The following is a 57,671-nucleotide window of genomic DNA, read 5'->3' as shown; positions in this document are numbered from 1 at the left end:
CCTGATACAGCGTCACGGTGCCGTCGTAGGCGTCGACGGTGGCCTTGACGGAGTTGCGTGCGTAGGAGATTTCCTCGCGGGGCAGCTGGCGGCCGGTGGCGGCGTCGGTGACCGGCTCGTCGAAGGAGCTGCGCTGCGCGTACGGGTAGTTGCCCAGGGTGGTGTACGCGTCGATGATCCAGACGATCTTCCCGGCCACGACCGCGGGATAGGGGTTGGCGTCGGTGGTCAGCCAGGGGGCGACGTGCTGGACGCGTTCTACCGGGTCGCGGTGGAAGAGGATCTTCGAATCGGCGCCGATTGCCCGCGAGAACAACAGGTTGCGTTCGGCGTACTTGGCGGCGAATGCCAATCGGTTGAGCCAGTTTCCGATGGGGACGCCGCCGGCTCCGGTGTAGGTGTAGGTGGAGGTGTCGGTGTCGTATTCGCGGGGCGGCGAGTCCGGGGTGGCGCCGACGACGGCGTAGTCCGGGTCCGATTGGGCGATCACCTCGCCGTAGTAGATGCGGGGTTGCTCGACCGGGATCACCTGGTCTGCCGATCCCTGGGTGGCGATGTCGCTGACGGCGTAGATGGGGTAGCCGCTGTTGCTGTTGGAGGCCTCGACGGTCGCGTCCCGCACGGCGGCGTTCACGCGGTTCGCGGGGGCGGCGACGAATCCGTTGCCGTGTGTGTAGACGGTGTGCTGGTTGATCCAGTCCGTCTGGTTGCCGGTGAGGCTGTTCGGGGACAGTTCACGGGCGGCGACGATGTAGTCCCGGGGTTCGCCGTCGATGTCGTATCGGTCGATGTCCAGTGTCGCCGGGAACCCGTAGAAGTTCTTGAGTTGCTGCTGCTGAGTGAAGGTGCGCGAGAGCACATCCGGGTCCAAGAGGCGGGCGTTGGCGATGGTCGTCACGTCCGCGGGAACCTCGCGGGGAGCGCGGGTTCCCACACCCGGATAGTCTCGGTATTCGACGGTGTCGCCGCCGATCCGGTACGCGTGACGGGTGGCGTCGATGTTGCGCTCGATGTAGGGGCGCTCGACATCGGCGGCGTTCGGGCGCACCGAGAACTGCTCCATCAGCAGCGGCCACACCCCGCCGACCAGGATCGAGGACAGCACCAGCAGCGCCGCGGCCATGGCCGGGATCCGCAGGTCGCGCAGCACGATCGCGGCGAAGAACGAGGCGGCGCAGATCACCGCGATCGCCGCCAGGATGAGTTTGGCGGGCAGTTCGGCGTGGATGTCGGTGTAGCCGGCTCCGGTGAAGGTGGGTTCCTTACGGCTGCTCGAGAGCAGCGCGTAGCGGTCGAGCCAGTACGCCACCGCCTTGAGGACGATGAACGTTCCGGCGAGCACCGCGAGCTGGATGCGGGCAGGCCCGGACAGTGCGCCGCCCTTGCCGGACACCCGCAACCCGCCGAACAGGTAGTGCGTCAGCAGGTTCGCCAGAAGAGCGAACAGTACGGCCACGAACAACCAGTTGAGCACGCTGCGGTAGAAGGGCAGATCGAAGGCGTAGAACCCGATGTCGTGCCCGAACTCGGGATCGGTCCGCCCGAAGGAGCCGCCGCGCAGGAACAGTTGCACCGTCGCCCAGTTGCCCTGCGCGATCAACCCACAGAGCAGTCCCACAGCGATCGGAATCCCCAGCCCGAACAACCGTTTCCGGCCGAGCACCATCGTGCGGTAGCGGGCGATCGGGTCCTCCGGCCCGGAGGCGGGGATGAACACCGGCCGCGAGCGGTAGGCCAGCAGCACACCCAGGAACACGATGCCGGCGACCAGCGCCGCGACGATCGCGAACAGCGACAGCCGGGTGAGCACCACCGTCATCCAGACGCCGCGGAACCCGACCTCCCCGAACCACAACCAGTTCGTGTACATCTCGATCAGCGGTGGCCCGACGAACAGCAGGACGAACGATGCGAACGCCACCATCAGCCACACCCGGGCGCGGCGGGACAACAACGGTTGACCGTCGGGGGTCCGTATTCCCATGTCCCACGCTCCCGGTCTAGGTACGAGTCCAAACTTTCGCCACTGTTGCCCGCGGCCTGGTCCTCACACGCCGCCAGGAGCTCGCCGTGGCGGCCGCTGCTGCGCACGGAACACGGAGTGCTGTGCACGCAGCACAGAGCAGGACAGCAGCAGGAGTCCGTGCACGGCCACGTTGAGCAGCGCCGCTCCCAGGTACACGGTGTACACAAGGGATTCGGCCGCGGGGTCGAAGCGGTACGGGTCGACGATCACCGGCAGGGACCAGGGCAGACCCAGCGGCAGCAACGGCAGCAGCAGGATGCCGGCACCGATGTTCGCGCCGCCGGTGGGATTGGTGAGCTCGGCGACGAGCACGAACAACAGAAGCAATCCGAGCACCAACGCCGCGTGCACGCCGAAGAGCCAGGTCCAGATCCGGCCCTGCCGCCGATTCTTCACGAGGTGAGTATCGTCCGGCGGCACCGCCGCCGCCAAGGCCGCTGCCGGCCGAGGCCGGACCGGCGGGTGTTGCGCCGGTTCGCGGCCGCCGTCTCGGCGCCGAAGCCGACCACCGACCAGTCGAGTCGGCCCGGAATGGTACGGACCGAGGGCGTTGCGGTTCATGACCGCTCCGAGTCCACGTGCGTGCGCCGCGTGTCCGCGGTCGGCCGGGGGTGGGTGACGCGGACCCGGGAGATGCGGCGGCCGTCGACGGCGCTGACGGTGAGCCGGTGACCGTCGAAGGTGATGCCGTCACCGAGTTGCGGCACCCGTTGCAGCTCGTGCAGCAAGAAACCCGCGACCGTCTCGTACGGGCCGTCGGGCAGGGTGATGCCGGTGACGGTCTCGAAGTCCTCGATGATCAGGAGCCCATCCACCTGCTGGTGGGCCGGTGGACGCGATACTCCGTGGGCGGTCACCGACGGCGTGGGATCGTCGTACTCGTCGCCGATCTCGCCGACGATTTCCTCCACGATGTCCTCGAGGGTGACGATGCCGGCGGTGCCGCCGTATTCGTCGACGACGATCGCGATCTGCAGATTGTCGCGGCGCATGTCCGACAACGCGGCCAGGGCGGGTTTGGAGGCGGGCAGTTGCAGGACCGGCCGGCACACATCGGCCACCGTGGTGACCTCGGACTCGTCGGCGAGCAGCAGGTCACGCAGGTGGACGAAGCCGACGATGTCGTCGAACGAGGCGCCGGTGACCGGATACCGGCTGTGCCCCCCATCCAGCGCCAATTGTCGGGCCCGGCCGAGGGGGGTGTCGGCGGGCAGGAAGTCGACGTCGGTACGCGGGCGCATCACCTCGACCAGCGAGCGCCGGCCGGCATCGAAGACCTCCGAGAGGATGCGGCGTTCGCTCTCGGCGATCGCGGTGTGCCCGATCAGCAGATCCCGCAGCTCCTCATGGGTGATCGCCTCACCTTTCGCCTTCGGGTCTCCACCCACCAGCCGCACCAGCAGGTCGGCGGAGGCCGACAGCAACCAGATGACCGGGCGCATCGCGGTGGCGAACCGGTCCAATGTGGGCGCCGTCAGCAGCGAGACCTCGGTGGAGCGTTGCAGGGCAATACGTTTGGGGACCAACTCACCCAGGATCAACGACAGATACGCGATCAGCACGGTGGTGCCGATCAGTGCAGTGGCCGAGGCGGCCGCCGGCGGCAGACCCCACGACTGCAGAGAGGGCACCAGAGCGGGGGCGATGGTGGAGGCGCCGTAGGCGGCGGAGAGAAAGCCGGCCACGGTGACACCGATCTGCACCGCGGACAGGAACCGGTTGGGATTACGCGCCAACGCCGCGGTGCGGGCGCTGCGGCCCCCGCGCCGCTCGAGGCGACGGATCTGCCCCTCCCGCAAGGACACCAACGCGATCTCGGTGGCGGCGAACACGCCACCGACCAGCACAAAAAGCAGGACCAGTCCGGCATTGACCACGATGTCGTTCATCGCAGCCGCCCAGATCGGAGCGGCCGGGGTCTGTGACGGTGGCCCATGTCCCTTCTCCTCGCGAGGAGTCCTCGAACGGCTGGTGGGCTTCAGTGTAGGCGAAACCGGACAAATCGGACATTATGGATGGGAGGTGTGGGCCGACGTCCGCCGGAGCGGGTCCGAGGGAGGAAGAAAGTGTTCGGTCTTTGTTGCACCGACACGGGTTCTCCGACACATTCGTGTCTGTGCCTCTCACCGTTCTGGTCCAAATCGCCTGTGTGGTCGCGTTGGTGTCGGTGGGCACGATGCTGGTGGTGGTCGGAGCGCTCGGATCGGGGTTGGTGTGCCTGCTGGGCAGCGGGGTGTGGTTCTGGCGGCTGTACCGCGACAGCGAGCCCTGACCGGGAGATCGCTCGGTCAGGACCCGCCGCGTAGGGACCCGCTGGGTCAGGCGGCGGCGCCGGCGGCCGGCAGCAGCCGCTGCAGCACGTCGGTGAGGGTGAGCAGCCCGGTCACCGCACCGTGATCGTCGAGGACGAGCGCCAGGTGGCTGCGGGTCTCGCGCATCAGGCGCAGCGCCTCGTACACCGGGGCCGTGGCGGGCAGGGTGAGCACCGACCGCATCAACGCCCGCGCGGTGTACACCGGCGGCGCGTGCAGGCTGTCGCGCACGTGCACCACGCCCTCGACGCCAGCGTCGCCGCGGACCAGCAGCCGCAGGTGCCCGCTGCGTTGCCCGGCCGCGCGGATCTCCGCCGGGGTCGCCTCCGGGGGGACACTGGACGGTGCCGGGTTCGGCCGCACCATCTCCCCGACGGTCACAGCCTCGAGTTCCAAGGCGCTGGTCAACTGACCGTGGTAGCGCTCGTCGAGGGTGCCCACCGTCGCCGAGTGCTCCACCAGGTGCCGCAGTGTGTCGGAGTCCTGACCGGAGCCGACCTGGTCGACCGGGGTCACCCCGACCTTGACCAGGCACCAGTTCGCCATCCGGTTCAGCGCGTTCAGTGCGGGGCGGGTGGCCCACATGAACCCGCGCATCGGGATCGCCAACATCGTCGCCGATTTCTCCGGGTGCGCGATCGCCCACGACTTCGGCGCCATCTCCCCGACGACCAGGTGCAGGAAGGTGACGACGATCAGGGCGAGGACGAACCCGGCGATGTCCGCCGCCCACAGCGGGGCGCCCCATCCCTCGAAGGCCGGGGTGAGCCAGTGGTGCACCGCGGGTTTGGTGATTGCACCGAGCGCGAGGGTGCAGACCGTGATGCCGAGCTGGGAGCCGGCCAGCAGCACCGACAGCTCCGACGCGCTGCGCAACGCGGCTCGGGCCGCCCGGCTGCTGAGTGCGGCGTCCTCGAGCCGGTGCCGGCGGGCCGCGATGAGCGCGAACTCGACCGCGACGAAGAACGCGCTGGCCGCGATCAGCCCGACCGTGACGACCAAGACGATCCACGGACTACTCATCGGCCGACCATCCTTGCTGTTCGACGTGAACGGTGACGGACACCGAGGACGGCACCCGATTGGCGACCCCGCGAACCTGCGCGGTGAGGTACCGGCGTGGGGGATCGTCGTCGGCGATCAGGTCGGCCGGGTCGGGCGCGAGCGGGATGTCCACGGTGTCTCCCATGCGGGGCAGACCGCCGAAATGGGCGATCACCAGCCCGGCGAGCGTCTCGTAATCCCCGTCCGGCACGGGGTGCCCGACGATGCGTTCGACCTCGTCCAGATGCAGCCCTCCGGGAACCGTCCAGCCGTCGGCGGCGGACCCGATCACCGTGCTGGTGTTGGCGGGGTCGTGCTCGTCGGCGATCTCCCCGACCAGTTCCTCCGCGAGATCCTCGATCGTGACGATTCCGGCGAATCCGCCGTACTCGTCGATGACCAGGGCCATCTCCTCCTTCCTCTCGGTCAGCTGGGCGAGGACCTGCGGCAGCGGCAGCGAGGCGGGCACGATCACCGGCGGCCGGCACCGCGACCCCGCGGTCCCAGTCGGCTCGGCACCCAGGAGGTCGTGCAGGTGGATCACCCCATGCAGGTCGTCCGAGCTCTCACCGACGACGGGGTAGCGGGTGTGCCCGGAGCCCATCCGGTCGAGCACCGCGGACAGCGGCTCGGCGGCGCGGACGGTGTCCACGTGTGCGCGCGGGATCATGGCGTGCTCGGCCGTCTCGGTGGGGAAATCGAGAATGCGGTCGAGCAGGGTGGACAACTCCTTCGGCAACTCACCGGTAGCGCGGGACTGCGCGACGATGTGCGCGAGATCGCGCGCGGTCGCCGAATGCTCGACGTCGTGCACCGGCTCGATCCGCAGCGCCCGCAGCAGCAGGTTCGACGACTGGTCGAACAGCCGGATCAACCAGCCGAACAGCCTCAGATACAGGGTGGTCGACAGGGCCAGCCAGCGGGCCACCGGTTCCGGACGGGCAATGGCCAGGTTCTTCGGGAACAGCTCACCGAAGACCATCTGGACGAAGGTGGAGAACCCGATCGCGAGGATCGCGCCGACCCCGATCCCGACCGCGGTCGGGACCCCGACGCCGCCGAGGAGTTCCCCGAGGCCGCGGCCGATCAGAGGTTCGGCGACGTAACCGACCAGCAGGCCGGTGACGGTGATGCCGAGCTGGGCACCGGAGAGCATGAACGAGGTGCGCCGGGTGACTGTCAGCGCCCGGGCCGCGGCGGTGTCACCGGCCTCGGCGCGGGCCTTCAGCCGCGAGCGGTCCACCGCCATGTAGGCGAATTCCTGGGCCACGAAATACCCGGTCACCGCGGTGATGGCGACCACGACCAGGATCCCGAACATGATGCTCACAACGATGGTCACCATCTGCTCACCCGCAACCGGGTGATGGGGCTGCGATCAGCAGCACGGGGCGGGCGGGGTCTTCGAGGTTTGCGTTTGCGCGAAGCGCTGCTCATAACTCTCTCTGCAATTCGGGGACACGAACGTCGCTACCAGGACGACGACCCAATGGTAAAGGGTTCTTTACAATCCGGTCTGCGGGCGGGGTCCCCGAACGCCCGCTCTCCACACAAGTGCCACCTGCTCCCGGAGGCGCTTCGTTCGCTGCGTGCCGCGATGTGGCACTCCTTCGGCTCGAGTTGCACACCGGTGCCCCACCGGTGACGGTGGCTGGGGACGAACTCGCACCATTGACAACAACGGCAGAAGACGGGCCGACCTGGCCGCCGACTGCCCGGAAAGGGAGGCGGTCGCGCGATGACCTACACCGTGCAGGTGACCCGGGACGGCCAGTCGTGGTTACTCGAGGTACCCGAGTTCGGCATCGCCGGCCACACCTGGCGCCTGGCCGACGCCGAAGCCGACGCACCCGACCTCATCGCCGCACACCTCGCCGTGCCCCCCAGCGCGATCCGAATCAAGGTCTGTGTGAACCGTTCCTAGGCTCCGGTCGTATCCACCAGCATGATCAGCCACGGCACCGAGCAGCAGCAGGACACCCGGCGGCGACGCCGATCATCGGCGGCCAGAACGCCACCCACACCGCTCCCGCAAGGGCGCACGGGCATCCACCAAGTGTTCGTCGTCGGTCAGTCGGTCACCTGCCGGATGTAGAGCAGGATGTCACCGGCCTCGATTGCAGCCACGTCGGGTGTTCCGCTGCGCAGCAACCGTCCGTCGCGCACCACACCGAGGACGATGTCCGGCAGCTGCTCCGGTAACTCGCCGACCTCGCCGAACTCGACGGCGCGTTCGGCGATCGCGAAGCCGGTCTCCGGGGTGAGCAGGTCCTCGATGATGTCCACCACGTTCGGGGTGGTGGTGGACGCGCCGAGCAACCGGCCCGCCGTCTCGGAGGAGACGACCACGGTGTCGGCGCCCGACCGGCGCAGCAGGTGCGCATTGTCGGCTTCGCGAACCGAGGCGACGATCTTCACGTCCGGTGCGAGTTCGCGCGCGGTGAGCGTCACCAGCACCGCGGTGTCGTCGCGACTGGTGGCCACGACAATCGACGCCGCGTGCCGGGCACCGGCCAGCCGCAGCACGTCCGACTGCGTCGCCGACCCGTGCACGGTCACCAACCCCTGCCCGGTTGCGGTGTCGAGCACCGCCGGATCGGTATCGACGATCACGATGTTCGCGGGGTCGACGCCATCACCGAGCATCGCGGCGACGGCGGCGCGGCCCTTGGTGCCGTACCCGACGACGACGGTGTGGTCGTGGGTGCGGCGCCGCCAGCGTTGAATCTTGTAGCTCTGGCGGGAGGTCTCGGTCAGCGCGGCGAGGGTGGTGCCGACCAGGACGATGAGGAAGAAGATCCGCAGCGGCGTGACGACGAGGATGTTGACCAGCCGCGCCTGTGCGGTGATCGGGGTGATGTCCCCGTAGCCGGTGGTCGACAGCGACACCGTTGCGTAGTAGAGGCAATCGAGCAGCGAGAGCGGGTTCTCCTGCACGTCGCGGTAGCCGTCGCGGCCGAGATACACGATCAGCACCACCGCGGCCAGGGCGGCGAGCGCGTACCCGATCCGCCGGGTGATGGCCCGCACGGGACTGCGGTGCAGCTGCGGCACCCGCAGGATTCCGACCAGCGCGAAATCGGGGCGTTCGGTGAGCACGTCGGACCGGCTCAGCCGCGCGCGCAAGCTACCGCGCATCGCTCGATCACCTCGTTCTCGTCGCCGGCCTCGCGGCGGAGCCTACGCGCCGACAGCTGCCGTCAACTCACCACCGGACCATCGGGGCCTTCGCAACGTTCTCGTCCCCGTTTCGATCAGGCCGGGGAGTGGGCGGGTAACGACGCGAGGTCAGGTCAGTTCGCTGAATCGTTCGGTGTCGCGGACCTGGCCGGAGACGATGATGGTGTCACCGGGTTCGATGACGGTGTCCGCGGTGGCGTAGGTGAAATCTTCGCCGGGGCGTTTGATCGCGACGACGGTGACCCCGTACGTGGAGCGGACGGTGGTCTCGCCGAGGCGTTTGCCGACCACGGTCGCGGGCGGGACGGTTTTGACCATGGCGAAGCCGTCGTCGAATTCGATGTAATCCATCATCCGGCCCCGCACAAGGTGCGCCACCCGCTTGCCCATGTCGTGCTCGGGCCGCACGACGTGCTCGACACCGATCTGCCGGAGAATCTTGGCGTGCGCGTTGCTGATCGCCTTGGCCCACACGTTCGGCACCGACAGGTTGATCAGCGCCGACGCGGTGAGCAGGCTGGCCTCGAGGTCGGAGCCGATCCCGACGACGGCCCGGTCGTAGTCGTGCACCGACAGTTGCCGCAGCGATTCCTCGTCGGTGGTGTCGGCGACCGCGGCGTGGGTGAGACGGTGCGAGATCTTTTGCACCACCGCCTCACTCGCGTCGATGCCGAGTACCTCGGTGCCCTGCTCCATCAGCTCGAGGGCGAGGGCCGTGCCGAACCGGCCCAGCCCCAGCACCACCACGACGTCGGAGGACGGTTTCCTAGCCAATGAAGGGCCTTTCTTCGGGGAGTTCGTAGCGTCGGTCCCGCTGCCGGGCGGCGAGCGCGCTGACCAGGGTGATCGAGCCGATGCGGCCCAGATACATCAGCAGCACCAGGATCAACTGACCCCAGTCCGGGAGTTGCGCGGTGATGCCGGTGGACAGGCCCACCGTCGCGAACGCGGAGGTCACCTCGAACAGCAGCACGTTCAGGTCGAAGTGGGTGCCGGCGAGCAGCACGATCGTCGGGACCATCACCAGGGCGACACCGATGAGCGCCACCGACAGTGCCTGCCGCTGCACCCGCGGTGCGATCCGGCGGTCGAAGATGGTCACCGACCGATCGCCGCGGACCTCGGCGACGATCGCGAACAGCAACAGCGCGAAGGTGGTGACCTTGATGCCGCCGGCGGTGCCGCCGCTGCCGCCGCCGATGAACATCAGCACGTCCGTCACCAGCAGGGTCGCAGGATCCATCTGGGCGTAGTCGACGCTGTTGAAGCCGGCGGTGCGGGGCATGATGCCCTGGAATGCGGCCACCAGTAGCTTCGCTCCGAGATCGTGGTGGCGCAGGGTGTAGCCCCACTCGAGGGCCAGCACCAGCGCCGGCCCGGCCACCAGCAGCACCGCGGTGACCGTGACGGTCAGCCGGGTGTGCAGGCTCCACCGTCCGGAGGTGGTGCCGCGGACCCGCCGGCCCACCTCGAACAGCACCGGAAAGCCGATGCCGCCGAGGATCACCGCGGCCAGCAACGGCACGCAGATCCACGGGTCGTCGGCGAATCCGATGATGTTGTCGCTGTACAGGGCGAATCCGGCGTTGTTGAACGCCGAGATCGAGTGGAACACCCCCAACCACAGGGCCCGGCCGGGCGGCTCGTCGTAGCCGACCGCGAACCTCATTGCCAGGCACAGCGCGGTGACAGCCTCGATGAGGATGCTGACCCGGACGACGCCGACGACGACGCTGCGCACGTCCCCGAGCCCGGAGGCCCGGACCTCGGCGGCGGCGTTGAGCCGGGCCCGCAGCCCGATCCGGTTCGCGAGCATCAGCCCGACCAGCGACGCCATCGTCATGATCCCGAAGCCGCCGGCCTGGATCAGACCCAGGATGACGCCCTGGCCGAACCCCGACCAGTGGGTGGGGGTGTCGACCACGACGAGCCCGGTCAGGCACATCGCCGACGTCGAGGTGAACACGGCGTCGATCACGCCGGTGTCCATTCCCGGTTGACTCGCCGCCGGAATCAGGAGCAGGCCGGTGCCGACCGCGATCGCCGTCGCGAAACCCAGGGCCACCACCCGGACCGGGGTCAGGGTCACCCGTGCCGCCGTCCAGCGCAGCGGGGAGCCGGGCGCGCCGGTGCGTGAAGTCACGAAGAGGAGAGTAGACCCGGACGCCGACTCCGTAGTGTTCGAATGGCGCCGCGCAGCTAGTTGTTGCGGGTCATGACGTTGTAGACGCCCGGCGGAGCATAGGCTGAGCGAAGGGGACGGGCCTTCCGACGGCAGGATGAGAAGTACCACCAACGCATCCGCCGACAGGAAGAACCCGTCCGTGCTCCACCGTAACGCGCCGCTGTCCGTCGAAGGCCGCCGCCGACTCGTCGAACGTTGCCAGACCCGTCCCATCGCCCACGTCGCCGCCGAGATGGGCATCTCCCGCGCCTGCGCCAGCAAATGGGTAACCCGCTTCCGCGAGTTCGGGGAACTGGGACTGCTGGATCGCCCGAGCGTGCCCCACCACCAACCGACCGCCACCCCCACCTCGGTGGTGGCACGGATCGAGAAGCTGCGCCGCGACAAGAAATGGTCGGCCCGCCGCATCGCCCACGAACTGAGCAGTGATGGCACCGCGATATCCGTGCGCACCGTCAGCCGACACCTGGCCCTCCTCGGACTGAACCGGCGCAAGTTCCTCGACCCCACCGGTGAGAGCAACCGTGAACCAAGGCGAATCGTCGCCCGCTGGCCGGGGCACATGGTGCACGTGGACGTGAAGAAGGTCGGGCGGATACCGGAAGGCGGTGGCTGGCGTGCCCACGGCAAGGGCTCTGACCAGGCGAAGGCCGTCGAACGCGCCAAGGCTGCCGGAGCCCGCGCCGGATACGTATACCTGCACTCCGCCGTCGACGGGTTCTCCCGCCTTGCCTACACCGAGGCTTTGACCGATGAGAAAGCCTCCACAGCAATCGGATTCATGCATCGAGCCCGGGTGTTCTTCGCTGCACACGGCATCGGCCACATCAATCGGATCGTCACCGACAACGGCTCATGCTACCGCGCGAAAGACTTCGCCAAGGTCCTGCACGGCGCGCGCCACCAGCGGATCAACCCATACACCCCACGGCACAATGGCAAGGTCGAGCGCTACAACCGGATCCTGTCCGAGGAGTTCCTCTACGCCCGAACCTGGACCAGCGAGCAGCAGCGCTCACAAGCTCTCGAAGTGTGGAACGTGCACTACAACTACCATCGACCTCACACTGCCGCCGGAAACCGGCCACCCGCGAGCAAGCTCCACGCCGGTGTCACCAACGTTATGGCCTCATACAGCTAGTGCACGTCGAAGACAGCCTTATTGCCTTTCGGGTCGGGCAGCGGTCTGCGTGGCTCGCGCATCCCGCCGCCTCCGTCGTCATTTCTGTCGATCCACACGGCCAGCGCGGAACCAGGGTCGACCAGTGAGCCTGGTGTGGGTGCTTGTGCCGTGATCACCCCGGTGGGCAGGTCGGACTTGCCTAGTGGCCCGGCGTCCGCTTCGGGACCGCGTAGCCAGAGACCGGCGTGGTCGGCCGCACGCCTGGCCTTCGAGGGGGACATACCGATGACGTTGGGGACCACCACGAGGTCACGATGGCGTCGAAACATCGGGTGTCACCACCTCGCCGCGAAACCGGAGGGAACAGTGTGCACAGTCGACGATACGTGTATCGACAACGACGACGACCGCAATCGCCGACGTACTCGCCGTCGGCGTCGCTCTCCGAGCGGACACCGCACTGTGTGTTGCACCGGTTCGACAGGCTCGGGTGGAGATCGTCGATCGGCGGTGGTCGACGGAATCCGCGTGGACAAGCGCCGGTCCGACCTGACCCCTGCCTGGGATACGCCACACCCCGGCTGTCCGTGGACACTGGGGGTGATGAGCGGCGGACTGCGACCCCAACCCGCGTGGGAAGCCCGATGCTTGGTGCTGCTGCCGCTGCGGCGCGACGATCCTGACCGACTCCACCGACGCCGACGGGTGGACCGTCCACCCCGGCGACCCATTCTCCGCGCACCCGGTGATCTTCCCGGTCTGCCCGCACTGCGCACCGGAACTGCGGACCCGGTATTGGGGTGCGGTGGACCCGGGCGGCGGCCTCGACCAGTGAGCCGGATCCGGATTTTCGAGCCTTCCGACCCTGTTCACCGCCTGCCCGTTGCCACGTCTGTTCGATGGGAAATACGCCCTGATCGGCTATGACGCCAAGGTTGAGGGCATTGCCGTTCACCGGAGAGCGAGAACATGTCCCTGTTCGTGGTGGAGTGCACGTATTCGGCCGATACCGTCGCCGGGGGTGGCGAGCATCCGGGTGAGCGACACTTCGGCGAGCGCTGTGTCGGAGAGCATTCCGGTCTTGGGGATGTCGGTACCGCGCAGGATCCCCTCGGCGACCACCGCACCCACCGACAACCCGACGTACAGGTAGCCACCGACCAGTGATCCGCCGGGGCAGACGCGGTCGTCGTGGACCGGGTCGAACCGGCCCTGCCGCGGTACCCGCATGGTGCGGGTGTTGATCGTCAAGCCGTCCGCGAGCGGGGCGATGGCGGCGGAGTTGAAGCTGTTCGGCGGGAAGGAGCTGTCGGTGCGGTGGATCCGCCACAACTCGGTGCCGGCCGCAATGGTGTCGGTGTGCGCGGGTGCGCCGTTGCACGTTCGCACCCGCTCACATGCCTCGGCGTGCAACGTCGAGGACGTTGTCGATCGCGATTTCGGTCAGCTCGCCGGCCTCGAGGTCCTCGAGGGGGCTGCGGCCGTCGAGGATGTCGGTGGCGGTCAGCCACCACGACGCCGCACCGTACGGGTCGTCCGCCACCGCGAGTCGCCGGTTCGCGTACTTCACCAGGTCATAAATCTGGTGGCGTGCCCGGTCGAACTGGAACAGCGGGTACCGGTAGTCCGGGCGGGCGCCGATCGGCAACCCGATCAACTCCCCCGCCTTCCGGCGTTTCTGTGCGACGCTGCGGATCGGCTCACTGGTCGGCGCCAGAATCGTGGCGACCTCCTTCGAGTCGATCACCTCGAGGGCGTCGAGGACCGACCTGCGGGCCGTGGCCAGCGGCGAGACGGCGTCGGCGTCGGTGACGGTCGCGATCAGTGACTGCGCGAGCTGCAACCGCTCCGTCTGTGACAGGGCGGCCGCGGAAAACCGGGTGAGCGCGGTGACCACGTCCCCGCCCGCCTCCTCTGCCCCCAGCGCTGTCGGTTCGGTACCGCGCCGACCCGCGCGGGGCCCGGGCTCCGGGGCGTTTCCGCCTGCCTGCACCAGGGCGAGGCGGAACTCGGCGAAATAGGTACCCAGCGCCCGCTCGAGCCCCTCGACGCGGATCGACTCGGACATCCGCGCCACCACCACCGGGTCGATGGCAGGAGCAGGTCCAGAGGAGAACGCTTCGGCACTCATCCCACCCTCCCAGGTACGATTCTTGCAACTACGTACCTATCGTACCTTCGAGTGGTCGATCCGTCGATGCCCCAGCCCAGCGGCCCAGACTGAGGCCAGTGAGTGTGCCGCCTATTCCCCTCACAGTTCTCACCGGCGGGTCTCGCACCGAGCGGACGGGCACGGAGGGGCGGGGCGGGGATCGACGGTCACCTCGTCCGTGCCCGCGAAGACCCGGCGCCGTGCGCGATCACCCCGCCCCGTACGCCGGCACCGCTGACGCGGACCACCGCCCAGCGCATGGCGCCGAAGGCCATGATTCCCACCGGATCATGGCCTTCGCGACAGGATGTCCACGATGCGCACCGGGACGATATTGCAACTCACGCGACCGGTTTCTCCGCCTGAGCGTCACGGAAAGCTCGCTGGATCTCGGACGGAATTCGGCCACGCGAGGACACCTCATGACCCGCCCCGATCGCCCACTCACGAATCTCCCTCGACGACTTGCTCGCCGGAGCTTTGCTCACCACTTCCCTCGCCGCCGGCACTTTCGCCGCGACCGGCTTCTTCCCGGCCGACGTATCCCCAACTCTTTTCTTCTCCCCCGCCTTGGTCGCGGCTGTCTTCTTCGCGGCCGTCTTCGTCGTGGGAGCCGTGATCGCCGTCGCCGGCTTCACCAGAACCCTCGCGGCGGTCTTCTTCGCGGCGGCCTTCTTTACCGGCGCCGCCTTTGCCCGAACGTGCTTCGCCTGAGCTTCATGGAAAGCTTGCTGAATCTCGGCCGGAATTCGGCCACGCGAAGACACCTCATGACCCGCCCCGAGCGCCCACTCACGAATCTCCCTCGACGACTTCTTCGCCGGAGCCTTACTCACCACTTCCCCCGCCGTCGGCGCCTTCGCCGAGACCGTCTTCTTCACGGCCGTCTTCTTCACGGCCGTGTTCGTCGCCGGAGCCGTTACAGCCTGAGCCTTCTTCGCCCGAGCCGTCGCCGCGGCCGGGTTCCTGACAGCTGCCTTCGTCGCGGCTGCATTCTTCGCGGCTACCTTCTTTACTGGCGCCGCCTTTGCCTGAATCTGCTTCGCCTGAGCCTCATGGAAGGCCTGCTGAATCTCGACCGGAATTCGGCCACGCGAAGACACCTCATGACCCGCCCCGAGCGCCCACTCACGAATCTCCCTCGAAGACTTCTTCGCCGGAGCCTTACTCACCACTTCCCCCGCCGTCGGCGCCTTCGCCGCGACCGGCTTCTTCACAGCCGTCTTCTCCGCAACCGACTTCGTCGAAGCTTTTTTCATCGCGGCCGCTTTGTTGGCGGCTGTCTTCGTCGCCGGAGGCGTGCTCGTCGTCGCCGACGTCACCGGAGCCTTCGCCCGCTTTCCCGCAGTCGTCGCCGCGACCAGCTTCTTCACAGCCGTCTTTGTCGCGGCCGTCTTCTTTACCGGCGCCGCTTTCGCCTGAACCTTCTTCGGCTGAGCGTCATAGAAGGCCTGCTCGATCTCGGCCGAAATCCGGCCGCGCAAGGACACCTCGCGACCCTCCCCGATCGCCCACTCACGAATCTCTTTGGTTGTCTTCTTCGCCGAACTGTCAGAACCCCTCGGTGATATCGCCATGTGTCTCCTTCTTCGCTGGGCAACCGTCGAACGCACACAGTAACGGCAGGCGGGCACTCCCGGTAATCAGGAAACTCTCCCGAACTGACAGGTCATCGTTCCCAACCCATCGCCGATCTGGCATGCCGACACGATCTTCCTGGAGTCCCACTCGCGACGCACCAGTCTTGAGGCAGTAAGAGTGCGAATACGATTGGTAGTCAATAACTTTGGTTGCCGCAGCACGATAGAGCAAAGTTGGGATTGCGCTATAGGGCAGGCGGTATCCGTCAGGCCTAGTTTCTCCGATTCCGGATCAGCGATTCTCGATCCGTGTGTCTATCACGTAGGAATATGCATCTGTGTGTTTCCTCGAGTGAACCCTGATCCAGACAGCGCCACTCAATTGCGAGCCAGGATAATCAAGATCAGTGACCGGTCAGCGATCGCCGCTCGCCTCCCGGGCAAGTAAGTCGAGCGGGTCCGCGTCCGTTAGGTGCCGACCTCGTCCCGGTGCGGGCTATTGACAGGCACAGTTGACCGAGACCGCCCTCTACGACGCGGGAACAAGCCGGCGCTACGCCTGAAGATCTCCAGAGCCATCCCGCAATGAAATACTGCTATAGACGAGCTGAACTCACCGATCCTGAGAATCATGCCCCCGCTCATACCGGTCGGGCTGGTCGTGCGCGAACAGTGCGGCTGTGGTACCCGAGGACGCCACGAACCGGTGGACCGTGCTTATCGAGCAGGCTTCCGGCGTCTGGTCGTCGCCTTCGATGCTCACTCTCAGCCCGCCCCCTTTAGCTCCACCACTCGATCGGGGATCTCCCCCATCGCATCTTCAACGGCTGAGCGTCCAATACTCCGCTCCGCCGGATCCACATGGGGGTTTGCCGAACAAGTTATGGATGGTGCTCACGGCCACCGCAGCCGCAGCCGCAGATGTAAGCGTCCTGATCAGGAGCATGCTCGACGAAGTCGAACACCCATTAGCCGACGACGAATTCATCGTTGCGCTGGCGTGCCGCTCCCTTCCGATTGTTGTTTTGAGCTGTCGGCCGTCGGATGCCGATTATCGTGGGCTGTGATCCCAACGACACCGCCAGCTACTGCTCGGAGAAGGATCGAGATGGACAACTTCATTCATCTGACGGGAGACAGCTGGAACTTCTGGTCCCCATTTTCCGCCCACAGTAACTTCCTGGCTGATCGATGTAATGGGCCAGCTTTCGCGGGCGGGAATCATCCCCGGCGGCAGCTGAGTATCGAGGTATGCCGCAGTGGCGGCGGTCCCCGCACGGCGCCGACGACACCGAATGGGTCGCCGTCGTCGAACTCACCGAGCAGTCTCCGGACGGCACGCGTGATCTCGATGTGCGTACTCGTGGCACGGTGCACTGGATTCAACCGGATACGTAGCCGATCCAGCAAACGCGGACAACATGGCGAGAATCTCGATGCCCCGTCCGCGGCTGTCGGACGAGACGGCGGGCCTGCGACCCTGTTTCCCACGCTTTTTCTGGGATCGCTGACCGGTCACCGGACCGACGTGGAGTTCGCTAACAGGCTCCGGTGATTGGGCAGGCCCAACTGCGGGCGATCTTCCAGATACCGTCCTCGGCGACGAACGTCACCGGGACCACGTCACCACGCGGGTTGCCGTCGACGGCGACCTGCCCACGGGCAGATACTTCCCCTCACCGATGCTGGTTACCGAGGTGAACTCGACCGTCAGTTCCTCCTGGACGAAACGTTGGGCGAGCGCCGGACCGCTCCCACTCCCCCTGCAACAGCTTCACACGATCGGCAACCGAACGAAAGCCGAACGTCTATCGGAGCGGCGGGTACGCCGTCCCGTTGCCGACCCGGACAGGCAGCCGCACCGTCGGAGAAGAGCCGAATTGCACACCAAGCCGCTCGGGGAACATCTGAATCCTGCGGAAGAGGTGGATCCGGCGCCTAACGGTCGTCGGCGACGCTGGCGAACGAGACGGTGGATGTGACGCCAGTTACTTTCGAGCGATACCCTTCGGTATCATTCGCCGTGTCGCTACCATCAAGTGCACACCGTTCGCCACCTCATTAGAGGTGACCGAGTGTGGATCATCCGGGTTCGTCCCGGTCCCCACCGATGTCGAGCCCAGGCATCACCGCACCGACACGCACTGTGGCCGTGGCGTCGACCCGATCACAGTCCCGGTCCTGGCCAGCCGCTGCCCGACTGCCGCCTTCAGCGGCATCGGAAGTAACTGCAATGCGTCGAGGATGCATGTCTCACAACCCTTTCGGACGGCCATGCGCTACACACCCAGTCGACCCGGTTACCCAAAAGGTCCTGCCCACCCACAGCGCCCCGACATTGATTGCCTGGCACACATCCACGGCCACAAGCCCAGGCCCGCCACACCCGCACGCCCGCCCTTCCCGACGGATCGGCTCACCGGAACTTGTCAAGGTGTTTGAGTCCAACAGGTGTTACGCGGCGAGCTGATCCGCGTCGGGTTCGGCCTCCTCGGACTCGGCGACGGGCTGGTTGATCCAGGCGTCGGTCGGCAGGTCGAGGATCTTCGGGGTACCGGTCGTGCCGAACCGCTCGGGATGCGCGAGCCGGGCCGCAGCGAGCACCGCAGAGCGTTCGTCGGCCTTGTGCGCGGCCAGTCCGAAGTGCAGGTCGGCGGGGGTGTGCAGGCCTATGCCGGTATGGCGATGTTCGTGGTTGTACCAATGGACGAACGAGTCCATGAACTCTCGTGCGTCGTGGATGGACCCGAACCGCTCCGGGAATGCCGGGCCGTACTTGAGGGTCTTGAACAGTGACTCTGAATAGGGGTTGTCGTTGGATACTCGCGGCCGAGAATGCGAGCGGGTGACCTCGAGATCGGCGAGCAGGGTGGCGACGGTCTTGCTGGTCATCGAGGTTCCCCGGTCGGCGTGCACGACGTTCGGTATTCCGTGCACAGCAAAGGTTTCGGTCATCATCTCGGCAGCGAGGAGCCCCGACTCGTGGGTCTGGACGTGGGCGCCGACGATGTAGCGGGAGAAGATGTCGATCATCACGTACGCGTCGAAATACGTGCCCTTGACTGGGCCTGGAAGTTTAGTGATGTCCCACGAGTACACCTCCCGCGGTGCGGTCGCCACCAGTTCCGGACAGGCCCGGGCGGGGTGGCGGGCCTGCCGTCGACGGTCGGTGACCTGCGCGTTTTCGCGCAGTATCCGATACATCGTCGAGACCGAGCACAGGTAGATGCCCTCGTCGAGGAGTTGGGCATAGACCTCGGCCGGGGCTCGGTCGACGAACCGGTCACTGTCGAGAACGTCGAGGACAGTCCGGCGTTCGGCGTCGGTGAGCTTGTTCTCCGGGGTGCGCGTGACTGCGGCGGCGGTCGGATCCGGTGCCGCGGGCCGGGTCTTGTCTCGTGCTGCGGTGGATCGAATGATTCCCGTCAGTTGGGTTGCATCCCTTGTTGTTACACCGGAATCGGTGAGTTCGTGGTGGGTGCGCATCAACGTTTCTTGCGCTGCTCGTCCGCATCCGCGCTCTCGGAGAGTTGCTCCAAGAGCGAATGTGCTTTTCCCATGATTTCCAGTGCAGTCTCGGTGGTGGCCAGTCGCTTGTTTGCTCTCTCCAACTCGCGTTTGAGGCGTGCGATCTCGGCCTGCTCGGTGGTGAGTTTGCCGATCTTGTCGCCGGGCTTCTTGCCGTCGAGGACGCCGGCATCGCGTTGTTTGCGCCACTCGCTGATCAGGGACGAGTACAGGCCTTCGCGGCGCAGGTACGCGCCTCCGCCGTTGCTCTCGCAGGCCTGTTCATAGGCGGTCAGGTGGGCGAGCTTGTCGGCGGCGCTGAAGGCGCGTCGTCGCTGCGGGCCGTCGGCGCGTGGGTGCGAGGGGTCCATCCGGACATTGTCCTCGACCAGAACCGTGGGAGAAATCGTCATCGCGGGTTGATCCGTATCTCGCCCTGCAGGCGGGTTTGCTGTGAACCACTGGACTCAACTCACCCTGACACCCAGGGCACCGCTCCACTCCGAAAGCGACTCCTCCCGCTGTGCCTGATCATTTCCACCACTCTCTCGACCGGGACTGGCAGCACCGCGCCTTATGCCGCGGCACCGATACCGACCTGTTCTTCTCCCCCGATGGTGAACGCGGCAACGTCCGTGCCCGGCGTGAGCGCGCCGCCAAACAGATCTGCCAAGACTGTCCCGTGCTCGCCGACTGCCGCGCTTATGCCCTCACCGCCACCGAGTCTTATGGCATCTGGGGTGGCATGTCCGAGACCGAGCGCGCCCGCCACACCCGGCGCACCCGCCGCCCGGCCCGACCCCGCGAGTGTGTCGTGTCGACGGACCCTCTAACCTGGCGGATCCGAACACCCAGAGCGTGAAGGTAGAACAGCCATGGCCACCGACTACGACGCACCACGAGTCACCGAATCCGACGACCCGGACACCTCCCTCGAACAGCTGACCGCCAGCCGGAAAGACACCCAGTCCCCCGTCGTGGACGTCGAGGACGCCGACACCGCCGAGTCGTTCGAACTGCCCGGCGCCGACCTGTCCGGTGAAGAATTCACCGTCCGCGTCATCCCCAAGCAGTCGGACGAATTCACCTGCACGAGTTGCTTTCTGGTCCACCACCGCAGCCGCCTCGCCGACACGGCGCAACAACTCTGCCGCGACTGCGCCTGAGAACGTCGATCAATCGGAGTGCCTCGCACCTCCGGGATCCCGGCTTCCCGGCTTCGGTCGTCATCACCCTCGCTGAGTAACCTCTCACCTCGCCAGTGGGCTCGCGGCCGAGGCGTTGCGGATTCACATCCCAGCGGGGGCACGTGGCACGGGCGGGAAGGTCAGGGCTCGGGTCGGTCGGCCGGAACCTGCGGGTAGACCACGACACCGTTCTCCTTCACCCACGTCTCGTCCCCGCCATCGGCGTGCTCGACGAGCAGCTCGACCGTCGGGATCTCGGCGGACAGTGGATGATCGAACGCGGCCCGGGCGTTCCGTGCGCACACCGTCTCCTCAGAGCTGTCGGTGTAGAGGGCGTCGATGACGAACCCCGGGGTGAACCGGCCACCGAACCCGTCACCGCCACGTAGCGCTTCCTGCCGGCCCCGCCACCACCGGGTCAGCGCCCGGGCCCGCACGATGGGCGCTGGTGCTTCGACATCGAGGATCGTGAACTTCTCATACTCCGCGTACGCGAGGTCCGTCAGCAGCCGCGGACCCAGCCCGGGCCAGCTGAACGCGCCCTCGAGGACCAGGTTCTCCCCACGGGACAAACAGATCTCGGTGATCATGTCGAGCAGATTCGTCGACTCGGTGTGCACGAGGGTGGCGAGTTCGCGGGGCATCAGGCGGTGTCCGTCCGCAAGGTCGATGCTCAGCAGGTCGGTGTAGACGCCCTGCTCGATGGCGTCCCGCAGCAGATGGTCCTTGATCGTGTCCGCATCGAGTACCCGCCATCCCTGCCCGGCGAGGTGCCGGCGGTCGATACTCGTTGACTTGCCCACCCCCGGTGGGCCGGCGGTCGCCAAAGCCAGGAACTGCCGGCCGATCCCGACGTCGGTCTGCTCCGCCGGGTAGGCATCGACGATGCCGTCCCGGGTTCGGCGACGAGCGACCGGGTCGAACAGGTGGATCGAGGCGGAGGGGCCGTCCTTGTCGGAGGATCCCGCCGGGCCGGCACCAGGCCTCGAGGTCGGCGGCGACAGCGGCGGGGTCAGAGTGCATTCGCCTGCGCACGCCGGTCGGCGGTGGCCGCGAGGAGGACCCGGTAGTCGTCGTCGCCGAGCAGGTCGCGGGAGCGTTCGATCTGATCCCAGGTGCCCCGCACATAGCTCTCCCCGAGCGGATCATCGCCCGGAACATGCCCGAAGGTGTAGTCCCAGGCCATCAGCTCGGCCATCATCCGGTCGTGGTCGATCCGCTTCGCAGCGTGCTCGAGCAGCACCTCCCGGGGGGAGCGGTCGCGGGCGGCCGGGTTCAACCGCAGCTTCTTCACGATCCGGCTGACCTCCGGCTGTGTGACGGCCAGGTTCTTCGCGATCACCCGCTGCGGCACCTGATTGTCCGTCGCGTGCGCCACCGCGCGCAGCAACTTGATCTGCAGCAGTTCCTTCTCCGCCGGGATCGCCCGCAGATCACGCTCCACATCCGCCAACGCCATCACACACCACCTTCAACTGCAGTTATACAAAATTGTATCACCGCTACGACCAACACCGGATCGAAGGTCGCGACGGTGTGAGGTGGAGCTGTCTAACTGAACGTGTTTCTATTCCGTCGCGAGCGCGCTGACCTGCCGAGGTCCGGGACCACGGGTGTGACTCACCCGACCTAGAACGACGTGAAGGACTCCGTCGACGAGGCGGTCGCCGAACTCGCGCAGTCTCGGGCGGTGATCGAGCAGGCCAAGGGTGCGTTGATGCTGGTCTACGGCATCACCGCCGCCCGGGCGTTCGACGTCCTGACCTGGCGCTCCCAGGAAACCAACACCCGGCTCCGCACGATCGCCGACGAGATCGTCACCCGGTTCGGCGAGTTCGACACCGACACCGGGCTACGGGCGCGGTTCGATCATCTGCCGCTGACCGCCCACCAACGCGCCGGCAACCGGAGTAGGTGACGGTTCTGCGGGCTGGGTAGTCAACCCGCAGAACCTGGACCGAGTCCTCAACCGGTCGAGGACCACCCCTGTCTCCCGCTTTCCCCGAATCCCGAGCACCGAATCCACCGGGCACGGTTCCGACCGAGTTTGAGTTGATCGAGGACCAGCGCCCTCCCGCCGACCGCGGCCAACGATCGGCCACAGCACCACACCGATCACCGCGACCGCACCCATGGTCAGCACGGCCACCGGGGTCGAATGACTTCCGCGCGGCAGGTGGTGTGTCAGCCGGATGCGGGGCCGGGCTGATCCGACTTGCGGCGATGGGTGTGCTGGAGTTCCGCGTTGATGCGTCGGGCCTCGGCGAGTTGGTCTTCCAGGATGATGATCCGGCACGCGGAATCGAGCGCGGTGCCCTGGTCGATCAGTTCACGGGCTCGGGCGGCGAGACGCAGCTGGTATCGGGAGTAGCGGCGGTGGCCGCCCTCCGAGCGCCCGGGGGTGAGCAGCTTCGCGGCGTCGAGGCTGCGCAGGAATGCCTGTGTCACGCCGAGGATCTCGGCGGCGTGACCCATGCTGTAGGCCGGGTAGTCCTCGTCGTCGAGCTTCCCGGCCGCGCTTCGGTCGGGCGAATCTTCCGGAATGGGGTGACACCTTTCCAACGGACAGGGCCCCCGGCGCCGTGAGGCACCGGGGGCCGGAGCGGGTTTCACTTCCTTGTTCACTGCACTTCTTCCGGCTGTCGGGCCTTAGTGCTGCCCGGCCGCCGGCGGATATGCCGGGGCCTTACACACTCATATCAACCCTTGCCCGGCACATCCTGGTCTTGCGGTACTTCTCTGCGGGCAGTTCATTCTCTCCCGCACCTCGTGAACTCTTTCCTTGCGACGAGAGGAACTCTACAACAGCGTCCCCTCGATGTCTACAGTTACCACTACAGATATTCTGGAGCGGTTGACCGGGGATTTCACCTCCGTCAGCCGACTTTTCTGTCCACGTCGGCGGCCGCTCGCTCGACGGACCGGCTCTCGTTGATCGATGACGGACGGCGAAGTCGGCAGTCGCAGTAGGCGTCGAGATGTCCGCTTCCTCAGATCAGTGTGGTCGTCCCGATCCGTCGTCTGGGTGGCAGGATCACTGGTATCGAGATCGGGAATTCGATGTGAGTGCCCGGATCGACATTTAGGGAGTCTGGGCATGGCGCAGGGCATTGTGAAGTGGTTCAACGGCGAGAAGGGCTTCGGTTTCATCGCGCCCGACGACGGAACTCCGGACGTCTTCGTGCATTACTCGGAAATCTCGGGCAGCGGTTTCACGTCGCTCGATGAGAACCAGCGTGTGGAGTTCGAGGTGGGCCAGGGATAGAAGGGCCCGCAGGCCACGAATGTGCGGGCTGTCTAACTAGCCTGCGGGACCGCACCCGCCGGGTGCGGTCCTCATTCGATAGCCGGATGAGGATCCGCTAACGGTGCGGCTTCCTCCATCTGAGGTCTGCGATCTGGGATCTGGGATCTGGGATCTGGGACGGCATGGTGTGTACGGTCACCGAATCCGGCCATCGCCATCAGCCGAAGATCGGGCCGAAGATCGTTACCAACGGGTACACCGTGTACCAGTAATGGTCACCGAGCCAGTACCACATCGGGGAAGGGGACATCGGGGATCCTCTCGTCGATCGCACGGCAAGTGCTCGCGGCCACCCCGACCTACGTCCACGTTCGCCCAGCTAGCCGACCCTGTCAACCGAGCCCCACGCATCAAGGACGCCAGGCACTCTGAAGGATCGGCGACGGTCAACGATCCCGCTAACGGGATGGGGACCGAATTGAGGATTCCGACAAGTTCGTGAGAATCGGCACTGACACGATGTTGAGAACCCGCAGGTCAAAGATTCAGAGAAGTGACGCCGAGCCGTGGAACCCTACCGTGGTGTTTCCGTATGCCGGAGACGGTGATGCGGTTGTATAGACGATGGTCGAACGACCCTTGCCGTTGCCGAACGTCATCTTCCGCACTCGGTAGAGCTCATTGTCGGGCTCGGCGCCAGTCACCGTTTCGGTCAGCTCGAATGGCGTGACGTTCTCATATCCAATATGCAAGTCAGTCATTGCACGGCCAGCCTGTGGCCCGGTCCTCAGGTGCTCGTGGCGGCCTCGTCGCCGATGCCGACACAGTGATCGGCGAAAGACGCCTGTTTCTCGGCCGACACTGGGGGCCGGCCCGAGGATAGGTGATCGTGCGTTTCGATCCAGACGCACTGCTCCCAGTACGCCAGTGACCGTGCCCGCGGAACACTCATGCGGATCTCCTCAAGGTGCGCGTGGCAATGCCCCTCATCGGAGGGAGATCCGCTCTCTCCAAAACACAGACGCCGCGCGGCAGGTAGATGGATAGCTTCTCGTTGGCGCACCCCTCGGCAACACCAACAAACATCTCGTTCCTTTGTAGTCCTCGGCGCACCCGGCGTCGTCATCCTCAGCTGCCGAAGCGGCGCCGTTCGGTTCAGCTGTTCCCAGGAACCGCAAAGTCGGTATTCCCCCGTGGTCAACCGAATCTGCCGACGCTGCTGAACTCAGCCTCTGTGGGCATGGCGATGCCCGGGGCGTGAAAACGTCGGGGTGGTGGTCGGCAAGGTGACGTTCACCGGCAACACTGCCATCGGCAACGGGATCGCGGACGCTACCGTCGTGCCCGTGAACCGTGATCGCTGCTGTTGCGGTGTTGGCGGTGACGGGCTATGCCCGCGACGGATTTCTCCGGCCGAGGAGAGCGGGCGCGAGCAACCAGCACCACACCCGCCGCGAGGAATCCGGCCGTGGTCACCGCGACCACGACCATCGCCGGCGCGGTCAGCGCACCGAGCCCGACCACCAACGCGACACCGGACACCGCACCCAACGCCAGGCAGACCACCCCGGCCAGCACCGTCACGACCCTGACCACGAGCACACTCTCATCCCCCGGGCGCGAACTCACCGCGTCCCGTCGCCCCGAGCGTCGCGGCCGGCGGCCGGGCACCGACCGGTGCTCGAGACCCGACCGGCCGCGCTTGCTGGTGGGCCGCCGCGGTGTTCGGTGCCGCGGCGGACCCGTCATTGGATGCGGGGATCGTTCTCGGCGCCGGGACGTGGGAGGAGCCGTTGGCCGGTGAGGGCCTCAACGACGCCGGCGATGTCGGTCGTGGACAATTGTTTCTCCGGCCAAGGGTTCGGGATGCGCTCGGGCCGCGGGTTGCCGGGTATCTGATTCGTCATGAGCTGGATGCCCCATCCGGTCGAAGGTGCTGGGCGCGAATCCCACCGTATGCGCGCGCCGCAACCAGGGTGTTTCGCGTAGATGAGGTCGACATGACTTCTCTCCCCCGGCTCGCCGCCGCGGCCCGGTCGGTCCGGTACACCGGCGGGCCCGCACGGCGGAGCCGGCTGGGCCGATACTGGGCGGGTGCAGCACTTCCTCGCCGACCACGAGTTCGCGGTGACTGCGGTGATGTCCGGCCTCATCGTCACGCTCGCCGTCGCGGCGATCTGGTCGATCTTCCAATGCCGCGTGACGTCCTCGACGAGGGATCGCGAACGCGAGCGGTTCCGCCCGACTAGGCGCTCTTGAAGAGAGAGTTCTTCGTCGAGGAAGCCGGCACGACCTCGAGCCGCTGTAGCTCAGCACCGGCACCGGTGACGTCACCGTCAGCTTGGTCGAGTATTTGCAGGCCTTTCTCAACTGCGCGCCAGTCCGCGGACAGATCGAAATATCCCAGGAGATCAACGACCTCGGCGACCCACCGTTTCGCGCCGCGTCTGTCACGTCGCAGCTGGGCGTAATAGGTCACCATGGCGTCGCTCACCGACTTCTTGCGCTGCCCCCACTTCTCGCCCTTCCGGGCCGCCTCACTGGCCAGTCGCCACAGCTGTGCAACGTCGACGTGCCGATCCAGCACCGGTTCCCTCACACCTGGCACAGTAGCGATCCACCAGGACAGGTGATAGCGACCCTGCTGCATGTAGCTGATCCCCACACGGTTCGCTGCCGCGATCGGTGTCTCACGGATCTGTGCGTCAGAAACGGCCGAATCTGAGACGGTCTCGGTAGCCGGTCGAATGAGAGACGACCCGCACAGTCGCATAACTATCCACGATGTGGGGTCTGTGCATCTCGAACGATTAATGACATGCACCTAGACTAGGTCGGGAGGAAACTAAACAGACCGGTCGTCTCCCCGCACATGTCCGATGAATGCGACTCGATATGTCAGTAAGCCGAATAGTCGATCCGGTCGGTCGCGGGAAGTGGGCGGTCCGCGTTCGCCCCCAAGTATTGCCGACTTCATTGCACAACAGCTGTTCAGAAGCCATCGAGGTCGCACACGGAGAGGTCGCGCGAGCGGGAGGCGGCGAAGTCCTCATCCGCGATCCCGGTGGCCAGGTAACCGACGTGCAGTTGGTCTCCCCGCCAGTACAGTCTCAAGATCGTCCTTCGCAGTCACCGCGCCAGAGCTACTCGCAAGCTGAAACCCAGCAACGGGAGACACCACCGCGCAACCACGCGCAAGGCCCGCACGAAGGTCCGCCGCCGCGACACACGCAGGATGAGCCGCCTACAAACTCCAATCGTGCTGGAAAGATCGCTAAGAAAATCTGGAAGCCATTTCAACTGATCACTAAATCCATATTGGGAATCTCTGCCCTTATTGCCGCGGTTACTCTTATACTCCAGTTCGCACCAGGCGTTTGGCGCACTGTCAACTGGCGTCCGGTTGAATATTCCGTTCTGAATGATATTCATGCGGGATACAATATCGAGTACTTCGAATCCAAGCTGGGGAATTCCACACTAACCGATAGCGCAATTCCGGGAGCACCCGGGTGGCGTAAGCATACATTCGTCCGACGTGAATACTTCGTGGATGTCATCGTTAACGAAACCGGTCGAGTTGAAGCGTATTCAGTTGTAACGTGCAATCCTAATTTCACGCCGACTCTGAAGGCACCCGACGGGTCAAATGTAGCCCTGAACTCCGTGCCACTTGCACTATCCCAACAGCCGACATCCTCAAACAGCGTCCGGTCTAATGACGGGACGATCCTCCGTCAAAAGACAACTAAAGAACTCAATAATGACCGTCTTCTGAACTATTTTCCGGGAAAATCAGTAAGTAGCATCAACTCATACCTTGAAGCTATGCCGAATAGCGGATCGAACTCTGCCGGGGGTTGGGGGCTCTACGTCGGAATATCCTCTGCATGCATAAGAACCTCGGAGTATCCTGACGTATTCCAATCGCCGGATTACCAAGGTGACGTCGATGGAGCACCATCGGGTGCAATCAATATTCGAGAAAAAGTTGCCGCAAATTTATACTGCGAGACCGCGCCCAATTCTCCATTGGTTATGGTCGAAGATGGCAGATTCACATTCGCCAGCAACCAGGGACCGAAATTTTCGCCGGTTCCAGCCTTTATAATTGGCCCGTATTGGATGGGGCTGCCTGCTGATCTTCGAAACGTACATGGGACGCGAGTCTTCAACCCCTGAGCCGACCGGAGGCACAAAAGTTTGCCGAGGATGCTGGTGACCAGCGCCGCGATCTGGGTGTAACCGGACGGGTCCGGGATGATCGCGAGGATCTGGGAGATCAACTTCAAGTCGACATCGGCGGCCGTCTTCACCATGGGCTCGAACTGCACTTTCAGCTCTCGGGGGGTATCGCGGGCGGCGCGGACATTGCCGGCGGCGATCTTCTGCGGGAGCACGATCAGGTTGTGCAGGATCTTCGGAATATCGAGGGCAGTGACGCCGGTGACGACGTTCAGTGCCTGGTCGACGACGACTTTCGGTTTGAGGGCCGACAGCACGCTCGACGCGGAGGAGAGGGCATCTGCCGGGGCGGCGGCGACGGGTGCGATTTGGCTACCGAGTGACGCGGCGGTGGTGGAGATTTGAGCGAATTCGGGTGCGGTGGCGGGCAGTGTGGTGGTGCCACCGTTCGAGAGTTTGGCTGCGGTGTTCGCGATCGTGGCCACCGAGTCGAGTGCACCGGCCAGGTCCGCTTGGCTGGCTGTGGTGAGGACCTGTGCGGCCGCGTTTTCCGGTGTGCCCACCGGGGCTGCGGCCAAGCTACTAGTGGCAGCGGTGTTCGCGGCCCCGGACTGCAGCAGGTCGACCAGCGGGCTGAGCGTCTTGGACAGCGAGGTCGCAGTGTCGGCGATCTGGTTCACATCAACCGAGCCGCCGGTACCGGTGCCGGACAGTTGCGTTCCGAGCGCGTCGACATTCGATCCGAGACCGGGCAGGTCGGCGTCGGTGAAATCCGAGGTCAGCGCGGTCGCGACCGCCGCGTTACCACCACCCGCGCCGACACCGGTGTTGCCGGGGGTCTTCGACAGGATCGACCCGAGCGATCCGAGGAACGGGTTGGCGCCCTCGCGGATCGAGCAGTACAGGTCGTTCGGATCGCAGATCGAGGCGACCCGCCCCGACAGCTTGCCCATGCCCTGTGACCGGGGACCGGCGATCCCCTCCCCCGACGTCGTCGGCCCCACCGTCGCGGCGCCCTTCGTGCCGGCACCCGGGTCAGCGATCAGCGCCACACCGAGGACCTCGTCCGCATCGACCGGACCCTGATCGTTTCCGATCGCCGACGCGAGATCGCCTGCAGCGTCCGCACCCTGGGAGTAGCCGGTGATCGTGATCTTCGTGCCCTGGCATTTGTCGGCGTTGGACTTCAGCACGGCGGTGGCCTTGCCGACCGCGTGGAGTTTGCTGTCGGCGTAGGTGTGGCCGTTGTCGAACGCGGACGCCATGTACGGCAGCGTGTAAATCTGTGCGCGGGCACCGTTCGTCGCTTTAATCGCCTCCGCGACCGGGGCCAGCATGCCCACCGGCCGGGCCGGGTCGGCGTTCTCGTTGGTCTCCCACGTGCCGGGGATAAACAAATTGAATGTCGACGCACAGTTGGCCGGGGCGGCGTTGGTCGGGGCGGCGTTGCCGATCGCGGGTGCGGTAAGAGCGACGCCGACGACGACGGTCGCAGTGGCGATCAGTGCGACCGTGCGACGGGTTCTCGAACCTCTGGCGGGCATTGGCACCTCGAATTGCCGGAAGGGACACTGATGCCTACATTCACCCATTTCGGTGCTTCCCCTCAACGGGGTGTCGGGGGCGCCCCGCACCCTTTTAGGGCGCTGACCGGCGAGAATGGGCCGGAGTCGGGTGTTTTCACCTGCAATGGAACAAGGGCCACCCGACCCGTGCCGCGGCGGGCCGGTGCGGGGTGGTCCCCAGGCGTTTTAGATCCAGTCGATGTGGACGGAGTCGATGTGGTCGAAGTGGAATCCGAACTGGTCGCTGTACGTGTCGAAGCCCTTGTTTTCGGGGTAGTCGAGGGTGGCGTGCCGCTCGAGCAACGCGACGACGCGGGCGTGATCGTCATTCGCCAGCGCGGCGGCCAGCTCGCGGGACTCGTCACTGCTGAACGGGGTGTCGGAGTTCGCGAAGTCCAGGGTGCGGATGCGGTAGTCGTAGCCCTCGTCGGCGCCGTTGCGGACCATGACGCCGCCCTTGACGCGGATGACCGCTTTTTTGGGGGTTCCGTCCGGGCGCAACACGCCGGCGCGTTTCATGATGTCCTCGGCTTTGACGTTGCGGAGTTTCTTGCTGGCGTCGGCGCGCAGCTCGTTCGTTTCACCGGACCGGTATCGGGAGACGGCGGAGCGGGACCGCCCGATCTTGGTGGCCACAGCGTCGATGCCGCCGAGGCGTTCGATCGCCGCACGGCGTTGCGCTCGCTCGAGGACGTCCGGGTGGGGGATGCGGCCTTGTTGCGCCCACCGGCGCAACGTGCGGGCGGACGGCGGTGTGCGGCCGGCATCGATTGCGGCCTGCCGCAGGCCCTCGTTGCCGAGTTCCTTACGCAACTGTTTCACCGAGACCTTGCTGGTTAAACCCGCGAGTCCCCCGCTTTTGACCTGCTTCGACTTCTCCACACCGCTGGTCGCGGCGCTGGCGACGGAAACCTTGAGGCCATCGAGACCGACCGCCTGCTGCGGCGGCTTCGTGGTGCGCGGCTTCGGAAGATGCAGGGCCATCAGTCCTCGTCGTCCTCGGCGAATGCCGCTTTGATCGTTAGTTTCACATCGTGCATGTCCTCCGCCGACGCTAGGTCAGACAGAAGCGTGTCGGTGAGCAGTGTGTCCTTCTCCACCGACATCTTCCCCAAAGCGTCGCTCGGGTCGGCGATGTCCTCACCGTCAGCGAGCAGGTACACCCAGGAGTCGGTGACGGTGCGGACCGGCCAGTGGCCGTGCTCGCGGGCGATCCGCATCGCCACCCGCCGGCCGCGCCACCGGCAGTGCGCGATGATCGCCGCACGCCACAGCGGTTGGTGGTGATGTTGCATCTGCTTCGCGGTCCACATGTCCGGGTTCACCATCCGCCCGATGTAGCCCTTGTAGCAGGAGCCGATGAACCGTTTCGTCGCCGTGTCCTCGGTGTCCACCGCGGCCTTGCGCGCCTCGCGGAGGATCTTCGCCCACTTGTCCAGAACGCGGCCCTGCTGCGGGTACACCCAGGCCTCGGTGATGTCCAAGTCGTCGAGGTCGGCGCCGATCCCCCCATCCGCGACCGGTGAGCACAACCCGTCGAGGCTGACGGAGGTGACCCACGTCTGCACCGGCTGGTCGGCGAGCATATGGGGGTGCGGCAACGGGAGCTTCTCGGGCAGTGACAAAGTTTGCCCCGCGGGCAGGGTGATCCGCCACAGCCCGAACGGGGCGCCCTTGTCCCCCACCGCCGCCGCAGCAGCGGCGTCCCCGGTCAGATGTGTGGGTTGCCCGTACCCGAATTCGAGCATCCCGGCCGAGGCCAGGTAGGCGGCGCGTTGGTCGATGGACACCAACCGGCTCGCGCCCTCGAGGTCCTGCGCGTCGGGGACCCGGGTCCAACCGACCGCGGGTTCGAGGTCCCCGCGTGGAACGCCGTCCAGCGGCGGCACCGGGCCGGCGGTCGCCACCACAATGCCCTTGCCCGAGCGGGTGCGTTCACGTTTGATCTTGTCGACGATCGCGGCACCGGTGCGGGCCGGTGTCGGCCCCGGAAGCACCCCGAGATGTTTCGCGGACCACGCCAACCGGCGCCCCAGTTCACGCGCAGCCGGCAGATCGTCGTCGGGGAGATACGTTCCGGCGGTGGGTGAGCCGAGGATGCCCATCTCGCCGACCCGGTTGTTCCAGCCGAAGTCCTTGTTCCAGTACGTCCACACGTACGGCTCGATCACCACATCGACCATCGAGGTGAACTTGCCGATGCTGCGGGACAGGTGCACCACGTGCCCTGGATCGCCGCGCAACTCCCACCCCGCACTCAGCATCGGCGTCAGGGTGGCTTGCAGCACCGCGGTCAGCTCGGACGCGGCGCGGGTGCGCAGTGCCTCCATGTCGTCGAAGTCGTCTTCGCTGCCCGGGTCGATCACCCACCCCAACGCTTCACACGCGTCCTGGCCCACGATCCACACCTGCGGAGGAGCACCCAGCGGCTTCAAGGAGGCCCAGCGAACCAGTTTGTCGAGCTTCTCCACCGAATCGACCGGACCGGTCAACTCCCGCCCGGACGGTGTGTACGTTCCCGCGGCGGTCACGATCAGAGCATGCTCATCCGCCTCGGCACCGACCGGTAGCGACTCCCACACCGGTCGGCTCGGTGTTGTTGTCGGCTCGGTTGCCGGTGCAGTCGGTGGTTCCGTGGCGGTGGTGGGCGTCGGCGGTTCCACCGCGGCGCTCTCCTCCGCGCCGATCTCGGTGGCATCGTCGGTGCCAGGATCCGGGGCGGAGGGCTCGTGCAGGTCGAACAGGGCAATCTGCTCCCACGGACGGCTCATCGGTTTACTGCTCCCTGATCCGACCATCGGGGTCGGCCAGCGGTACGTCGTAGCGGTCGAGCAACTCCTGCAGGGCAACGTCAACGACGCTGGTGACCGTGAACTGTCGGTTCGCCACCAGCCACTTCAACCGGGCCTCCGTCGAAGCCAGCACCCACGTATTCAGCTGCACCTTCGCCGGACCCTTGCGGGATTCAAGCTTCGACGTAAACCCCTCGGTGGACGCCGCGGCGACGGGACCGCCTCCCGACACGGGGGCATCGTTGCGTGAACGCGTAGTTCGACCTCCCCCGCTCGGCCGCGAAGAGTGGCCTCCACGCTTTCCGACCTGCGCCATAGCCACTCCTCTGCCCGCTCCCCTTGGCCGCCGTGCGTGTTCCCGCAGCCGCTGCAGCTCACACTAATCGATACGCGCAAGATCACGCGTTAAGCTACGCGTGGTATTACACGTATATTTGCACGCTTCCACCGTGCGCCCACATAGGGACCGACGGGCACTACAGCTTTCACCTTTCTGACCTCGGCGGCAGCCACCGCCGGCTGAGCGACGCCGATGCCGGCGGTGGGTACCGTGGCAACACTCGGGGGTCATGCTGATCTTCGTGGCGCGACCGAGGGGCAGCCTGGGCCGAAGAACGTGAGGATGCCGTTGCTGCGACCACCGCGCGTTCCTTCTGCGTGTAGCGGAGAGCGATCGAGTTGCGCATGCACGAAAGTGATTGTTCTGCAGAAACGATCGTGGCTGTGGCCTTGAACTGCAGAAGCCACTCGGCCTACAGGCGGTCAGCTGTCGGCTGGTTCACCATGCTCGGTTGGGTTCCCGATACGCGACGAACCGTCTGTGAGCACCCAAGAAATCATGTGTGGTGTACGACACACTCTTGGGATCGGCGGTTTCGGCATCATACGATCTGGATTGCACCGGCTGACCCGATGTGCAGGCCGCTGGTGTCGCAACACCGTGAGTTGAATCCTGTTCAGCCAGTACGGTTCGCGCTGCTTGACCGATCCTCGACTGCCGGTGTCGCGGCCCCGCCGTCCGCCAGCTCCGGCGGGGTTCCGCGTGGTTCGACCTCGAAGCGGCTCGATTCGGCCACGATGCGACGCGGTGACGCCAACGAGCCCATCCGCATCCGATGCGCGAACTCTGGCAACCTCCACCGACTTGCGAAGCTACAGCCTCACGGTGATCGGCGAGTGCGGGCCATGGGTTCTCCATCGTCGAATTTCATTGCAGTAGAAGTGTTTTAAATCGTTCTCAACGCGACCAACTCAGCGCACACTTGGTTGATCATATATGATCGGCGACCAGGCGGACACGTAAATCTTCATTCGCACGACCCCTGACCAGCCCGATCTCCGTCTGCAAGGGCTAGGGTCGTCGCCCCGACTGCAATTTGCTCGCGAAGGCCCGGCAATTGCCTCAGTCCCCGACAGTCTCTTGCTTTGGTCGCACACGTGGTCCATCCATTTGCACGTTCGTAACGAAGCGGGAAGTGTCGGATCCGTATTGAACATCTCTCAACCAGATTGGCTTACTCACGACGTTGCGCATCCACCCGCACCTTCGGGTGATGCACGGTGCATCACCTGACGTTCGGGTGATGCACCGTGCATCACCCGAAGGCAGTTCTGAGGAATTCGCGAAAGTCCCCGTGCAGTAGGCGTAGACCTCTGCATCGAGCCGTTCCCCGTACAGCGCCGAGAAACTCGATACGTTTGTGGAGTACATGCCGACGCTACGTGCCTCCGTAAGATCGTTTGGCGTTCACTCGACACCCGGTCAATCCTGCGATCTGGCGAGGAAGGCGGGCTGCCTTTCCTGCCCGACACCATTCTCCAAAACCTCGGTTGCTTACGCGGATCCGGTTCACCTCACACCGAAGCTGTTCTGCACCCAGCATCGAGTGCCCCGGATGGCGCAGGCCGGTCGGGCACCGAACTTCCCCTCCATCGGCCCCATTGCCGACGGCGTCGGGCCACACAGGGAGTGGATCACTAACGGCCGCTCCAACAGGACTCGGGCATTTCCCACGAATTCCACACCATGCAGCCAACGTCCGTACCCGGCCGACTCGCTCGGAGCACCATAACGATGACACGGGCCGCCTCCGGCTCTGAGGAAGACGGTGAATATTCTTCGCCGCCCATTACGGCGAGGCACGAGCGACATCGACTGAAACTAATCCAGCTACCGCGCATCCGGCCTCGCAGCGCTCATCGAGCCGAAAGTCGAGCACCCCGTCGATCAATGGGATGTCCAGGCTTGGAGCACAAGGAAGGCGAGACCACACGCTGAGGCATATCCAACCGACGACCAGCGTTCAGTTACCACGCAGTCCCGCTCCGTCGAAACGGTCGTCGCCGCCCCGAGCGAAATCAACGGCAACTCACCAATCCATCGCATCGGAGTCGCAACACTACGACGCCCTGAGGATGGACCCAACTTCGGTGATGCACCGTGCATCACCAAAGGCGTACACCACCCCGGCTCCGGGCCAAATCAATCTCGCCCGATCGACGCGAGGTCCACACCCACCCGTGATGCACGGTGCATCACCGCAGTGGAGTCGCGATCAGGCCGGCTCGTCGCCTGCTTGACCGATACGCGCGTTAGTTTGTTGTCGATGCCCTGGGTGATGCGCGGTGCATCACCGAGGAGGGACACAACCGGTTCCAAGCCGCAAGTGGCTGTGACGGCGAAAGGTCTCGGCACCGGGCGAGGTGGACAGGGCACCCCACCGATGATGCACGGTGCATCACCGCAGTGGAGTCGCGGTCACGCTGACTCGTCGCCTGCCCTACCGTCGCGCGCCAGTCCGTTCGTTGTCGGTGCATCGTCATCTATTACCCACTGGGACCAAGACCGGTGCACCAACATTCGCTGTGGCGCGCAATTCGTCGCCGAGAAGAGGTCAGCGTCACTATCTTCGCCTCCAGCGGGCCGAGATGCTGAACTGACCAAAAGCTGCAACCCTTCGAGATCTGGATGTTGACGAAGTTTCGCGAGTAGTGGCGCGGGATCGAATCCAGGACTGCCCAACCGACTTTTGACGACGCGATCACGTCTTCGTATCGCCTCTAACCGCACCGCCCCAGCTACTGTTGCGTATCGTTCCGTCAGCTAGCGGCGCTCCTGCCCGCAGCGATAGTCGGCCGGTCACTGACAATCACGATAACTTCCTGTGCCGCCAGATTGCATGTCGTACAATTTGCCGTCGGTCGGGGGGTGACTGCATTCTTGTCCACGCGAGTTCCCCGTCTCTTGACTGGATAATTCGGCGGACGACTGAATCGTGAGGTATCGAACTTGCGTCGTGCATTTATGCTCGGGTCGCCAGTGATCATTTCGCAGATACTCGTTGCCCCGGACCGGACCAACGAGGACCCGCGAGCCCAACCACCCTGACGGCATTGCTTGCTCCGCGTGAAGTGCAATCCGCTTCTCTGGCGTTGGGCTCAACAGTACTGGGCACGAGACATCGCGGATGGTTCCTTCGTTCAAATAGTAGCCCTCCCGGTATCAGCCAGGATCGCGTAGACCTGAACGTCAAGATGGTCGACAGCCGAACCCGCGTCGATCATGATGACCATAAGATGGCCGCGGCTCACATGGTTGAAAGGCCGGCAAAGATCCTCGGTGAGTTGCGGCGTTCATCGTGCGCATTTCCACTCCTTCGCCCCAAGTGGGTCTGTGTAGCGCGTCGGCAGAAGGCCAATTGGGATGTCGGTGTCACCCACCTGATTGAAGGTCGTCGAGGAGAGATGACTCTTTTCGATGGCGCCACAGAATTCAACTCGTGCGAAGAACCCTTGGCAGTCGGGCTGTGATTCGTCCCAACGATTCCACGCCTCGCTCAAATTGCTTTCTCCCTATTTCGCTGGCACGCCGATAACGGATGGGCCGGGAGTCCTGCAAAGAGGTCGAATCTGCGGATATGGCGAGGTCAGAGATTCGCCACGGGGAGGGTCGGTGACATCCGTGGTGGGAAGGTGTTGTGAGCGGCTCTCGATCTCTTGTTGTCGCGAGGCGGTGTAATTGTACGTAAATCGCTGTATCACACAGATTTTGATTCATCACGTGACGTTTCTTGGGTGGTGTGATTGCCTGCGGCGGCATCGTAAGATTTGATCAGATATTTCTTCAGTAGGCGGGGTGGCGATCGCATACGATTCGGAGCCAGATTCACGCCTGGAGGAGGGTCCGACGCGTCATTTTCGAGTTTTATTTAACTCGGCGTGTCGCTGCGCGGTTTAGTTAAACCCAAAGAGCAGGATTTAAGGCATGACAACTCGGAAAAGTCGGGGCGGGCGCCCAGCCCGCGACGTCGCCGTTCGCCATATCGGGGTTGAGTTCCCCGCGGAGATCGCCGACCGGATTCTCGCACCGGTTGACGATGGTCGTGTGAAGACAATCACCGATCGAATGATCGCGCTTGTTCAGCTGGCACTCGAGAACGAGCCAGCGATTCCGGCGCAAGCCAGACAGGAAGAGTTGCCAATGACGGGCTGATCAGAGCCCAGAAAAGGCGAAACCCCCCTTCGCTCGCCAGCTCCGGGGGTTCCGCTCGTCGTACAAACCGCCACGCAAGGGAGGAGGTCTGCCTTCTATGAGTATAGGACGCGCGATTCGTCGTGCGCACGCGACACGACGTGATATTGGTGTCCGCAACGTCTCATCTCAGCGTCAACGTGACAATTCCGTGTACGCAGACCTAATGTCGCCGGCCCTTCCGGCGTTCACGCATGCCGTGAGGGGGTGTCGATTCCACTAGCGAAAACGTCGGTGGGTCCCACCGTTTCCGGATGAGACCCACCGCCCATATTTGGCCGTTCCAACACGACCGCTCCTGTGATTGGCAGTCCCGCGAGCAGTCGTGTCGATACCGTGCGCTCTTGTCAGGGTAAGCCATGTCCTGCTGGTGATGCCAGCGACTCACGGCAACAACCTGGTTAAGGGCGCGTGAAAGGCGCGTCATGCACCCCAATTCTGCGGCTCAAGCGGCCGCATTTTCCGTCGACGCTGTTCAGATCACCCCTGTTGGCGAGGTTTCTACGACCAACGACCCAGAATGGGACGCTCTCGTCTCGGCCGCTGTCGAGCGGGTCAATGAAATCGAGCGACTCAACGCAGAGAGCGAGCAGCGTGGCCGGTCCTGGTCGTTACCCGTCGATCCGGGCCGACAAGCCTCAACACCAGCTTGGACCGGGCGAACTGCCTGGCAGCTCCAGGTCCGCAATGTGTTGAACTCCACTACCGGACGTGACGTTTGTCGGCGATTCAAGGTGAGCACAGAGTTTGTCTTCGCCGTGGCCGTAACCATGGCCTCGTTCGCAGAGCGGTCAACGGGCCGGCGCGTATGCGCCGCGCGGGACACGATCGCCCACCGCAGCGGAGTCAGCGTGTCAGTTGTAAAACGCGCGAGAAGGGCACTTCAGACACTTTCTGTCGCCCGCGAGATGGTACGAGGGAGGTACCTGAGAGCTGACGAATCGTATGCTGCTGAATCTCATCACGGGCGGATTCAACGTCGTGCGGCGTCAGTTTGGGCGCTGACATCACCGAAATCCCTGGTCATAGCCGCTGGACGCGCGGGGGAAAGGCTCTCCAAGAAGGTCCGACGCTCAAAGAATGCGGCTCGCTCGAGTTATCCCCAATTGCTCGCTCGTGGCCCCCTATCCCCTTCCAGGGGATTTAAGTTGTTATCTCTTGTTAGAGAGTTATCACCAAAACGCGCGCGAGCGCGCGCGGGCCAGCAATCTAAGAATCCGAAGTCCCTGGCACAGCAACCTCGACCGATCGACCTGCAGCGCACAGCCGCAGAGCTGCTCGTTCATGCACCAGCATTCGAATCGGCTGGGCACATTGGGGCAATCTGCGAAGTCCTTGCGAGTGCCGGCGTTGATGGGAATCGCTGGTGCGGGCGTGACATCGCCGCTGAGCTCACGCGCGATACCCAACAGCGGGGCTGGATTTGGCCGCAACATATCGAGAGGCCTGTTGGATACCTCCGGTGGCGGTTGACTCAGATCGATTGGTCCCGCCCCTCACCATCTGAGATGGCCCAAAAAGCGGCCCAGGAAGCCCGTCAGCGCATCGCTGACCGCGACGCGCGTCTCGGTTGCCGTGATCACCTCGTGGCGACTCCTGGGCACCGTGAGCGGTGCAAACAAGCCCTAACGTCGAAGCTGTTTGAGCGTCGAAAGGCTGATGCGCATACCTGAACACTGATGATCGACTTAGGCAGAGGCCAATGGCCAGTTCTGGGGCAGCCAATTCGCGAAAGGGTCCTGGGTGCAGGTACATGCGCTGCGTAGGCGATGGTTTAGGCCGTCATGGTCCCTCAGCGAATGGCGATCGCTGAGGCCGAGCGTGATCTTGCAGTCCAAGTGCATGGGCCCACTCCTACACTGCGCGTTAGAGCTTGGCGCCCGGCGCAACCAGTCGGGCCGGTGGCCGGTTTGTATTGCCGTGTCTAGTCGCGTCCTTGGTCCATCGTTCGTCTCACCGGGTCAAGTCCCGGGGCGTGGTGTACGAAGGTCGTTGTGTGCCTACTCGTTGGTGAGCAAGGCAGTCAAGGCCGGCGTCACCTCCTCAGTGAACTCACTGGTGCTGTCGGTGGGATGTCGCTGCAGGAGCGGGCCAGCGCGTTCAGGCTGAGATAGCGGCGCCCTTCGCTCCACTCGTCGTGTTGTTCGGCGAGGACCGCTCCGACGAGCCGAATCAGGGCGTGCGATCGGGGAAGACTCCAACCACATCGGTTGTCCGACGGACTTCCTTATGGAGGTCCTCCTGCGGATTGTTCGTCCAGATCTGCTCGGGGAATGCGGTGAACGTGCCAACAGGTCCGGCCGGGCGGCGTCGAGGTGATCGGCGACCTTCGGCAGCTTCTCGGCGGAAGCGCAAATGATTCGATCATATTGGGCATGAACGGAATCGGCGCCGGTTGGTCGTAGACCGAGCGCAGCATCATCTTCACCCAAGGCCGCGACGCCTTCTCTGGTCACCGGCATGAGGTTCGTCGAAGTAATGGGGTGCGGCACCTCGGTCACAAGGCACTCGGAAGGGTAGCGCCGATCGCAACCACCGGCACGGCGTGCGCGTCGGAGGTCACCAATCGCACCCCGGGACAAGCCGCGGGCGACCAGGGACCGGAAAAATGCCAGCCACCGGCCCCGTCCTCGGACTAGGTCACATCCACGACTAGGGCTTGCACGTTGACCACCCGCCCGTTCTCCCGCACCGTGAGCACCAGTGCGTGGGCAGCGACAAACGTGTAAGGCCCGGCATCGGGTGGCCGGCCGCGGAACGCCTCCACCTGGGTGTCGAGGTCCTCGGCCATGACCGAAACCTGCGACTTCGACAGCGAGCTGATGCCCAACGTGTCGACGAGCCGCTCCGTCCGCCGGGTGGAGACGCCGAGCAGGTAGCCAGTGACAATCACGGTGGCCTGTGCCTTTCGGCGCTCTTGCGGCGCCGCAGCAACCAGATGCTCCGGGAAGTACGAACCGGATCGCAGCTTGAGGATAGCCACGTCGAGGGTGTCGTAGCCGCGGTTCCGGTAGCCGTTCCGGCTGTTGCCGCGCTCGTCGGAGCGTTGTTCCGTAGTCGGCGCGGCACCGTGCGTCGGCCTCATCAGGGTGTGGATGAACCGTCAGTAGCTGGTGCAGCAGGTCGGGGTTGCGTCGGCGAGTTGGTCCGTCCGGATCTGCTGCAGGTCGATATCGTAGGCCCATGCACCTGTCTACGACAGGCCGGTCAGATGCGGAACCGATCGGTCTGCGGCCGACGAGCGCGGTGGCGGACACGGACCGCCGTCTTGACCAAAGTCACGTGCACCCGTAAACGTTTCGTCTCATGACCTTCCCGGAGTTTTGTGGTGGCGTCGAGACGCGGCGGCTGGCACTCCCGAGCCGAACTTTCAACCGGTGAGTGGATGACAAGCCGACCGGGAACCGGTCAGATCGCTAGGAAAGTCAACGGCCTCAGCCATGTTCGATTGCCATCCGGCGATCTGGACTAACGGTTGACGGCGCTGGATGTGCGACGGCTGGGCGAGGCGACTGGAACTCGCTCAAGCCCTCGGATTTGTGTTCTCAAGCCCTGGGGCCGACCGCATCGGGGTGATGCACCGTGCATCACCCGATGGATTGATCAGACGAGGTCGGGGGTGATCAGGCGGAGATGGACGGGACGTTGCCTGAAGGGATCACCCAACTTCCCGTCGGGTTGGTCTAGCGGGAAGACTGACCCGTGCGCCAGGGTGCTGCACCGCTCGACGGATCCCGAGACGTTTGCACGCAGTATTAGAAATTTGGCCTCGCCTGTTGGATTACGACAGGCGAGGCGGGTCGCCGCGTCATGATGGTTGGCGCTCAGTCCGAGCGTTCGGGACAGAAACGAATTCGACTGGGCGGCAGACCGCGATCCACAATCTGATCGCTAGATCTTACCCAGGACCGGGCGGGGAAGGTGTACTGAGCACTCCAGAAAGCCCCGGCCAGATGGACAGCATTCGGTTAGTCAGCGACACATTCGACGAAGGCGGTCGTGGGTGATGCACCGTGCATCACCCACGACTCGATCGAGCGACGCTCCCGTGAGCGCTAGCTGGTCAACTTCAAGCCCCATCCTCCCGTTCCTTGCATATGTCGTCACACGCCCACTCCCCCGGTGCGTCCAGGCTCGGTTGTGCTGCCTTGGTGGGGAACGGCCTCACCAAGGTGAACCAAGGCAGTGGACTCGGGAGAGCGTCAATATGCCGGAGCAACAAGGATGCAGCGCAGCGGGAATGCCCCGCCGATCGCTAGAGCGAAACCGATATGCGCGCGGGGCCACCCATCGCATCTCAGGCAGGACCCAGTTAGCCGGCGACCGGTATGACGCCACTTCCAATTGGCCCCAGCCCTCAGCGGAGGCTTCCCACGAGGCTCATCAAGTGGAATGGCCTCGATGCTGATACGGCCCCAACAAGTGCGTGAAGGTTCACCGCCTCGACGTGACATGCAACCCGTAGAGCAAGATCCGCTTCGTAACGAACGCCCCATCGATCGGTCTGGCAATGACCGCTGCCCCGAGCACCGCCATGTAGATAGACGCCTACCCGGGCGCGAGACTCTTGTCGCCAGCGCCTCCCGCGGCTTCCAACCTCACCTGACTGCCTGTGCGGTGATGCACCGTGCATCAGCGAAGGCCTCGACAGCGAAAGGCATCGGCCGCGCGGGCGGTCAAGTAGGCGACGAGCCGCGCTGAGCGACTCCCTTGCGGTGATGCACCGTGCATCACCACGAAGCGTGTTGTGTGGACCTCGCCTCGCCAGGGAATCTTGACTTGGCCCGACATGGGGTGCGTTACGCCGACAGTGATGCACGGTGCATCACGGCGAGATCCCGTGAGGTGGTCTACGAAATGTTGCGCGACTCCTCGAGGCATGCGGTCCGCTGCGTCCTCTCCGTTCGGGTTCTGCAGTGGCGGTGTGACCGCCAAGGGGACAGGTAAGAACGTCGAGGCCCATGACCGACGCGGTGGGGCGCCGTCGCTTCGCACGGGCGGTGTTGACTTGGGAGTGGGGTGCGCCTTTGGTGATGCATCGTGCATCACCAAAGGCGTCGACAGGGAGTCGACAGGGAAGGGACTCGGCCACGCCTAGCGGTCAAGTGGACGACGAACCAGGCTGATCGCGAATCCTCTGCGGTGATGCACGGTGCATCACCGGTTGGCAGTGGAACGCTTACCGGGCGCTGGGACTCTTCGCCGCCGAACCTAACCGCGGCTTGCAACCTCATCCGACTGCTTGTTCGGTGATGCACCGTGCATCACCCGGTGTTCAAGTCGGTGTGATGCACGGTGCATCACCGCATGGGCGACACGCCGTCGGAGATATCAAAGGAGGCGGATCGATCCCAGTACGCTCCATCTAAATACATGCAAAGCATGCGCAGAGAATGGAGGATGATGAACGCCGGAGTGACATCCGAAATGGTGGCCACCAGCTCATCGACCAGTCCGGCCGCGAGCAAACGTAAGCCGGCCGCACGTAAACCGGCAGGCAGGAAGACTGCGAGTCGGTTCCGAAAGTACGCCGGCGGCGAGGATAGCGAGGAGCTTGCGGCCGCCGCCTCCGGCGATGTAACTACTACGCAGGCGAATGGTGATGCAAACACGGGCGGCATCACCGCCGCGCTTGCTGGATTAGCTGCCGCCGACGGCCAAACCGTTGTGCAGGTTCCAGTTCTCCAGACCGCCCCGCACCCGTTCAACGACCCGGACAGGTCTAAGCCCCAGGCTGGCGACCCAAAGTGGGATGAGTTGGTCAACGGCGCCAGGGCGAACGGCATCAAGGTTCCCGCGCTGCTGGTAACACGCGAGGGTTTCCTCGCGCAACGGCCCGACCTCGCCCACGCTATTGGTGACGATGCCGAGTATGTGGTCATCTACGGGCACCGCCGCCGTGCGGCCGCCATTGCCGCCGGGCTGGCGACGATTCCGGCGGTGATTGACGACGCCGTGATGGACGATCACGGCGACCTCGACGCCATGACGCTGGAGAATCTCGGACGCCAGGACCTTTCGGAGATCGCCGAGGCCCAGATGTTCGCTCGGTACTCCGAGTTGGGAATGGGCCAGCGTGCCATCGCGGAGAAGCTAGGTGTCGATCAGGCGACGGTGTCCAGGCGGCTGTCGCTGTTGCTTCTCGCCCCCGAGGTTCAAGCCGCGATTGCGGAGGATGCGATTCGTAGCGCCGAGGGGGCCGCTTTGGCTGGCGCGCTCCCCTATGGTCCCGCGCGGAGCTGGCAGAAGAAGCCGGATCCGGCTCAGGGCACGGATGTTCGTCGTTCTGAGCAACTTGCGGCGTTCGCGCTGATTGCTGATCGCGGAATGAGCCCGACGCGCGCGGCTGAACGTGTGTTGACGGAGCGGAAGTCCCGAGAGCAAGCATCGGCTGCGGGGCTCGATATCGTGGATCCGCACGAGCGGTTCGGTGTGAGCTTCCATGAGCATCGACTGTTCGAAGTATCCGATATCGATCTCGCGAGCACCAAAGTCGTCGGCGCGATCGACCCCGGGCAGGGAACGCTTGTCTACTACGCCGTCGACAAACCCGCTCGAGCCGACGACGATGCCGACGAGTTGGCCGCGAAGCGAGAAGCGGAAGCAGGGGCGGCGGCAGCGAAAGCACGTCGAGAAGCGGGCAAGAAGCTCGCGGCCTCCGTTCCGTCGCGGGAGAAGTTGGTGACTTTCCTCATCGACCAATATGCCTATGGCATCTCCGCTCTGGCGACGAGCAAGGAGGGGTGGAGGCTGGCGCAGGCGTTCGTTGGATTGGAAGGCCTGGAACCCGCCGAGTTTCGGGTGAGTGTCGAGAATGGTGACGAGAAGCGCCGCAGTGAGATCGCCTGGGCATGTGCGGTTGCAGGTTACGAACTCGCGGCAGCCGATTCCTCCCGGGATTGGGGCCGTTCCGATCTCGTGTACTTGGACTTGCTGTCCGAGCGTGCCGGTTACAAGCCGACCGCGTGGGAGGAAGCCCGCCTCGACGCTGCGCGTCGCGCACTGTCTCTCCCCGCTTGATGTCGGTGATGCACGGTGCATCACCGAGTTCGCATCCCGCGCCGCCGCGGGGTGATGCACCGTGCATCACCCCATAAGCGGACACCAACGAATTCAGAACCTTCAAACCGCAAGGAGTTCCCGTGGCTACCTACGCAGTAGCAACACTGTCCGGCAGTGCCGGAAAAACGACGACGGTCACGTCGACCGCCACGTTGCTCGCCCAGGACGGATACCGCGTCCGAGTCCTCGACATGGACAGTCAGGCAAACGCGAGCACCTGGCTCGGATATCCGGAAGCCTCCGGTAAGACCGCGGCCGACGTCCTTCGTCGCAACGCTTCGATCAAGGAAGTCGAACGCCCAGCGCGGGTGTTTCGGGGGTACGACGAAGCCGATCAACCCGTGTACGAGGAGATCCCCAACCTCACAATCGTCCCCGCCGCTCGCGACACCCTCGACAAGCTGATCGTGGAGTTGCCCGCGGTGACCGGTGGTGTCCTTCATCTGCGTGACGCCCTCGAGGAAGCGGATCCTGTCGACGTCACCCTGATCGACTCTCCCGGCTCCTTGAATGTCCTGGTGATCGCCGGCATCCTCGCGACAACCGTCGATGAGGAAGGGCCGTACGGCTCCTGGGGCCTGATCACCTGCACGAAGCCATCCGGCAAGGAGAACGAAGGCATCCCGGCGTTGGAGCAGGAACTGCGGAAGATCAAGCGGACCTACCGAGTCGACGTTCCGCTGCTGTCCATCGTCCCCTGCGCGGTCCCCCCGATCGGCGACGTTTACCGTGAGCAGATGGACGATCTGCTGAGCGAATACGAGGACAGGGTGACGCCCCCGATCCGTCGTGCGAGCATCGTGGATGAGGCCTACACGAACTATGTTCCGGTGCCGATCTACGGTTACAGGGCAAAGACGGTCACCAGCGACTACCGCGCTGCGCTGACTCACATGCAGAAGCTGGGGCTGTTCGGACAACGGGCAGTGGTCGCGTAGGGACTGGAGGCCACCTGTGGTGAACGATGTTGGGCGGCACATGCGGCCTTCACGTGGGACAAGCACAGTCAATGTGCCCCATGATCTGCACGCGCTAGCCCGGGCCGCCGTACGCCTCGTGCGTCGTAAGACCGGGCGGCCGTACTCGCTTATGCAGTTCACACAGGAGGCATTCGCAGCGCAACTGAGAGTGATTGCCGAGACCTACAACGATGGTCGCGCGATTCAGCCCGACGCCGAGCCGTTGGAGCCCGGTAAGGCGGTGTGAGGCAGGGCGGGTGGCGTGGAGAGCTCTAGAGGCAGGCGGAAGGGCTTGTGACAAGCCGTCGATGCAATCCCGCGGCGGTAAGCCCTCTGCTGGATCGTCATAGATGAGCGAGGGCTACCAAGCGAGCGTCGCGAGCCAAGTCGGTGTGGTCGGCCGGCGCGGTTCCGTCGCCACGATTGATGAAACTGGGCTGTCCCGTTCCCGCGTCGATCGTGCCATGCCGGACGGTGCAGTCAATCGTGTGATGGACGACGGACGCGGCTCCACAGTCCACGGCATGCGTACGCCGTTGCCGCACTGCCGGCGAAGATCAGAATGATCAGAAACAAGACCCCGGTAACCGACGTGCTGCCTTGGCCACTGAACCATTCCCAGCCCAGCGAGAGACCGGGCACCAGTGCCGCGAGACCGACCGTGAGGAGTACGACCAGACCCGCGATCGTGTCTCGGGAGAACGTTGTTTCGGCCACCGCGTCACCATATCGGGACGGGTGTCCGCAGTGACGACCTTTCCCGGAGGGTCTGCGTGCGATGCGGTGCCCGACGGGCCGGGGACGCCTCCGCCACTTTGCTGAGGCGACGACGGCTCTCTCCACGACTGGACGCCCCTCCCCCGGTTCCCCGCCCCGTTCGATTATCGATTCGCGCGTGTCCGGGTTCGGTTGCCGCTATTCAGTCTGGTCGGACATCCAAATACAGGCGGAGTGCGTGTTCGACCAGCGCGCTACGGCTACCCGCGGACCACTCTTCGGCAAGAGCATCGAGTGTGGCGGTATCGGAGGCGATGATCCCGGCAAGAGGCACACGAGCCTGAATCTCGCTGTGCCGTCGGCGGCGCGGTTGCGCACCTGCCTCGCGCCGCTTGAACAGTCCAGCGCTTGCTTGAGGTTCTGCGGCGCTCCAGTGGCGTTGAAGTTCGCCGGCGTGCCTCTCAACAGCGTCGAGGACCACTTGCCCATAGGGACGCGCCGTTGCGCGGTCACGCTGTCTTTCCTCGAGCGTGACTTGGCGCAGTGCTGTGTATACCGCCGGGGGGAGATAGACCTCAGGAGGGGCGGTCCGGATCGGCGCCGGGCTGCTGTCGCTGCGTGTTTTGGTTTTCCGACGAGGCGCAACGACCGGCTTTGAAGCCTCAGACTGCAGTTGGGGGGCTTCAGGTTCAGCGTTCGGCAATTCCGGCGACGCGTCGTCCGACTCGGGAGGATCGGGCAACGCTACGGGTGACGGTTCCGGTACGGTGGCCGCTGCCTCGCCTTCTTGATCCTCCGATGAGGGTGCGGACTGCGGGGCAGTCGTTTCGTCGACCGTTTCGGTGACAATGCTCAACGTGGGGAGCAAATCGTCGAGATCTCCAAGAGCTCCGGGATCGAATGCAGCCTTCCGGCGTCGTGCACTCACGCCACTCCCCCGGAAACTTCGTCCTTCTCCGCCGACGCCAACCGGCTGAGAACTTCTCGGGTAAGGGATTGGTAGTCACTCGCGAGACCTGACGGGTCTCGGGACCACAAACGCTCACCGAGGCGCTTCTTGTCGCGCAGCCGCTGGATCCGATTCTTCAGTTGATCCTCGGCGGCGGCAACCAGTTCCGCGGGGGTCAGGTGACGGATCCGGAGATCGACGGCGGCTGCACGATCAGAGCGAATGAAGGTTTCGAACGGCGCAGCGCCGCTGCCCTCGAGCAGGTCCTCAACCTGCTCGAAAACCTCACGGTTCCGCGCTGTCGCGCGTGGGTTCGCATCAAAGAGAACAACACCGAGAAGTTGGATGAGGGAACCGTTCTCCCGTGCGCGAAGGTAGCGGGCTGCGAGGAGCTCCACTCCCGACAGGCTTGCATCGTCGTCCTTGGTCGGCACGAGGAGGTAGCGCGCGGTACCCAGCAGTGCGTCGAGCAGTGGGGCGTCTCCGGGGCCCGAGTCGATCAGAATCAGGTCGTAGTGTTCGACTGACTGCAATTCGGTGAGGGTGGACACGAGGTTGCCCCGCAGATCCATTCCTGACTGGGCGGCGGTCGCTGCGATCGCGCCGATGACCGCGAGTGCTGGTCCTCCGGGGATGAGATCGAGGTTCGGTCGGACCTCTCGGGTGGGTTCGAGCGGGTGCGCGTACTGAAGGGCCATGCTGAGGCCCTTCCCGCGGTCTCCCTCAACTCCGAGATCCGAGGATGTGACGTTTGCCTGCTGGTCTGCGTCAACGACGAGTACCCGGCGTCCGGCGGCTGAGACCATGCCTGCGACAGCTGCGACGATCGAGCTTTTGCCGACACCGCCCTTTTGGTTGGCGATGAGCACACTGCGCGGGGGCTGCGTTGGTGACATGCATAGCACGGTACGGCTGGCCGGTCTCGTAGATGGCCAACGACACGCCCCTGTCTAAGGGGGTGCAACACGTCATGAGTATCGCCGTTGCTAAGGCTATTAATCACGCCTGTTCAACGGTGGTTGGGCAGGTGGTGCAACAGGTCTTGTTCTAGGCCTTTGTGAACGGTGTTGACATCGGCCTTATAGGCCGTCTTGTAGAAGGTCGGGTTGATGATCGTCTACACGGCCTATTCAAGGGCGGTGTGTAAGGGCATGGTTAACGTGGTTGCGATGGTTGTCGCACAGGGCATAAACGAGGTGACTGTGGCGGTCATGTCACTGGTGGTGGTAGCGGCGTTTGTTAAGGACGTTGCCAAGGCCATAGTTAAGGCCATAGATATACGAGCAGTTCAGAGGGTCTTTTGCTCGTTCAGATCGGCAGACCTGAACGGTTCACATAGTGGCGAAATTGGTTCTCCTGTTGCCTGAATCTGCGCGATGGGGGAGTGGACTCTGCTTGCTCGGCACCGACCTTTCGGGGTCACGGTGGGTCGTTCCCCTACACGGAGCGGCGAGGTAGGAACCTGGTCTTGCGGACGGCAGCCGAAGGGGGCCTGGCGCTTCTCGCGGGGCACGGAGCCATAAACTCCCTGTTCAGAGGGGAAACCGCTCTCGTTGCTGCATACCCGGGCCGGGGGAGCGGGGGTGGGTGCCGGCCGCGGCCTTCTTCGGTGCGCCACCAAGAGTGCGAATGGCGCCGTGTTCAACTCCTGGATCGAGCTGCCATGAACAACTTACCTAAGGCCATATGCACGGCCATACCAACGGCCATACGCATGGTCGCCACCGAAGTCTTTGGTTGGCCGGGGCGATCGGTGAAGAATGTCGCCGAGCTAATGCCTGGAATCCGCCCTTAGGGGCGGGGCCACGCCTGGAACCGACCCACATTAGGCCCGCCGTACCCCTCCCAGTGTTACGTCACTTGACGAAACTCCAGAAGGGGCGTTCTTCCCGCTGTCAAGATAATTGACCGCTCCAGTCTCGGTGAGACGGACGCCTTCAGACGGGTCTTGATGCACGGAGCGAGAAGAGGGGCGTCAGCAATTCGTAACGTCATCGTCAACGAGCGCAAAGCCGTCGGCGCAGTGCCTCCAACCAGTTATCGCGTTGCCGGCATAATGGGGAACCGTCGCACAAGTCGTGCTGACCGCAGCCGCCACGTCTGATGGCAACGAAATGCCTGTTCAAGAGGTTCCGGTGTGGGTTTGTAGCAGCGGGATCTACGGCCCTCTGACCCACGGCGAGCGGCAAGTATTCTGCGGAAACGGCGAAGAAAAGAAGCTAGGGTCCAGTCACTTCCGCAATCTGTTATCAGACCCACGCTAAAAGAAGCTCAGAACTCGATGTGAGGAAGTCCCCAGGTCAGGACCTCTTCCAAGAATATAGGCACCATCCGAACAATGGAAGTTGCGATCGACTGTTGCGGGGAGCTGCCTCGGATTGCATCAACCGCAGGAGGAAGCATCAGGGGGTGGTCGTGCGAGAGTGGGGAGCGGGGTCTGCTTCAGTAGGCCGCGCGACCGGGTGATGCACCGTGCATCACCACATCCGGCGAACGAGAACATCCCGGTCGCAGCTGTGCCATTACGGCACGGCGTAGCGGATCCACGAAAACGACCGCTACTCCTGGAATGATGTGCACGTGAGCACTCACGATGTGTCACGCCCTGCAAGCCCGACGTCAGCGGAGGCCATGCCTACCGTTCCGTCGGGCGGCGACGCGACGCAGTCGCTGCCGGGAGTTGACCATCGAGTCATTGCCGAACTCGACCGGCTGCAATCTGCCAGCACCGCACGAAACTACCGGCAGGACTGGGTTAGGTTCGCGAGTTGGTGTGCGCCCCGAGAAATTTCATTGATGCCCACCGACCCTCGTGCTGTCGCCGACTATGTGCGTGAGAGCGCGGAGACGCGGTCCGAGGTGGGCGATCGGATGTACTCCATTGCGACATTGAGTCGCTGGGTGGCGTCCATCAACTATTGGCACCGCGCATCTGGATTGCCCCTGCCCGGTCGGTCGCCGTGTGTCAAAGACGCGCTCGCGAACGCGCGAAGGGCATACAAGCAGAACGGTGACCGCCCAACCAAACGGGCGCACCCACTTCGTATCGGCGAGCTCGAAGGAATTGTCGATGCGAGCCGTCGTGACGCAACGACATGGGTCAAGCGTGCGCGGGAGCGCCGCGACAGCGCACTGTTGCTCATGGGTTTCGCGGGGGCACTTCGGCGCTGCGAGCTGTCCATGCTCACCATTGCTGACGTGGCGCAGGGCCGCGACGGCGACCTTCAGGTCCAGCGTGTAGGGCCGCACGGAAGTCTGGTCGATGGCTTAATCCAGCATGTCCAGTCAACGCGGGATCACACAATGTGCGCGCCGTGTGCCTACAGGCGCTGGCTCGAGGTGGTTTCGGCTGTCGACGGCTTCGGTCGTCCAGGTGTGATTCGGTTGCTCCACCAACACGAGGAGTTCGAAGACCACGTCTGCCTTTCCGCAGCGCCAGTTGTCCAGGATCCGGCGTTACCGATATTCCGTGCCATCCGTGCGAACGGCAATATCAACTCGGGCGCGCTCTCGGGTGCTGCAATTCACGCCGCGATACGGCGGCGCGCAGCCCTTGCGGGCCATTCGCACGAGTTCGTCGAACGCGTCGGGGGAGAGTCGTTGCGGGCCGGCTCTGCTGCGGAGCGATTGGACAACGACTCGCAGCGTGACCGATCTTTGCGCCGCACGGCTTAGTGTCGCGAGTGGTCTCGGGAGCGAGCGAAACAACAGTTGGACTCCGGGCCCGATCATCACGCTATTGGGAGTGAAGGTGACAGAGGGCGGGCTTTGGTGGCGTGCGGTTGTGGTTCTTCGTCCGTTGCGCGGCTGGCCAGGGGATAATGCCGAACGTGCGGTGTGGGCAGTTGCCTGGCTCGGGAAGAGAGCTCTCTGGGCGACACATGGCTCTGGTGCGTGATTGGCGGCATCGTATTGCATAGCCTCGTACTATGACGATCGCGCAGTCGGAAATCAAAGGCGTGCAGAATGTTTCCGCGCTGGTTCCCCGGAGTGGTCAGGGTGCACAGTACCGATACGACTGGGCTCTGTTCGCTGATTGGTGTACTGCGCTCGCGGCGTCGGCGCTCCCCGCTGATCCCCTTGCCCTCGCGAGCTTCCTTGACGAGCATCCGGCGGCTCAGTCCACCCAACGGCGCCGTGTCGCAGCGATCAATTGGGTGCACAACGCCAGTGGGTACCCCACGCCTGGGTCTGCTCGAGTGATCCGCCAAGTTCTGTCAGCACGTGCAGGTAGACGCGACGATCTCGCTCGCACCGCACGCGGGGCGCTGTTGACGCTGCCAACGGTCGGGTGGCCACAAGGATTGTTTGGCCGAAGGGATGCGCTCATCCTCGTGCTCAACTGCGTTGTTGGGATCTCCGCGACCGAGGTGGGGGACCTTCAGCGGAGCGACGTCACGTATGACGGGAATATCGTCACCGTCGGCGCCGGACACGCTGTGGAGCTGCACCCACTAGCGGACGACCCTCAGCGCTGCCCCGTCGCGATCTACCTGAGATGGGCACGCCTGCAGGCGTTCTTCGATCGCTACCCCTCGAACCGAGTGCTCGCACGAAGTCTTGCCAGTGCTCATGAAATCGCCGATGACACGGTGGAGTCCTACGGGAAGCTGCCGGGCCTGCGGGAGGGCCAGGACGGGCCCCTGCTGCCGAGCTTCGATCAGTGGGGACATTTCGCCGCACTCCGCCGCGATCGCCGCGGGGTGTCCGGCAAGTCGGTCACGACAATCGTTACTGCCCATCTGACGGGAGCCGCCTCGGCGAGTCATACCCGCTCAGATCCGAAGGACAGGCCTGCCGAGGTCGAGGTGGAAGAGGAGGTGTCCTCACCATGGGTCTACGGCTCCGAGAACGGGGTGGACTGCGCATCGCTCGGCCCGGAAACGCTCACCGAGCAGTATGAGGCGGCTATCGCTCGGAAGTATGCGGATGTCCGGGCATTGGGAGATCTGGCTGAGGCTTTCGAGGATATCGATCGGAAGGCTGACGCGATCCTAAGTCGCACCGAGGAACTGCTAGCGCAGATGGGCATGGCGTAGTCACTGGCGGTGCGACGACCGGGATTGAACAAGATCCTGTCCCAGTGAGAGGACGAGGAACAGTGTTCTCCGCCGAGAGGATTGGGTGCGGGTGAGGACTTACGCCGTGTAATACGGTCGTACGTATTGCGGGCATGGGTAGGTCGCACCGATTGCGCCGACGGATGGCTACGACGATTCCGGACTTGGACTTTCGAAGACCTCCGCAATGGGCAATTCATCAAAGACGCGGAGGACACTCTCCATCGCTCAGGCGGAGGGCCTGTTGGGCGGGATCGGTTTTCACGCTGCGGTTCTTGGTCCGCGTGGGCGGGGACCGGGAGAAACTCCAAGTGCTGCGAGTGGGCCACGCTCCTCGTCGGGTAGCGCGTCTGCTCGCCACTTCTTCACTGCCCGGTAGAGCCACTGACCTACCTGTTCGCCCTCAGAGTTGACATAGTTCGCGGGAACGAGTGCATTGCCATGCTGCTCACGGTAAGCAGCGATCTCGGCCAGCATCCGACGTCGCTTGCTGTCGGTGCGGGTGACCGCGGGTAGTGGGGCATTGTCTTCGCTCCATACGAAGCCGATTGAATCGAGTTGGTGAATGCGATCTGCCGGAAGGGTGCCGAGCATTCGCGCGACGCGCTGCCGGTACTGCCAGCGACCGAGTTGGAAGCCAAATTCAGTTACGTAGTTCTCGGGTATCGCTGTGTGAGGATGTTGTTGCCGGAATGCTGAGTACAGCTCCAACGCCGAGGCTGCGGACCGGTGAGTACGCATCGAGATCAGTCCTTCTGTGGAATCCATATACTTGTAAAGTACATAGCTTCTTCTTTGGCGATGTCAACCACATTGACCGCGTGTCGCTAAAATCACCCGGACCGAGGCGAGGCGACCGCCGGACTGGCGCCGAGTATCTGTCCAACTCAGACTTCTCGATCGTGTCCTTTTCGCAATCGTCCTCGGCGAGAGTGCCGTCGAGGTTCCCTGCATTCGCATCAGCGGGAACTGGAAGTGTCTCGATCCCCGAGTTCGGGCCCTGTTGAGCTGAGTTGGGATCCGAGGGGTCCTCGCTACGGCCGCACGTTGTTGCTCCTCGCAGGTTCCGTGGCTTTACGTCCACCGACAGAATGACTTCCGGCCAAAGGGGATCCATTGTCGCGCTCGGTCTTCAGGCCGCGGCGGTCCATGGCTACCAGCTGGCGGTGGGCGGTCATGGTTGAAGGTGCAACGGAACGTCCATAAACCTCCACGCATGAGAGGCCGTGCGGTCGGCGGGATACGGATCGCTTGGATTTCTAGTGGTTCCAGTGAGACGAGCGTTCGTCGTGAGCCGGGATCTACGACCGGATGGCCGCGCCCAGCCTCCGAGGAGTGGGCACCGATCGTGCTCTACCAAACGCTGGAATCAGCGATGTCCCGTTCGAAGACCTGTCACGGATTGGCAGGTGAACATGACTTCGCAGTAGTGTTCCCCGGGTTATCGACGTGAAGGAGTGGACTGTGGCGCGCAAAATTGTTGTCGAACGCATCGACGACATCGACGGAACTCCGATCCAGAACGGCAAAGGGGAGACCATCGCGTTCTCAGTCGACGTGTCGACTACGAGATCGACCTGAAGGACAACAACGCCAAGGAATTCCACAGCACTCTCACCTTCTACATCGAGCATGCAACTCGCGTCGGTGGAAGGAAGCGTCGGTCGACTCCTGCAGTGGAACCGTCGCAGGGGCGTACGCGGGCAAAGGAAATTCGGGAATGGGCGACCACCGAGGGCTATGAGCTGTCCACGCGTGGACGGATCCCCGCTCAGATCGAGGAAGCGTACAGCGCAGCTCACTGAGTCCACGTTTTCGCGCGAAGGCGAAAAACAGCCTCCAGCCAGCTCATTTCGAGTTGGCCGGAGGCTGTGACAGTTCGAAGGTCAGGAGGCGGACGACGCTTCGATCAGTGCCTGGCGCTGGTTGGCTCCGAGTCCGCCGATACGACGGGTCTCGGCGATCGACAGTTCCTCGAGGAGTTTCGCGGCCTTCACTGATCCGACGCCGGGGAGCGCCTTGAGCAGTGCCGAGACCTTCGTCTTCTTCACGATTTCGTCCGTTTCGGCCTTGGTGAGCACCGCCTCGACGCTGAGGTCTCCCGCCTTCACTGCGGATAGGAGTTCGCTACGCGCTTTGCGGGCTTCCGCGGCCTTCGCCAGTGCCTCGGCGCGTTGTTCCGGTGTTAAGACAGGCAGTGCCATGATGGTGCTCCTTGTTGCGTTGTTCGGCCAGATCGTCTGGCTGTCCCTCGCCATCGTGCCAGGTGGAACGGACATGTCCGCATACTGATCGGTTGGCGCCGACCTCCGGATGGCTGTTCTTACAACTACGGATGTGTCCGACAGTGTGCCTGATCAATACGTCGTCAGGGTGTCTCGTTAGCAATGAGCGTTGTCGATTCAGAGCAAAGACGTCCTTACGTCTGGGTGATCAATGATCGCCAATCGTGTCCCTGCTTCGGGTGGAAGCTGTTGCGGCGGAGATGAACGCTGCGGATTTCGGAGGCGCGTGCAACCTGAGGATCATCGTCAAGAAGCCCGCTGACTCAATAATTCGAAGAGCGCGAGCCGGGGTGGCGTGCTACCCCTGTGCGTGCCGGCGAAGTAGGGGTCGGCGAAAGGTTCCTCAGTTTCGAGGAGCGTGCCGGATCGATTGCTAATGGTGTTCGGTGGTGGCGTACGCGTCGGTGCGGCATGATTCGCCATGGTCAGTCATAGTCGTATGACGAGGTCACAGTCGGTGGAGGTGAGTGATGGATCCGTTCGAGTTCGTTGCTCATATTCCCTGTCCGCACTGTCGTGTAGGGATTGGTGAACGGTGTGTCACCAAGGATGGGTATGTGCGGAAGATCCCATGCCTACATCGCGTTAAACTCGCTAAATGGCCTGACACGGAAAAACTTCCAGATCATCGATCGGATTCGAAGCGTGATGATGACGCGCATGGGAGCTCCCGCGACGAGTGAAGGTGCGCCATCGACTCCCACGCGGAGTTTCTATATCGACTTGCTGTTCTTCAACTGGGTGCAGTCCCGCTTCGGTGTAGTCGAGCTCAAAATAGGCCGGTTCGAACCCGAGTACGTCGGCAAGCTTGGCTTCTACGTGTCCTGGGTTGACGACAACCTTCACGACCACAACCAGCATGCTCCGACCATCGGGCTTCTGCTCTGTGCGGGCCGCAATGACAACGTTGTCCGCTACTCCCTGGCCGAGACCACCGCACCACCGCACCCTCGGCCGTGGCCGACTACACCTACGACACCCTGCCCGCGCCGGTCCGCGAACTTGTCCCCACCGACGATGAACTCGCGTCCGCCGTCGGCGAGACCCTCACCGACTTGAAAGAGAGCCGTTCATCACGTGCCGACGTCGACGCCACGCAACCCACTGCGCAGACTGCGCTGGTGGCCCCACCTGACGTATTTATCCAACACGCTGTTGGACAAATACAGATACGGCACAGCCGGCGCTTGGTTTCGATCAGAGTCGTCTGGAGATGGTGATGCGCCTCTTCTCGATGTCCCGAATCGCGGAAACGTCGAAAACCGCAGGTCTATGCGGAGACTCGACAGTACTTCACCGCGGTGCACGAGATCAGAGAGCGTGGCGATCGCTGCAACGTCTGCGGCCGGCAGCCCGACCTCCAGAGCATCCAGTTGCGCACAAACGTGAATGTCCTGCAGCACGAATCGTCTGCTCAGTGGCACCTTGTATCGCACGTGGGCAAGGTAGAGCGCTGCTTGGCGCAGTGATTCCGTCAGCAACATGTGTCGTACAGGCCGCCCCTCGTGCGGTAGAAGCCGTGCAGGCGCGGCCGCTGTGCCGCGATGACGAAGTGATTCGTCTGAGTGACCGTTCGGCGTGATCAGTGAGGAAGACCTCGGCGATCGCCTGCCGATGCACGTATCAGCGGGTAATCGACCGCTCGAAGGATAGGACAGGAATTGCCTCGAGTAGCGGTTGGCATGCTCGCGCCACGAACCCCTCCACAGAAAACCAACCGGTTCTAATGTGCCATCGAAGGTGATGCTATTTGCCGCCAGCGCCGGCGGGCCTCAGTGGGGCGCCGCTTCCTCGCCTCTCGAGAAGTAGACGCTCGCAGCGACGATCTTAATGTGGCATCCGTGGGTATGTCCGGCACAGTCGATTCGTTCAACGGAGTCGGAGGTACGGTTCCGGGTCCGCGCCGGGAGACGACACGCTAGGAGGATACGAGGTACGAGGACAGTCGGCGAGCGGCGAACTGGGAGAAGTAGTCGACTTTCGCGTCGTCGACTAGCCCGGGCAGGAAAACCTTCCATGCGGTGGTCATACGCTCAGGCAGTTCCCTCAGTGTGTCGGTTGCGACCGCCAGTAGGCGCGTGCCGAACGTTATCTCGAGCAGCAGGCGGCCGGCCTCGTCCGGATTTGTGTCAGCGCGGAAGTCGCCTTCGTCGACTGCCCTTGCCGCCAGTGCCTGGTAGGTCGAGGTCCATTGATCGAAGACCACGTGCCCCGTGCCCCGGAAGTCGCCCATCTCGTTGAGCAGGCGGAATGCGGCCGACATCAGGATGTCATTGTTGGACGGATCGATCATCACGTACGAGATTCCGATCAACGCTTCCAGTGCTGGTGTGCGGGAGTCGAATTGTTGAGAGCATGCCGCATCGAGGCGTGCGCAGCCTTCGTCGATGACCGCCCGTGCCAACTGTTCTTTCGAGCTGAAGTGGAAGTAGAGCGACCCCTTCGTCACCCCGGATTCGGAGATGATCTCTTGTAGGCCTGCGTTCACGTAACCCATACGGTTGAACGCCTCAGCTGCGGCGACCAGCACAGCCTGCCGCGTGGCGATAGCGCGCTTCTGCAAGGCGCCCCCTTTCTGCAGCTGATGCTGGTGTCGTATCAAAACCTACAGGTCGGTATTGGTTATGAGAACTTGGACGGATGTCTTGTTTTGCTGCGCATGCAAGTCCCCGGAAACCCTGGGGTCTTCTGCGCCGCCGCGGGGGCGTTCCTCGGGACGGGTCTGTGCCGCGGACTGGCGAAAAAGAATTGACGTCATCGACTGCGTCACACTTTCTGACTATTGGTGACCGCTATCATACGATTAACCGGCACATGCCTACTGTCCAAGCGACGTGGGCGGGTGTATTTGACCCCGCCAGCCAAACCCCCAGTGGCTGGCGGGGTTCTCCAATTCTTGGTGGTCCGACTGCCCTGAATCGATGCCATCACTGGGAAGCTACTGTCCGCGCCGGCGGATGGGCGAACTTGCATCACTGCACCGATGTTTGTAATGAACATCCTCGACGTAGCGGAACAGTCCGCACGGGCGATGCCCGTCCGCCCGAAAGGGGTGGCGGGCGATCCAGAGGGCTTTTACTCGCGACGCGACTAGAGGAATTGGTATGCCGAAGTCCGACCACCGGGTTGCCCAGCTGAACCGCTCGATTGAGTCGCGGCTGACCAACTACGAGAGCGCGAGGCGTCACCTGCCCGAGGTTGCAGCGTACGTAAGGGTGCAGAGGACGCTCATGGCCGATCACCAGCCCGAGGGCGGACGGTGGGGCGCCTTATGCCTTGCCGACCATGACCCGATGACGCCGTGGCCCTGCGACGGCGTACGGAAGTTCGACAGTCCTACCGCCTACTTCGACTGAATGCAGGTCGGATAGACCCAGGCGCGTCGCGGCAAGCCGACCGGCGATCAGGTCGGAAATGGCTGCAGGAGCCGCCTGTGTGCGGTGTCCGCCCGTGTCCATGGATTCCCTATGACATTCCCTGTCATCGGATAAGGAATTGACGACTGGTACGGGCCTTGGGTTGCGTCCATAAAGATGGTGTACCGACCGGATTCGGATCTGACCGGCGTGTCGTAGCCCAATGAAGGCGGCCATCGCGTGACTCTTCGAGAGACCGACCAAAGCCACTCGATGAAGGACCACGCGATGACCACTGCCCACGATATCGACCTGCACCAGTTCCTGACCGACCGCCTCACCGACGCCAGCCCCGACCTGCTGCGCAGCCTGCTGTCCACGTTCATCGACGCGCTGATGGGCGCCGAGGCCGACAGCCTGTGCGGCGCCGGTTTTGGTGAACGCTCCGAGGACCGCACCAACAGCCGGAACGGTTACCGCCACCGGGACTTCGCTCCCCCAAGCACTGCGTGCAGGGCGGTACCCCCACCCGCGCCGGAACCCTTGACATCGCGATCCCCAAGCTGCGTCAGGGCTCGTACTTTCCTGATTGGTTACTGCAGCGCCGCAAGCGTGCCGAGCGGGCCCTGACCTCGGTGGTGGCCACCTGCTACCTGCTCGGGGTCTC

50 protein-coding genes and 6 pseudogenes (2 of these 56 only partly in view) are annotated in these 57,671 nt (G+C 64.2%); 21 read left to right on the top strand and 35 right to left on the bottom strand.

What is annotated here, in order from left to right:
• From JVH1_RS41260 to JVH1_RS41250, 3 genes are all read right to left on the bottom strand, one after another.
• Window positions 1-1,984, bottom strand: the 5' portion of a protein-coding gene (locus JVH1_RS41260; protein WP_009475879.1) for a UPF0182 family protein. It extends 998 nt beyond the left edge of the window; the window shows 1,984 of its 2,982 coding nt (coding positions 1-1,984); its start codon is at window positions 1,982-1,984; its stop codon lies off the left edge, out of view.
• Between the two features lie 63 nt (window positions 1,985-2,047).
• Window positions 2,048-2,422 (bottom strand): hypothetical protein, encoded by a 375-nt coding sequence (locus JVH1_RS41255; protein ID WP_009475880.1) that lies wholly within the window; start codon window positions 2,420-2,422, stop codon window positions 2,048-2,050.
• Window positions 2,423-2,583: 161 nt separating this feature from the next.
• Window positions 2,584-3,915 carry a hemolysin family protein gene (locus tag JVH1_RS41250; protein WP_009475881.1) on the bottom strand — a complete coding sequence of 444 codons (1,332 nt, stop codon included), beginning with the start codon at window positions 3,913-3,915 and terminating at the stop codon, window positions 2,584-2,586.
• 227 nt (window positions 3,916-4,142) lie between these two features.
• Between JVH1_RS41250 and JVH1_RS41245 the strand changes: the two genes are divergently transcribed.
• Window positions 4,143-4,298: a hypothetical protein gene (locus tag JVH1_RS41245; protein ID WP_167332379.1), complete on the top strand. Its 156-nt coding sequence runs from the start codon at window positions 4,143-4,145 to the stop codon at window positions 4,296-4,298.
• A gap of 46 nt (window positions 4,299-4,344) precedes the next feature.
• On the opposite strand, the gene JVH1_RS41240 is transcribed toward JVH1_RS41245, so the two are convergent.
• Both JVH1_RS41240 and JVH1_RS41235 read right to left on the bottom strand, forming a co-directional pair.
• Entirely contained in the window at window positions 4,345-5,361 is a 1,017-nt protein-coding gene (locus tag JVH1_RS41240; protein ID WP_043779572.1) for a hemolysin family protein, read from the bottom strand.
• A complete protein-coding gene (locus JVH1_RS41235; RefSeq protein WP_043779575.1) occupies window positions 5,354-6,727 on the bottom strand; it encodes a hemolysin family protein in 1,374 nt (457 codons plus the stop codon). Before JVH1_RS41235 ends, JVH1_RS41240 begins: the two co-directional genes overlap by 8 nt.
• A gap of 393 nt (window positions 6,728-7,120) precedes the next feature.
• On the opposite strand from JVH1_RS41235, the gene JVH1_RS41230 reads away from it, so the two are divergent.
• On the top strand, window positions 7,121-7,306 hold the full coding sequence (locus JVH1_RS41230; protein ID WP_009475884.1) for a hypothetical protein: 186 nt from the start codon (window positions 7,121-7,123) through the stop codon (window positions 7,304-7,306).
• On the opposite strand, the gene JVH1_RS41225 is transcribed toward JVH1_RS41230, so the two are convergent.
• The 4 genes from JVH1_RS41225 to JVH1_RS41210 all read right to left on the bottom strand — a co-directional run bounded on the left by JVH1_RS41225 (window position 7,303) and on the right by JVH1_RS41210 (window position 10,705).
• Window positions 7,303-7,431: a hypothetical protein gene (locus tag JVH1_RS41225; RefSeq protein ID WP_009475885.1), complete on the bottom strand. Its 129-nt coding sequence runs from the start codon at window positions 7,429-7,431 to the stop codon at window positions 7,303-7,305. The genes JVH1_RS41230 and JVH1_RS41225 overlap by 4 nt on opposite strands.
• 21 nt (window positions 7,432-7,452) lie before the next feature.
• Window positions 7,453-8,520, bottom strand: a complete 1,068-nt coding sequence (locus JVH1_RS41220) for a TrkA family potassium uptake protein (RefSeq protein WP_009475886.1) — start codon at window positions 8,518-8,520, stop codon at window positions 7,453-7,455.
• Between the two features lie 150 nt (window positions 8,521-8,670).
• Entirely contained in the window at window positions 8,671-9,336 is a 666-nt protein-coding gene (locus JVH1_RS41215) for a TrkA family potassium uptake protein (protein WP_237735163.1), read from the bottom strand.
• Window positions 9,329-10,705 carry a TrkH family potassium uptake protein gene (locus tag JVH1_RS41210; protein ID WP_043779577.1) on the bottom strand — a complete coding sequence of 459 codons (1,377 nt, stop codon included), beginning with the start codon at window positions 10,703-10,705 and terminating at the stop codon, window positions 9,329-9,331. Before JVH1_RS41210 ends, JVH1_RS41215 begins: the two co-directional genes overlap by 8 nt.
• A 181-nt stretch (window positions 10,706-10,886) precedes the next feature.
• On the opposite strand from JVH1_RS41210, the gene JVH1_RS41205 reads away from it, so the two are divergent.
• Complete coding sequence (locus tag JVH1_RS41205) at window positions 10,887-11,888, top strand: IS481 family transposase (protein ID WP_371113093.1); 1,002 nt, start codon at window positions 10,887-10,889, stop codon at window positions 11,886-11,888.
• Here JVH1_RS41205 and JVH1_RS41200 read toward each other — a convergent pair.
• The 4 genes from JVH1_RS41200 to JVH1_RS41185 form a co-directional block, all read right to left on the bottom strand.
• Window positions 11,885-12,199, bottom strand: a complete 315-nt coding sequence (locus JVH1_RS41200) for a PASTA domain-containing protein (RefSeq protein WP_009480792.1) — start codon at window positions 12,197-12,199, stop codon at window positions 11,885-11,887. The genes JVH1_RS41205 and JVH1_RS41200 overlap by 4 nt on opposite strands.
• 622 nt (window positions 12,200-12,821) lie before the next feature.
• A complete protein-coding gene (locus tag JVH1_RS41195) occupies window positions 12,822-13,259 on the bottom strand; it encodes a hypothetical protein (protein ID WP_009480794.1) in 438 nt (145 codons plus the stop codon).
• Window positions 13,260-13,263: 4 nt separating this feature from the next.
• Complete coding sequence (locus JVH1_RS41190) at window positions 13,264-14,001, bottom strand: hypothetical protein (protein ID WP_009480795.1); 738 nt, start codon at window positions 13,999-14,001, stop codon at window positions 13,264-13,266.
• 362 nt (window positions 14,002-14,363) lie between these two features.
• The gene (locus tag JVH1_RS41185; RefSeq protein ID WP_009480797.1) at window positions 14,364-15,599 is read right to left on the bottom strand and encodes a histone-like nucleoid-structuring protein Lsr2; all 1,236 of its coding nucleotides are present in this window, start codon (window positions 15,597-15,599) and stop codon (window positions 14,364-14,366) included.
• Between the two features lie 1,254 nt (window positions 15,600-16,853).
• Between JVH1_RS41185 and JVH1_RS41180 the strand changes: the two genes are divergently transcribed.
• Entirely contained in the window at window positions 16,854-17,000 is a 147-nt protein-coding gene (locus JVH1_RS41180) for a hypothetical protein (RefSeq protein ID WP_009480799.1), read from the top strand.
• A 1,056-nt stretch (window positions 17,001-18,056) separates the two neighbouring features.
• Here the strand turns inward: JVH1_RS41180 and JVH1_RS41175 are convergent.
• Window positions 18,057-19,522, bottom strand: a protein-coding gene (locus JVH1_RS41175; protein WP_371112988.1) for an IS3 family transposase whose coding sequence is annotated in 2 segments (ribosomal slippage) — window positions 18,057-19,153 and window positions 19,153-19,522 — 1,467 coding nt in all. Because the reading frame shifts where the segments join, the coding sequence is not laid out codon by codon here.
• A 110-nt stretch (window positions 19,523-19,632) separates the two neighbouring features.
• Here JVH1_RS41175 and JVH1_RS41170 point away from each other — a divergent pair.
• Window positions 19,633-19,971 carry a WhiB family transcriptional regulator gene (locus JVH1_RS41170; RefSeq protein WP_009480340.1) on the top strand — a complete coding sequence of 113 codons (339 nt, stop codon included), beginning with the start codon at window positions 19,633-19,635 and terminating at the stop codon, window positions 19,969-19,971.
• Between the two features lie 13 nt (window positions 19,972-19,984).
• Window positions 19,985-20,275, top strand: a complete 291-nt coding sequence (locus JVH1_RS41165; RefSeq protein WP_009480339.1) for a DUF4193 domain-containing protein — start codon at window positions 19,985-19,987, stop codon at window positions 20,273-20,275.
• A 161-nt stretch (window positions 20,276-20,436) separates the two neighbouring features.
• Here the strand turns inward: JVH1_RS41165 and JVH1_RS41160 are convergent, their stop codons facing one another.
• Window positions 20,437-21,099, bottom strand: coding sequence for a hypothetical protein (locus JVH1_RS41160; protein WP_009480338.1), 663 nt, complete (start codon window positions 21,097-21,099; stop codon window positions 20,437-20,439).
• 209 nt (window positions 21,100-21,308) lie between these two features.
• Window positions 21,309-21,755 carry a hypothetical protein gene (locus JVH1_RS41155; protein ID WP_043782678.1) on the bottom strand — a complete coding sequence of 149 codons (447 nt, stop codon included), beginning with the start codon at window positions 21,753-21,755 and terminating at the stop codon, window positions 21,309-21,311.
• 174 nt (window positions 21,756-21,929) lie between these two features.
• Between JVH1_RS41155 and JVH1_RS41150 the strand changes: the two are divergent.
• Window positions 21,930-22,214 (top strand): annotated as a pseudogene (locus JVH1_RS41150) (ANTAR domain-containing protein); the annotation flags it as partial.
• A 266-nt stretch (window positions 22,215-22,480) separates the two neighbouring features.
• Here JVH1_RS41150 and JVH1_RS41145 read toward each other — a convergent pair.
• Entirely contained in the window at window positions 22,481-22,921 is a 441-nt protein-coding gene (locus JVH1_RS41145; protein WP_009480334.1) for a MerR family transcriptional regulator, read from the bottom strand.
• A 472-nt stretch (window positions 22,922-23,393) separates the two neighbouring features.
• Here JVH1_RS41145 and JVH1_RS41140 point away from each other — a divergent pair, with 472 nt between their 5' ends.
• The gene (locus JVH1_RS41140; RefSeq protein ID WP_009480333.1) at window positions 23,394-23,561 is read left to right on the top strand and encodes a cold-shock protein; all 168 of its coding nucleotides are present in this window, start codon (window positions 23,394-23,396) and stop codon (window positions 23,559-23,561) included.
• 527 nt (window positions 23,562-24,088) lie between these two features.
• Here JVH1_RS41140 and JVH1_RS41135 read toward each other — a convergent pair.
• The 4 genes from JVH1_RS41135 to JVH1_RS41120 all read right to left on the bottom strand — a co-directional run bounded on the left by JVH1_RS41135 (window position 24,089) and on the right by JVH1_RS41120 (window position 25,450).
• Complete coding sequence (locus JVH1_RS41135; RefSeq protein WP_043782672.1) at window positions 24,089-24,304, bottom strand: hypothetical protein; 216 nt, start codon at window positions 24,302-24,304, stop codon at window positions 24,089-24,091.
• Window positions 24,305-24,330: 26 nt separating this feature from the next.
• A complete protein-coding gene (locus tag JVH1_RS41130; RefSeq protein WP_009480330.1) occupies window positions 24,331-24,495 on the bottom strand; it encodes a hypothetical protein in 165 nt (54 codons plus the stop codon).
• 380 nt (window positions 24,496-24,875) lie between these two features.
• Complete coding sequence (locus JVH1_RS41125) at window positions 24,876-25,145, bottom strand: hypothetical protein (protein ID WP_009480329.1); 270 nt, start codon at window positions 25,143-25,145, stop codon at window positions 24,876-24,878.
• A gap of 143 nt (window positions 25,146-25,288) precedes the next feature.
• Window positions 25,289-25,450 carry a hypothetical protein gene (locus JVH1_RS41120; RefSeq protein WP_009480328.1) on the bottom strand — a complete coding sequence of 54 codons (162 nt, stop codon included), beginning with the start codon at window positions 25,448-25,450 and terminating at the stop codon, window positions 25,289-25,291.
• Window positions 25,451-25,637: 187 nt separating this feature from the next.
• Between JVH1_RS41120 and JVH1_RS41115 the strand changes: the two genes are divergently transcribed.
• Window positions 25,638-25,802 carry a hypothetical protein gene (locus JVH1_RS41115; RefSeq protein WP_009480327.1) on the top strand — a complete coding sequence of 55 codons (165 nt, stop codon included), beginning with the start codon at window positions 25,638-25,640 and terminating at the stop codon, window positions 25,800-25,802.
• Here JVH1_RS41115 and JVH1_RS41110 read toward each other — a convergent pair.
• Window positions 25,789-26,142, bottom strand: a complete 354-nt coding sequence (locus JVH1_RS41110; RefSeq protein WP_043782689.1) for a hypothetical protein — start codon at window positions 26,140-26,142, stop codon at window positions 25,789-25,791. The two genes, JVH1_RS41115 and JVH1_RS41110, sit on opposite strands and share 14 nt — an antisense overlap.
• Window positions 26,143-26,426: 284 nt before the next feature.
• Between JVH1_RS41110 and JVH1_RS41105 the strand changes: the two are divergent.
• Window positions 26,427-27,233: pseudogene (locus JVH1_RS41105) on the top strand (DUF2188 domain-containing protein); the annotation flags it as partial.
• A 245-nt stretch (window positions 27,234-27,478) separates the two neighbouring features.
• Here JVH1_RS41105 and JVH1_RS41100 read toward each other — a convergent pair.
• The 4 genes from JVH1_RS41100 to JVH1_RS41085 form a co-directional block, all read right to left on the bottom strand.
• Window positions 27,479-29,272: a cutinase family protein gene (locus JVH1_RS41100; RefSeq protein ID WP_009480324.1), complete on the bottom strand. Its 1,794-nt coding sequence runs from the start codon at window positions 29,270-29,272 to the stop codon at window positions 27,479-27,481.
• Window positions 29,273-29,479: 207 nt separating this feature from the next.
• A complete protein-coding gene (locus tag JVH1_RS41095) occupies window positions 29,480-30,277 on the bottom strand; it encodes a hypothetical protein (RefSeq protein ID WP_009480323.1) in 798 nt (265 codons plus the stop codon).
• A complete protein-coding gene (locus JVH1_RS41090) occupies window positions 30,277-32,064 on the bottom strand; it encodes a hypothetical protein (protein ID WP_009480322.1) in 1,788 nt (595 codons plus the stop codon). Before JVH1_RS41090 ends, JVH1_RS41095 begins: the two co-directional genes overlap by 1 nt.
• Before the next feature lie 4 nt (window positions 32,065-32,068).
• The gene (locus tag JVH1_RS41085) at window positions 32,069-32,317 is read right to left on the bottom strand and encodes a hypothetical protein (protein ID WP_009480321.1); all 249 of its coding nucleotides are present in this window, start codon (window positions 32,315-32,317) and stop codon (window positions 32,069-32,071) included.
• A gap of 4,032 nt (window positions 32,318-36,349) precedes the next feature.
• On the opposite strand from JVH1_RS41085, the gene JVH1_RS41080 reads away from it, so the two are divergent.
• A complete protein-coding gene (locus JVH1_RS41080) occupies window positions 36,350-36,577 on the top strand; it encodes a hypothetical protein (protein WP_005262432.1) in 228 nt (75 codons plus the stop codon).
• A 2,039-nt stretch (window positions 36,578-38,616) separates the two neighbouring features.
• Here the strand turns inward: JVH1_RS41080 and JVH1_RS41075 are convergent.
• Window positions 38,617-39,801, bottom strand: a pseudogene (locus tag JVH1_RS41075) (transposase).
• 2,215 nt (window positions 39,802-42,016) lie between these two features.
• Between JVH1_RS41075 and JVH1_RS41070 the strand changes: the two are divergent.
• Entirely contained in the window at window positions 42,017-43,636 is a 1,620-nt protein-coding gene (locus JVH1_RS41070; RefSeq protein WP_237735330.1) for a ParB/RepB/Spo0J family partition protein, read from the top strand.
• Between the two features lie 122 nt (window positions 43,637-43,758).
• On the top strand, window positions 43,759-44,616 hold the full coding sequence (locus tag JVH1_RS41065; protein WP_009480312.1) for a ParA family protein: 858 nt from the start codon (window positions 43,759-43,761) through the stop codon (window positions 44,614-44,616).
• Between the two features lie 501 nt (window positions 44,617-45,117).
• Here JVH1_RS41065 and JVH1_RS41060 read toward each other — a convergent pair.
• From JVH1_RS41060 to JVH1_RS41050, 3 genes are all read right to left on the bottom strand, one after another.
• Window positions 45,118-45,354, bottom strand: a complete 237-nt coding sequence (locus JVH1_RS41060; protein ID WP_009480310.1) for a hypothetical protein — start codon at window positions 45,352-45,354, stop codon at window positions 45,118-45,120.
• 202 nt (window positions 45,355-45,556) lie between these two features.
• Complete coding sequence (locus tag JVH1_RS41055) at window positions 45,557-46,210, bottom strand: hypothetical protein (RefSeq protein ID WP_371113156.1); 654 nt, start codon at window positions 46,208-46,210, stop codon at window positions 45,557-45,559.
• Between the two features lie 68 nt (window positions 46,211-46,278).
• Complete coding sequence (locus tag JVH1_RS41050; RefSeq protein WP_037206227.1) at window positions 46,279-47,199, bottom strand: ParA family protein; 921 nt, start codon at window positions 47,197-47,199, stop codon at window positions 46,279-46,281.
• A 213-nt stretch (window positions 47,200-47,412) separates the two neighbouring features.
• On the opposite strand from JVH1_RS41050, the gene JVH1_RS41045 reads away from it, so the two are divergent.
• The 3 genes from JVH1_RS41045 to JVH1_RS41035 all read left to right on the top strand — a co-directional run bounded on the left by JVH1_RS41045 (window position 47,413) and on the right by JVH1_RS41035 (window position 51,342).
• Window positions 47,413-47,670 (top strand): hypothetical protein, encoded by a 258-nt coding sequence (locus tag JVH1_RS41045; protein WP_157174102.1) that lies wholly within the window; start codon window positions 47,413-47,415, stop codon window positions 47,668-47,670.
• Window positions 47,671-48,934: 1,264 nt separating this feature from the next.
• Entirely contained in the window at window positions 48,935-49,978 is a 1,044-nt protein-coding gene (locus tag JVH1_RS41040) for an integrase (protein ID WP_009480305.1), read from the top strand.
• A 254-nt stretch (window positions 49,979-50,232) separates the two neighbouring features.
• Window positions 50,233-51,342 (top strand): hypothetical protein, encoded by a 1,110-nt coding sequence (locus tag JVH1_RS41035; RefSeq protein WP_009480304.1) that lies wholly within the window; start codon window positions 50,233-50,235, stop codon window positions 51,340-51,342.
• Between the two features lie 282 nt (window positions 51,343-51,624).
• Here JVH1_RS41035 and JVH1_RS41030 read toward each other — a convergent pair whose 3' ends face one another.
• The gene (locus JVH1_RS41030; protein ID WP_083849914.1) at window positions 51,625-52,131 is read right to left on the bottom strand and encodes a helicase associated domain-containing protein; all 507 of its coding nucleotides are present in this window, start codon (window positions 52,129-52,131) and stop codon (window positions 51,625-51,627) included.
• Window positions 52,132-52,827: 696 nt separating this feature from the next.
• Between JVH1_RS41030 and JVH1_RS41025 the strand changes: the two are divergent.
• A pseudogene (locus tag JVH1_RS41025) lies at window positions 52,828-53,168 on the top strand (Lsr2 family protein).
• An 81-nt stretch (window positions 53,169-53,249) separates the two neighbouring features.
• On the opposite strand, the gene mihF reads toward JVH1_RS41025, so the two are convergent.
• Together mihF and JVH1_RS41015 are read right to left on the bottom strand one after the other, a co-directional pair.
• Window positions 53,250-53,567, bottom strand: coding sequence for an integration host factor, actinobacterial type (mihF, locus tag JVH1_RS41020; protein ID WP_005564740.1), 318 nt, complete (start codon window positions 53,565-53,567; stop codon window positions 53,250-53,252).
• A gap of 675 nt (window positions 53,568-54,242) precedes the next feature.
• Window positions 54,243-54,509, bottom strand: coding sequence for a hypothetical protein (locus tag JVH1_RS41015; RefSeq protein WP_237735334.1), 267 nt, complete (start codon window positions 54,507-54,509; stop codon window positions 54,243-54,245).
• Between JVH1_RS41015 and JVH1_RS41010 the strand changes: the two genes are divergently transcribed.
• Entirely contained in the window at window positions 54,390-54,707 is a 318-nt protein-coding gene (locus JVH1_RS41010) for a PDDEXK nuclease domain-containing protein (protein ID WP_237735333.1), read from the top strand. The two genes, JVH1_RS41015 and JVH1_RS41010, sit on opposite strands and share 120 nt — an antisense overlap.
• Window positions 54,605-54,868, top strand: coding sequence for a hypothetical protein (locus JVH1_RS41005; RefSeq protein WP_371113193.1), 264 nt, complete (start codon window positions 54,605-54,607; stop codon window positions 54,866-54,868). The genes JVH1_RS41010 and JVH1_RS41005 overlap by 103 nt, the downstream gene beginning before the upstream one ends.
• A 144-nt stretch (window positions 54,869-55,012) precedes the next feature.
• Here the strand turns inward: JVH1_RS41005 and JVH1_RS41000 are convergent.
• Together JVH1_RS41000 and JVH1_RS40995 are read right to left on the bottom strand one after the other, a co-directional pair.
• Window positions 55,013-55,132 (bottom strand): annotated as a pseudogene (locus JVH1_RS41000) (AfsA-related hotdog domain-containing protein); the annotation flags it as partial.
• Window positions 55,133-55,566: 434 nt separating this feature from the next.
• Window positions 55,567-56,211, bottom strand: a complete 645-nt coding sequence (locus JVH1_RS40995; protein WP_043782658.1) for a ScbR family autoregulator-binding transcription factor — start codon at window positions 56,209-56,211, stop codon at window positions 55,567-55,569.
• Between the two features lie 541 nt (window positions 56,212-56,752).
• Between JVH1_RS40995 and JVH1_RS40990 the strand changes: the two genes are divergently transcribed.
• On the top strand, window positions 56,753-57,004 hold the full coding sequence (locus tag JVH1_RS40990) for a hypothetical protein (RefSeq protein ID WP_043782656.1): 252 nt from the start codon (window positions 56,753-56,755) through the stop codon (window positions 57,002-57,004).
• A gap of 288 nt (window positions 57,005-57,292) precedes the next feature.
• Window positions 57,293-57,671 (top strand): annotated as a pseudogene (locus JVH1_RS40985) (IS256 family transposase) (its annotated part continues 671 nt past the right edge of the window); the annotation flags it as partial.

Source organism: Rhodococcus sp. JVH1 (assembly GCF_000280725.2).
Taxonomy (GTDB): Bacteria; Actinomycetota; Actinomycetes; order Mycobacteriales; family Mycobacteriaceae; genus Rhodococcus_F; species Rhodococcus_F jostii_A.
The sequence above is the reverse complement of the archived record's forward strand: the minus strand, read 5'-3'. Positions and strand labels throughout refer to the sequence as shown.

What these genes read in the sequence shown, in the direction of transcription:
- JVH1_RS41250 (WP_009475881.1), bottom strand. Translation starts at nt 3,915, where the DNA reads ATGAACGACATCGTGGTCAATGCCGGACTGGTCCTGCTTTTTGTGCTG.
- JVH1_RS41240 (WP_043779572.1), bottom strand. Translation starts at nt 5,361, where the DNA reads ATGAGTAGTCCGTGGATCGTCTTGGTCGTCACGGTCGGGCTGATCGCG.
- JVH1_RS41235 (WP_043779575.1), bottom strand. Translation starts at nt 6,727, where the DNA reads ATGGTGACCATCGTTGTGAGCATCATGTTCGGGATCCTGGTCGTGGTC.
- JVH1_RS41230 (WP_009475884.1), top strand. Translation starts at nt 7,121, where the DNA reads ATGACCTACACCGTGCAGGTGACCCGGGACGGCCAGTCGTGGTTACTC.
- JVH1_RS41225 (WP_009475885.1), bottom strand. Translation starts at nt 7,431, where the DNA reads ATGCCCGTGCGCCCTTGCGGGAGCGGTGTGGGTGGCGTTCTGGCCGCC.
- JVH1_RS41220 (WP_009475886.1), bottom strand. Translation starts at nt 8,520, where the DNA reads ATGCGCGGTAGCTTGCGCGCGCGGCTGAGCCGGTCCGACGTGCTCACC.
- JVH1_RS41200 (WP_009480792.1), bottom strand. Translation starts at nt 12,199, where the DNA reads ATGTTTCGACGCCATCGTGACCTCGTGGTGGTCCCCAACGTCATCGGT.
- JVH1_RS41190 (WP_009480795.1), bottom strand. Translation starts at nt 14,001, where the DNA reads ATGAGTGCCGAAGCGTTCTCCTCTGGACCTGCTCCTGCCATCGACCCG.
- JVH1_RS41185 (WP_009480797.1), bottom strand. Translation starts at nt 15,599, where the DNA reads ATGGCGATATCACCGAGGGGTTCTGACAGTTCGGCGAAGAAGACAACC.
- JVH1_RS41180 (WP_009480799.1), top strand. Translation starts at nt 16,854, where the DNA reads ATGCCGCAGTGGCGGCGGTCCCCGCACGGCGCCGACGACACCGAATGG.
- JVH1_RS41165 (WP_009480339.1), top strand. Translation starts at nt 19,985, where the DNA reads ATGGCCACCGACTACGACGCACCACGAGTCACCGAATCCGACGACCCG.
- JVH1_RS41155 (WP_043782678.1), bottom strand. Translation starts at nt 21,755, where the DNA reads ATGGCGTTGGCGGATGTGGAGCGTGATCTGCGGGCGATCCCGGCGGAG.
- JVH1_RS41140 (WP_009480333.1), top strand. Translation starts at nt 23,394, where the DNA reads ATGGCGCAGGGCATTGTGAAGTGGTTCAACGGCGAGAAGGGCTTCGGT.
- JVH1_RS41135 (WP_043782672.1), bottom strand. Translation starts at nt 24,304, where the DNA reads ATGACTGACTTGCATATTGGATATGAGAACGTCACGCCATTCGAGCTG.
- JVH1_RS41130 (WP_009480330.1), bottom strand. Translation starts at nt 24,495, where the DNA reads ATGAGTGTTCCGCGGGCACGGTCACTGGCGTACTGGGAGCAGTGCGTC.
- JVH1_RS41120 (WP_009480328.1), bottom strand. Translation starts at nt 25,450, where the DNA reads ATGACGAATCAGATACCCGGCAACCCGCGGCCCGAGCGCATCCCGAAC.
- JVH1_RS41100 (WP_009480324.1), bottom strand. Translation starts at nt 29,272, where the DNA reads ATGCCCGCCAGAGGTTCGAGAACCCGTCGCACGGTCGCACTGATCGCC.
- JVH1_RS41095 (WP_009480323.1), bottom strand. Translation starts at nt 30,277, where the DNA reads ATGGCCCTGCATCTTCCGAAGCCGCGCACCACGAAGCCGCCGCAGCAG.
- JVH1_RS41090 (WP_009480322.1), bottom strand. Translation starts at nt 32,064, where the DNA reads ATGAGCCGTCCGTGGGAGCAGATTGCCCTGTTCGACCTGCACGAGCCC.
- JVH1_RS41080 (WP_005262432.1), top strand. Translation starts at nt 36,350, where the DNA reads ATGACAACTCGGAAAAGTCGGGGCGGGCGCCCAGCCCGCGACGTCGCC.
- JVH1_RS41070 (WP_237735330.1), top strand. Translation starts at nt 42,017, where the DNA reads ATGATGAACGCCGGAGTGACATCCGAAATGGTGGCCACCAGCTCATCG.
- JVH1_RS41050 (WP_037206227.1), bottom strand. Translation starts at nt 47,199, where the DNA reads ATGTCACCAACGCAGCCCCCGCGCAGTGTGCTCATCGCCAACCAAAAG.
- JVH1_RS41045 (WP_157174102.1), top strand. Translation starts at nt 47,413, where the DNA reads ATGATCGTCTACACGGCCTATTCAAGGGCGGTGTGTAAGGGCATGGTT.
- JVH1_RS41040 (WP_009480305.1), top strand. Translation starts at nt 48,935, where the DNA reads ATGCCTACCGTTCCGTCGGGCGGCGACGCGACGCAGTCGCTGCCGGGA.
- JVH1_RS41035 (WP_009480304.1), top strand. Translation starts at nt 50,233, where the DNA reads ATGACGATCGCGCAGTCGGAAATCAAAGGCGTGCAGAATGTTTCCGCG.
- JVH1_RS41030 (WP_083849914.1), bottom strand. Translation starts at nt 52,131, where the DNA reads ATGGATTCCACAGAAGGACTGATCTCGATGCGTACTCACCGGTCCGCA.
- mihF (WP_005564740.1), bottom strand. Translation starts at nt 53,567, where the DNA reads ATGGCACTGCCTGTCTTAACACCGGAACAACGCGCCGAGGCACTGGCG.
- JVH1_RS41015 (WP_237735334.1), bottom strand. Translation starts at nt 54,509, where the DNA reads ATGCTGGTTGTGGTCGTGAAGGTTGTCGTCAACCCAGGACACGTAGAA.
- JVH1_RS40990 (WP_043782656.1), top strand. Translation starts at nt 56,753, where the DNA reads ATGCCGAAGTCCGACCACCGGGTTGCCCAGCTGAACCGCTCGATTGAG.